Genomic DNA, 56795 nt, shown 5'->3' on the forward strand with positions numbered 1-56795 from the left:
GCGGGTGTTGATCTCGGTGGGCAGGAAGCCCTCCGCGGTGGCGATGCCGTCGAGCGTGAACGTGCCCCGGTAGTCGACGGTCTCGCGCAGCCGCTCGCCCACCCGCCGGGCCAGGTTGCGCATCTCCTCGCGGATGCGGGCGGGCGGGTCGTAGTAGGACGCGCAGCCCGCGTACAGGAACCGGGCCTGGCCCTGGCGGCGCGGCACGACCATCTCGACCGGCCGCAGCACGGCGGTGCCGTCCGGGAACACGATCCCGTGCACGCTCACCGGGATGCCCTCCAGGAACGGCATCACGCGCACGAAGTCGCACTTGGGGCGCAGCACCTCGAACGCCTCCTGCGCCTCCTGCCGGTCGCGGACCCGCCGGACGAAGTTCGCGCCGCCGTTGATCGCCGGGCCGTCACCGGACCACACGACGCCCGCGCCCCGGTCCAGCCGCAGGGTGGCGTCCCACAGGCCGTCGAAGTCCAGGCCCAGCACCGCGGCGGGCGCGCGCGGCGCGGACAGCTCGTCCCACAGCGCGTCGATCGTGGTCTTGTTCTCCAACTCCACCCATTCGGGGCGGCGCGCGTTGAGCACCGGGCGGCCCGCGAACTCGGGGGTGTGCGCGTACGGCGTGCTGATCACCAGCGCGGCGCCGGTCGGGTCGAAGTCGGCCAGGACCTCCCGGACGCGGCGGCCGGGCGAGGCCAGCAGCCTGGTCAGGCGGTTCTGCTCGGCCGCGACGAACCCGCGCGCGATGCCCAGCGGCACCCAGCGCACGACCTCCGGGTCGTGCAGCGGCGCGTGGTCGTCCGTCGACAGCACGAGCGTGTGGCGGGCGCCGAGCTGGTGCAGCTCACCGGCGCGCGTACTGAGCCGGGTACCGCCGGCGAGCACGACCAACCGGTCTCCGAACAGGGTGCCGAGGCGCGCTTGGAGCGCGGGCAGGACATGATCCATCGCCGAGGACTCGCTTTACGAGGAGCAGACGAGACGACCGGCGAGCGCCGGGGTGCCACGCACTGTAGAGGGCGGCGAGCGGCTCGGCCCAGCACGGTCCGGCAACGACCGGATGAAGCTTGCCGGAGGCGCCGGATCGGGTCCCGCGGGATCACCGAGCGGCGTCGCGCAGCACCTGGTCGACGCCGTCGAGGAAGGCCCGCCGGGCGTTCGTCCCGGGGACGGGGAGGACGAGGTCGAACAGCGCCTCGTCCGGCGATGGCGGCGCGGCGGCGACGATGGCCGCGGCGGTCTCCAGGAAGCGGTGGCGCTTGGCTTCCCTGCGGGCGTAGTCCGCGAGCACGCCCTCGATGCTGGTGTGCATGACTGGGTGCGGGTAACTCACTTGGGTTGTATCGGCGGGGAAAGACAACACCTTTAGGGTCAATTTCTACCAGCCTGTGTCAGGGACGTGGCCGGCGCCGTGCTGGGATGGGCCCATGCGCGTCCTGGTCACCGGAGCCCGCGGCTACCTGGGCCGCACCGTCGTGGAGCAGCTGCGCGCCGCCGGGCACACCCCGGTCGCGTTCGCGGGTGACATCCGGACCGCCGAGGTCCCGCCGTCCGACGGGGTGGTCCACCTGGCGGCGCTCGGGCGGGTGCGGGAGTCGTTCGAGGACCCGCTCGCCTACTACGACGTGAACGTGACGGGCACGCTGCGGCTGCTCCGGGCGGCGGCGCCGCGGTTCGTGCTGGCCTCCACCGCCGGCGTCTACGGCGCGCCGCGCCGCCCCGTGATCGCCGAGGACCACCCGCGGGCGCCCGCGAACCCCTACGCGGCGACGAAGGCCGCCGCCGAGGACGCCCTCGCGTGGACCGCCCGCGCCGGCGGGGTGGCGGCGGTGTCGCTGCGGCTGTTCAACGTGGCCGGCGGCGGCGACCGGGACGAGACCAGGGTGGTCACCCGGGCGTGCGCGGTGGCGGCGGGCCGGGTGCCGTTCCTGGACGTGTACGGCGACGGGTCGGCGGTGCGCGACTTCGTCCACGTGCGCGACGCGGCGCGGGCGTTCGTGCTCGCCCTGGAGTCCGCCGCGCCCGGTCGGCACGAGGCGTACAACGTGGGCGCGACCCCGGCGTCCGTCGCCGAGGTGGTGGCCGCCGCGGAACGGGTGACCGGGCGGCCGGTGGCCGTGCGGCGCCGGCCCGCCCACCCCGGCGAGACCCCGGAGCTGCGCGCCGACACCGCGAAGCTGCGCGCCCTGGGCTGGCGGCCCCGCGAGTCGGCGCTGGACGACCTGGTCCGCGACCAGTGGGCGGGCGCCGCCGGCTAGCGGCGCGGGGCCTCCCAGGGGATGCGGAAGAGCCGGACGCCGGCCTGGAGCTGGACGCCGAGCTTCTCGGTGAGGTGGAAGCGCTGGGCGGGCGTGGTCGGGTCGCCCTGGGCGTCGGGCGCGGCGACCGGTGGCGGCGGGTGGTGGTGCGCCTCGTCGCCCGCGTAGCCGCCGGTGAACAGGTCGTCCGCGGTGGTCGGCGGGCTCCCGCCGACCGGGCCGCCCTCGCCCGACCCGACCCGGCCGCTCCCGTCCTGCGCGTCTCCGTCCTGCGCGTCTCCGTCCTGGCCGTCCGCGCCCTGACCGCCGCCCTCCTGGCCGTCCGCGCCCTGACCGTCCGCGCCCTGACCGCCTCCGTCCTGACCGTCCCCGCCCTGGCCGCCGCCCCCGCCCCCGCCGGCGCCGGCTTGGCCGCCCGCCTCCCTGTCGGAGCCGTCCGGGTCGGCGCCGCCGCGCGAGCCCGGTTCGGGTGAGTCGGGACCGGGTTCCCCCTCGGCGGGGTCGTCGTGCTCGGGCGCGTCCTCGACGGCCACGGCGTCCAGCTCGGCCGCGCGCGCCAGCAGCTCCGCCGCCAGGGCCGCGGCGGTCCGCTGGTGCAGGTCCGCGGTGTGGCGCAGGGCGGCGGGGTTGCCGCGGTCGGCCTCCCACAGGTGCTGGAGCTGGTGGACGAACGTGCTGTAAGCCTCGACCCGGCGCACCACGGCCTCGTGCGCGTCGAGCGCGGTCCTCCACTCGCCGGCCAGCAGGTCCCGCGCGGCGGTGAAGCGCTCGCGCGCGGGGCCGCGCCAGAACGACGGCTCGACGCCCGGCAGCAGCTCGGCGCCGTCGGCGAGCGGTTCCCGCTGCGCGGTGGTCGTGCCGAGCAGCGCGCGCGTCCAGCCGGGGTTGCCCGGCGCCTGCTCCGGCGTCCCGGGCGCCTGCCCGGGGTGCGGCGCGGAGGGCGGGTCGTCGTCCCCCGGCTCAGGTGATCGCAGTGGATCCGCCATCGTGCTCACCCGCCCAGGTGTCGGCCAGGCGGGTGAACCGCGCGGCGAGGTCCTCGTCGGTGGTCCGGTACTCGGCCGCGACGGCGCGCAGGGTCTCCGCCCCGCGCTCCGCGCCGCCGCACAGCCGGTCGAGCGCCGCGTAGAGGCTGCGCTGGTAGACCGCCACCGCCTCGCGCAGCGGGTCGGACTCGGCGAGCCTGCCGGTGTCGACGCCGAACCGCCACACCACGTGCCCGCGCCCGCCGTCGGCGACGGCCAGCAGCCGCCGCGCCAGTTCGTCCAGCTCGGCCAGGTCGACCGAGAACCCTCCGGTCACGTCACCCCTCCACCGACCAGCGCCGCGCCACTTCCTCGGCGGTCCAATAGGTGCTGCCCGTCCCGCCGACCACCGGGTCCACGACGAGCCCGACGCCGGGCGTGCGGGCCACCAGGTCGAGCACCCGGCCGCCCTCGTCGCGCGCCGGCGAGCAGCCCGGCCGGCCCGTCGACCGCTGGTACTCGGCGAGCCGCTCCGCGCTGGTGAACACGCAGAGGAACTCGCCGCCCCCCGGCGTCCGGGTGGTCGCCAGGAAGCCGTCCTCGACCTCGAAGTGCAGGGTCCAGCGCTCCAGCCAGTACTCGATCTCGTCGCGCCGGGAGGTGTTCCAGGCGTCGATGAGGTTCGACAGGTGGCTGCCGTCCACCTCGACCCGCGCGCGCCCGATCCCCGTCCGGCTGTAATCCCGTTCCGCCTCGACCAGCTCGGCCAACTCGCCGGCGTGCGGCGCCGGCACGGTCAGGCGCAAATACCCGCCGACCGACGCGGTCAGCCTGCCGACCACCTTGTTCGTGGTGAACGCGGCCCATCCCCTGCCCTTCCGCCCGGCCAGCAGTTCCAACCGGTCGCCGAGCCACCGGGTGTTCAGCTCGGAGTCCCGCGGCGTGTTGTAGGCGTACCGGAGGATTTCCCGGTTCTTCTCGTCGTTGGTGACCAGTCGAATGGCGTTCTCGACCTGCCAGACGACCTTGGCGAGCACGACCCACTCGTCGTCCTCCGGGCGGACGTGCAGCCTCCGGCCCAGCTCGGTGGCCTTGACGCGGGCGAGGTCGAGCCCTCGCACGCCCACCGCCTTGTGCAGTCGGTACTCGATGGGGACCGGCACGGCGACTCCTCGGCGAAGTGCGTCGGGGTGGCGGGCGGGTGCTGGTGCCCGCGGACTCGTTACCCGATCCTGCGGCACCGCAAACGGTCGATCAACCACCTTCCCGGCGGGTCGCGGGGCAATGACCGCAAAAGGGCGGACACTTCAACCGGCGAGCTGGGGAAATGCCGAATACTTGCGGTTCGGCGGTGGGCGCCCTTGCCGAGCACTTGCCGAATCCACGGTCGTTCGCACCGCAACTTTCCGGCATATTGCCGATAGCCGGGCAGACGCCCGGCAAATTGCCGGCATGTTGCCGAACCGGTCGTTGCGGGCGGTTCCCCGGCTCATTTGACTGGACGTCGACGACCCCCTGGACGAGGAGCGACGATGGCCGCACCGCAGGACCCCCGCAGCTGGCCGGCGCTGCTGCACCGGCTGCTCACGAGCTGGCCGCCGCTGCTGCGGCTGCTGCTCCTGCTCGTGGCCACCGTCGCGATCGTCGTCGGCGCGCTGCGGCTGGTCGGGGACGTGACCCTCCACATCGGACCGATCGGCGTCGAGCACCGCGTCGAGCACGGCGCCGAGCGGTTACCGGCGCTTGGGCACGGCGACGCGGTCGAGGTCGGCCGCCACCACGACCTCGCCGCCGAACACCTCGGCGGCCTCGGCGCGGAAGGCGGCGGGGTCGGCGTAGCGCTGCGAGAAGTGGGTCAGGACGAGCTTGCGGACGCCGCACTCGGCCGCGACGCGGGCGGCCTGGGCGGCGGTGAGGTGGCCGTGCTCGGCCGCCAGGCGCTCGTCGGCGCGCAGGTACGTCGACTCGATGACCAGCAGGTCGGCCCCGTCCGCCAGCTCGAAGACCCCGTCGCACAGCCGGGTGTCCATGACGAACGCGAACCGCTGGCCGGGGCGCGGCACGCTCACCTCGTCCAGCAGCGGCGGCTCCAGCTCGCGGATCGCCGGGCCGCGGATGCCGCGCGCGGCCAGCAGCTCGGGGACCATCCGGCGGCCGTCGGGCTCGACGAGCCGGTAGCCGTAGGTCTCCAGCGAGTGGTCCAGCCGGCGGGCCTCCAGGACGCCGAACGGCCCGACCGCGATCGGCCCCGGCCCGGTCACCGGCTCCTCGCGCAGGTCGACCACGTCGTGGAACGAGCTGGCGTGCCGCAGGCGGGCGAAGAAGTGCGCGCCCGAGGCCGGGTAGTGGGCGTGCACGGGGTGCTGCGCCCGGTCCAGTGACAGCCGCTGCACGACACCGGGCACGCCGAGGCAGTGGTCGCCGTGGAAGTGGGTCAGGCAGATGCGGGTGACGGCCCGCGCGGGCACGCCCGCGAGCAGCATCTGCCGCTGCGCGCCGTCGCCGGGGTCGAACAGGAAGCCCTCGTCGTCCCACCGCAGCAGGTAGCCGTTGTGGTTGCGGGTGCGGGTGGGCACCTGGCTCGCGGTGCCGAGCACGACCAGCTCTCGTGGGGACACGTGGCAGAGTCTGCGGCATGGAGAGTCTGCGCGTGGTGTCCCGGTGGCCGGTGGGTGCGGCGGCCACGACCGTCGTCGACGCGGGTGGCCGCGTCCTGGGCGCGTACGGGCCGGTCGACCGGCGGTTCCCGCTGGCGTCGGTGACGAAGCTGCTCACGTCCTACGCCGTGCTGGTGGCGGTGGAGGAGGGCGCGGTCGAGTGGGACCAGCCCGCCGGGCCGGAGGGGTCGACGCTGCGGCACCTGATCTCGCACACGTCCGGGCTGGCGTTCGACTCCGCGGCCGTGCAGGCGGCGCCGGGCACGCGGCGGATCTACTCGAACACGGGCTTCGAGGTGCTGGCCGACGCCGTGGTGGCGGCCACCGACATCCCGTTCGCCGACTACCTGGCGGAAGCGGTGTTCGCGCCGCTGGGCATGGCGTCGTCCACCCTGGACGGTTCGCCCGCCGCGGGCGCCACCTCCACCGCGGCCGACCTGGGCCGGTTCGCCGCGGAGGTGCAGTCGCCGGAGCTGGTGTCGGCGGCACTGGTGGCCGAGGCCACCAGCGTGGTGTTCCCCGGCCTGCGCGGCGTGCTGCCCGGCTTCGGCTCGCAGCGCGAGAACGACTGGGGCCTGGGGTTCGAGATCAGGGCGCGCAAGTCGCCGCACTGGACGGGTTCCTCGTCCTCGCCGCGGACGGCCGGCCACTTCGGGCAGAGCGGCACGTTCCTGTGGGTCGACCCCGACGCGGGCGCGGCGTGCGTGGCGCTGACCGACCGCCGGTTCGGCGAGTGGGCGGCGCAGGAGTGGCCGGCGTTCACCGACGGGGTGCTGGCGGAGCTGCGCTAGGGCGGGTCTTCCCCACCGGGGGGCGCACAGCGGACGTGTCCGTCCTTTGAGGACGGTGCGGTCGCGTTGCGAGCGAAGGGTTCGGGCTGAAGCCCAGAGGGCGGCGGCCCCGCGCCGCCGCCCTCCCCCGTGCGCGGTCAGGAGCCCCCGCCGCCATGACCGCGCCTCGCCCGGCCTGCGCCTAGCCCCTGCCGCACAGCGCGACCGACGCGAGCTTCTTGTTCGCCTCGTCGAACCGCTTGGCCGCTGCCGGGTCACCGGCGTCCACGAGGCCGTGCGTGACCGAGAACTCGATCCGCTTGCCGCGATCGGCCGTGCTGTACATGTAGGACGAGGCGCTCTGCGTGCCGCCGGTGTGGCCGTACGCGGTGCAGCCCGGGGCGAACTCGTTCTGGAACAGCCCGAGGCCCACGCGCTCGGTCTCGTTCCGGAACACCGTCTTGCGCATCTCGGCCAGCAGCTCCGGCTTCAGCAGCCGCCCGCCCAGCAGCGCGGTGACGAACCTGTCGAGGTCCTCGGTGGTGGAGATGATCTCGCCGGCGGCGCCCGCCCAGGACGGGTTCATCCTGGTCACGTCGACGACCTTCTGCTGGCCCTGGTGCTGGTACAGCATGTAGCCGTGCGCGTGCCGGCCGGGGATGCCGGTCTTCGTGCCCGGCAGGCTGGTGCCGTGCAGCCCGAGCGGGCGCAGGACGCGCCGTTCGACCTGGGTGGCGTAGTCGGTGCCGGTCGCCTGCTCGATCAGCATGCCGAGCAGCGTGTAGTTGGTGTTGGAGTAGGAGTGCCGCGCGCCCGGCTCGAACCGGGCGGGCCTGCTCAGCGCCAGTCGGACGAGGTCGTCGGCCCGGTAGGTGCGGAACAGGTTGTCCACGTAGTCCTGGCCCCACAGCGGGAGGCCCGCTTCCGGCGTGCCGTCGGCCTTGACGTCGCCGGTGTAGTTGAACAGGCCGCTGGTGTGGTTGAGCAGCATCCGGACGGTGATCCGGCGGTCGAGCCCGTACCGGGGCAGGTAGCGGTCGACGGGCTCGTCCAACCGGAGCCTGCCCTCGCCGACGAGCTGCAGCACGACGGTGGCGACGAAGGTCTTCGTGATGCTGCCCACGCGGAACCGCCCCTCCGGCGACGGCTTGGCGCTGCGGTGCAGTTCCGCGACACCGGCGCTGCCGGTCCACTCGCCCCGCCGGTCGTGCACGCGCACCACCACGCCGGCCGCCCCGGCCGCCACCAGCTCGTCCATCGCCCGGCGCAGCTCACCGTGGTCCCGCGCGGCGTTCTGCTCCGCGTTCTGCTCGGCGTTCTGCTCGGCGCCCGCCCGGTCCTCCGACGCGGCGAGGGCGTTCTGCCCGGCCGTCCCGACCAGCACCGCGGCCGCCATGACCGCGACGCCGACGCGTCGCATGCTCGTTCTCATCCAGGTCCGTCCCTCTGATCGGTGTTCCGGTCGCCGGGGCCCTTCCGCCCGCGTGCCGGCGGTTCCTCGCCGCACAAGAAACCTATGGACCGCACCGAACAGCGGGAATCACGCCAACTGCCGTTCCGGGGTGGTGCTGGCGCTACCGCGCCCGCACGGGGTGGCCGGGGGTCAGCGGGCGAAGACCACCGCGGCGGGCACCGGGTCCCGGGGCCCCAGGACCAGGTGCGCCTCGACCTCGAACCCGGCGTCGCACAGCAGGTCCGCCACCTGGTCGGTCGTGCGGCGGTGGACCCGGACCTTCATCGGGTGGCCGCCGTAGCCCTCGGTCTTCCACCGCGACCCGGAGCCGTGGTGGAAGCCGAGCAGCAGCGGGCACCTCGGCCGCAGCACACGCCGGAACTGCGCGAATACCGCGGGGATCGCGTCGTCGGGGACGTGCACCAGGGACCACCACGCGAGCAGCCCGCCGACCGAGGCGTCGGCCAGGTCCGGCTCCGTCATGGAACCCACCTCGAACCGCACACCGGGGTGCTCCCGCCGGGCCACGTCGACCATCCCGGGCGACAGGTCGATGCCGAACGCGTCGACGCCGAGCCCGCGCAGGTGAGCGGTGACGTGCCCCGGCCCGCACCCCATGTCCACCACCGGGCCACCACCGGTGGAGCGCACCGACTCGGCGAACGTCCCCAGGGCCGCCCGCATGTGGGGATGCGCTTCGAGCGACCCGCGCAACCGGTCGGCGTAGCTCACCGCGACCGTGTCGTAGGAGGTCCGGGTGTCCGCCAGCCAGGTTTCGGCGCTCATGCCGGGAGACCCTAGCTCAGCGGTGGTCGTGCTCTTAACCGGTTTCCCTTGCGCCGCAAGAGAAGTCGTAGCTGCTGAAGTCGGTGACCGGCACGTAGCCGATGCGCCGGTAGAGGGCGTTGCTGGTGGGGTTGCCGGGGTCGGTGAACAGCACGACGTCCGTCGCGCCGGCGGCCAGCGCGGCCCGGCTCACCTCGGTCGTCACGGCGCCCGCGTAGCCCCGTGCCCGGAGGTGCGCCGGGGTGTAGACGGGGTCCACCCGGACCATGCCGGCGATCACCGACGTCGACCCCGCCATGGAGACGGGGGCGCCGTCCGGGGTCTCCCAGAAGGTGAAGTGCTTCTCGGCGTAGCGCGAGTCGGCCCAGGAGTCGATGGGCGGCCCACCGACGTCGGCGGTGAACTCGTCGCACCAGCGGATGACCTGCTCGCGGTCCCGCGCGCCCGCGACGCGCCCCCGCCCCGCCGGGGCCGGCCCCGGCGGGGTGAGCGTGCCGAGGCGGTGAAGGCGGACGTGCAGGTTGAACACCGGCGTCGCGCCGGTGCGCCGCTGCCACGCCTCCGCGAAGGCGGCAGCCGTGTCGTGGTCCGCGGTGACGCCGGTGAGCGGGTGGCCGAGGTCGGCCAGGTGGGCGGCGAGGCCGTCGGCCTGCTCCGGGGTGAGGGGGCTGGGGTTCAGGCGCTGGGACGGACGGCGGTGGAGGATGGCCCGGACCTCGCCTCCCCGCTCCAGCCAGCCGAGCACGGTGGCCTCGGCGCCGCGCGTGTCCACCCCGCCGGTCCGCAACCCCTCGACCACCGTCAGCGGCATGGTGTGCAGGGTGGGGCGCGAGCGCAGGAAGTCCCCGGCGCGGGCGAGGAAGTGGTCGACGTCTTCGGTGAGGTGCCAGCCGTCCGAGCGCATGCTTCATGATCCACGAGCCGCCCGGCTCCAGGACACGCGTTTTCCGGAGGGACGTGGGACCGCCCCGGTCACTGGGCCCGGTTCCGCGCCCAGTCGCGCACCCGCGGCTGGACCTCGTCCAGGAAAGCGGACTTGGCGCGCGTGTAGTCGTCGTAGTCCGGGCCGCCCGCGTGCAGCTCGGCCAGGGCGCGCTTGATCTGCTCGTAGCGACGCGCCTGGTCCGCGTGGTGGCGCAGCCAGTCGCGGAAGTCGACGACGTACCCGGCGAAGGGGGAGTCGGTTCGGCGGACGTGGAGGATGGCGGCTTCGGTGGGAGCGGAGAAGAGCCGCTTCTCGTAGAGCGCGGCGTCGGTGGGATCACCCGGCCTCGGGGTGTCCCGGTGGACGCCGGGGGAATCCGGCCGCGCACCCCGCGCGACGACGAAGGGCGTCGGCGCGAGGACGTCGGCGAGTTCGGCCAGGCCCGGCAGGGACGGCATCCGCACCTGCAGGTCCAGGAACGGCTTGGCGGCAAGACCCGGCACCGCGGTGGAGCCGATGTGCTCGTAGGCGAAGCGGTCGGACCCGGCCAGGGGCGCGAACACCGCGCCCACCTCGTCCAGGAGCCGCTGCGCCCGGACCGGCCAGGCCGGGTCGTGATCGACGATGACGGCCGGCGGCACTCGGCGACGTTATCAGCACCTTCGACCCGAAGGGCGTTGCAGCGGGATGCGGTCGGCCGCATGGGCGTGCTCTACGACGTGGACGCCGAGAGGCGAATTGCGTTCAGAGCCCCTGCGGGAAGTCCTTCATAGGGGCTCTGAACGGTGCGCAGTGGCCCCGCCGGCTGACGGACGCGAATTCGACGGCGACCATGAGCACAAAAGGCTGTGCGGGCCCCGGACCATCAGGGCCACATCAACGGGACCGCGGACCACAGCGCCCATCCGATGAGCACGGCCCAAGCGGCGATCCACACCACGCCGGGAATCCTGGTGATGTCCGCCAAGCTGTCGGCGTCGTCGCCGTCCGTTCGGCCTCGGACACGTCGCATCACCAGCACCCACACCCCGGTGGCTTCGCTGAAGAGCAGCAGCCAGGTCTCGGTGTAGGCGATCCAGTGCTGCAACCACTCGATCCCCGAGTACAGCGCCACCGCGGCGACCGCGCCCACCGCCACGACGCCGGCCAGCGTGACCAGGTCCCTGGTCACGACGAGGACCAGGGCCATGGCCGCGATCGTGAGTGCCAACAGCATCGGCGCATGTCCCCTGGCCAGGAGCGAGGCGGCTCCGAGCCCGGCGAGCGGGGGTGTCGCGTAGCCGGCCGCCGATGTGACGAAGGCGGAGAAGCGCGAGTAGTGCCAGGTGTGCGCGATGCCCGAGTGCGGGGTGTGCACCTGGATGAGGTGGACGCCGCCGCCGGTCACGACACCGCCGGCCGCGTGGCCGAATTCGTGGGCGATGGTGCCCACGACGTTGAGGGCGAACGCGATCCGACGTGTCCAGGTCACCCGCGGCAGCACCGCGGCTGCGCTGACCAACAGCGCGATCAAGCCGGTGACCAGCGATAACCACCACTGGGGTAAAGCAGTCGGAACGGTCACCCACCACACGTCGTCGCCGGACACGCACTCCCCCCTCGATCACCTTCACCAGAGCTTCTATCCAGGGGCGGGGTCCTGGTCAATCCCCGGAACGCGGGCGTCCGCGGGGTGGACCGGCCACGCCCCAGGCGGCGACGGTGGGCGGTGCGGGCTTGGGCGGGCCGGCGAGCAGGTCGAAGTCGGCGCACTGGCGCCGGGCCGGGGCGCTCGTACCCAGGTGGACGAGACCCGATCCGAAACCCGGAAGGCCGGTACCAAGCGGTACCGGCCCTCCGAACTGCGCGCTCGGCAGGATTCGAACCTGCAACCTTCTGATCCGTAGGAACCAGTCAACGCGCTGACCAGGCGTTCTTCCTCATCTGCCTTCGGTGCAGATGGTGCACGAGTAGCCCTCGATGGCATCCCGTTGCGGTCACAACTGCGGTCGGCCTCGGGCTACTGCCTCTTCTCCGTCACCTGCCCTGAGTCAGTGGTGAGCTGGCTTCGGAGCGGCGCACATCTCCCGTTGGCCGCAGGCGCGGAGCGTCGGCGGGCGTCGACCGCCGTGCCCACCAGTCCGCGGTGACCAACCACGTGATCGGCCCGAGCCGTGGTCGCTGGAAGCCCTTGGCTTAACCACCGTCGTCGGTGGCGCGCTGCCTGGTGCAGCCCAGGCCGCGCCACCCGGCCGCCGGGCGTGAGCGAAGCGGGAGCCCGGCGTACCGGGATGGATGCCGCCTCGGTGCCAGCGGGACAGGCACCGTGCGCGCCGCCGACGGCGGCGCGCACCTTGATCTTATAGAGCTGATTTCGGCAGCTACTCGGGTTGAGAGGCGTCGTTGCCATCAAGAACACGGATGGTCTCTAAGGCGTAACCCTTGTGGCTAGCACGCCTGTCTCGTCCTGAATAGGCGGTCAAGACAGCGAACCTTGCGCCCACCCGACGTCCGCGCTGCGACAAAAGCTGTGCCACTTGTTGCGCCAACTGTTCTGGCACGACCGCCCTGAAAGCTCGCCCTTGCTGCGGCTTGAAGCGCACCGTACTGGATGACCATTGCCAACCGTCAATCTCGCCGACAAGTGCTTCGTGCTCGACGCGCTCCGTCTTCTCTTTCGCGGCCCGCTCCAGACGGCTGGCCGCAGTAAGCGAGAGCCGTACGGGCGTGGACCCATAGCGGGGATCCAACCATGTTCCCGACAGTTCATATCGACCAGCTTGCGCGGAGCGCGCAAGTCGATAAACTGCCGCCCGAGCGGAAGACGTGAGGTCATACAAAGCCGCAGCGAGGTCCTGCGACAGCGGATCACTGTCACGGGCGGCGACCTCCATCAAAGCGACTATGCGTCGGAGTGCTACAGCCTCCACCCTCTCCGCCCGCTCGGTACGCAAATCGGTTTTCTCGATGTCGCCCTCCGGCGGTTCGACTACCAGTCGAACACTACCTGGACTGGGCGTCACCCGTAGCGCTCCGCTCAAACGCTGGAGGTTGAAAAGGCTTTTAGCGACAGCGTTGGCCGCAGCATCCAGCGCGCGAAGGAAGTTACCTAGCGGCTGAGCATCGGTCGTGTGTCGGTCGACACCTGGGCCACCCAGGTGCAGGTCTAATTCGGCGGATCGACCAAATGCTTCTTGGGTTAACTGAGCATGAGTCCGCCCAAGCAAGTCCTTATGCGGATAATCGACCGGAACCTTGTCAAGGAGTTCCTCGTACCTCGTCAAATCCCCGCGGGGGTCCACCGGGTTGCCAGGGCTCCTGGGCCGTGACCGTCTGTACAGGGCGGTGCGCAAGTCAGCCATCGGACCACCTCACCTCCACGAACCCCTTAGCGTCAGACACCAGTGTGCTCTCTGATACCCCCTCCAGACTAGGGTCATCCAGGCGGCACCATCTGTCGAACCAGAGCTCAAGGTCACCTTGTGTAGTCGCCCACCATCCACTCGTGGGCGGGTAGTACACCACGTAGTGGAAGTCCGTCTGGTGGTCATGAGCGGTTCCACCGTCTTCGTACTGCTCGAGACCGTTGATGTAGGCGTTACTGTCACCATGAGGTAGCAACCGGTCACGGAAAGTCGCCAACCCCTCGCCGTCGATCAGAACTAAGGCATCAATATCGCTGGGCCGCTCTTTTGCGGTCACGAAAGATCCGTTAATCCAGATGGCCGCAAGCGGCAAGCCATCATCATCCATGCGCTCGAGACGTGCCAAGGCGGTGTAGAGCAGGGCTCTCCGGTGCGTCGTCGTGCCGAAGGCAGTGGTCAGCTCCTCCCAAGTGGCGACATATGGCTGATCGGCCCAAGGCAGAACAAGTCGGCCCGACACTACATCGGAAGGTACGAGCTGTGGGATCAGGACACACCTCCGCAGGAGAGCGACGCACTACAGACGTTGATCGCTAGCGGAGCCACTTAGCGTTACAGGGTTGCAGCCACGATGGAGGCAAGTCCACCCATATCGGTGATGATCAGGTCAGGGCCATAAAGTTGAAGGTCTCTCAGTTTTGAGCGACGGCTTGCGTATCCGAGAACGCTGACACCTGCCGCTCTTGCAGCTTCAATATCTGACGGTGAGTCTCCAAGAGGAGGTGGCGGCATGACGAGCGGTACGCGGGCTGAACGTATGCGTCAGCCGATGGCGCTGGACGTGGCCAAGGGTGCGGCGGAACAGCACGGCGTGTGCGAGCGGCCGTTCACGATGGAAGTTGAAGACCGGGCAACGTACGAAGTGCGCTACGTCGCCGTGCCGTGCGGCTCCGCTGTGGAGAGCGTTTGTGCGCCATGTGCCCGGAAGGCCAAGGCGCTGCGGATGGCGCAGTGCCGTGAGGGCTGGCATATGGGCGAGGAAACCGACTTCACTCCGACCGCGCCGACTGAGGACCGGAAGGAGCTGTTGACGTTCCGGGCCGACTTGGTCAAGGCGTACCGGGAGGCGGTCGCGGCCGGGCAGGTGGGTAACGCTGACGAGCTGCGGGAGGAATCCACAGCGTCGACGCGGAACTTCGGCAACTCGGCGTCCGGGGTCGCTTCCCCTCACCCGACGCACCGGGCAGGCGGCCGGTTACCTGCTGCGGTTGCTGCGGGCGGCGCTTCAGGACGCGGCGGGAGAGGACGTGCTGGCGCGCAACGTCGCCACGCTCGTCAAGCTGCCCAACTCGGGCAAGCGGACGCACCGGGCCTGGAGCGTGAAGGAGGCCCAGCAGTTCCTCACGACGGCGAAGGAGCACCGCCTGTACGCGCTGTGGGCGGTCGGGCTCGTGCTCGGCCTGCGGCGTGGTGAGGCGCTGGGTCTGCGGTGGGAGGACGTCGACCTGGTCGAAGGCAAGCTCACGATCACGAAGGCACTGCACCGGGTGGACGGCAAGCTGACCTTGGACGACGTGAAGACCGAAGCGTCTGCGGCCACGATCCCGTTGCCCGCTCCCCTGGTCTCCGTCCTCAAGCGGCGCAGGGCAACCCAAGCTGGCGACAAGCTGGCGGCCAAACACTGGGTCGACACGGGCTTGGTCTTCACCACGCCGCACGGCACGCCGATCGAGCCGCGCAACATCAACCGGACGTTCGAGGCGCTGTGCGTCAAGGCGGGCGTCCACGTGATCCGGGTACACGACATGCGGAACACGGCGGCGACGATCCTCTTCGCCATGGGCGTGGACGCCGCAATCGTCCAGCGGATCTCGCGGCATAGCTCGATCAGTGTGACGACCGGCACGTACATCGAGGTGATCGAGAGCGTGCAGCAGGATGCGGTCAACCGGATGGGCGTGCTCTTCGACGAGGCCGCCGAGAAGTGAACTGCGGTCACAGATGCGGTCAGAGGCCCCACCGAAAGTTCTCGGTGGGGCCTCTGACCAGTGCGCGCTCGGCAGGATTCGAACCTGCAACCTTCTGATCCGTAGTCAGATGCTCTATCCGTTGAGCTACGAGCGCATCGGTTTTCAGTTGTCACCCGGCCGAGACCGGGTGTTGCGGAGGCTCCGGGATTTGAACCCGGGATGGGCGATAAACCCAAACCGCATTAGCAGTGCGGCGCCATAGACCAGACTAGGCGAAGCCTCCCGGAGCCCTCGGCTACGACGCATAGGTTACACAGGTCGGTGCCCGTGAGGCAAAACGCCCCCCTCCTACCCCTGTCCGCGCTGGTCAAAGGCAGTGAAGGGGGCGTTCACCGGGGGTTCAGGAGGGGGTTGTGTGGCGCACGTCTCCCCCCTGGTCCGCGGCCAGGTCCAGGAACGGCGCCAGGGAATCCGGGTTGCGCAGGGCGTCCCTGCTCACCGCCCGCTCCGGCGGGGCGCCTGCCAGGATCTTCTTGACCGGGACCTCGCACTTCTTGCCGTTGAGGGTCCTCGGGACCTCCGCCACCCGCACGAAGCGGTTCGGGACGTGGCGGGGGGACAGGTTGGTGCGCAGCTCCGCCTTCAGCCGCGGCTCCAGGTCGGCCAGGTCCACCCCCTCCGCCAGGACCAGGAAGCACAGCAGCTCGCCGTCGGTCCGCCCGGCGCCGGAGGTGTCGATCACCAGGGAGTCGGCGACGCCGGGCACGCCTTCCACGACCCGGTAGAACTCGCTGGTGCCCATGCGGACGCCGCCGCGGTTCAACGTCGAGTCGCTGCGGCCGTAGATGACCGCCGAGCCGCGCTCGGTGACGCGGATCCAGTCCCCGTGCCGCCACACCCCCGGGAACGTGTCGAAGTACGCCTCGCGCAGCCGTGAGCCGTCCTCGTCGCCCCAGAAGAAGACCGGCATGGACGGCATGGGCTCGGTGATGACCAGTTCGCCCACCTCGTCCACGACGGGCGCGCCGTCGTCGCTGTACGCCTGGACCGCCGCGCCCAGCGCCCGGCAGGACAGCTCGCCCAGCCACACCGGCCGGTCGGGGCTGGCCGCCACGAACGCCGTGCACAGGTCCGTGCCACCGGACACCGAGGCGATCTGCACGTCGCCGCCCACCGCGTCGGCGATCCAGCGGAAGCCCTCGGGGGTCAGCGGGGCGCCGGTCGAGCCGACCACGCGCAGGGCCGACAGGTCGTGGTGCTCCGCCGGGCGCAGGCCCTCCTTCAGGCACGACTGGATGTACGGCGCGGACGTGCCGAAGTACGTCACCCGGTGCCGCTCGGCCAGGCGCCACAGCACCGACAGGTCCGGGTGGGCCGGGCTGCCGTCGAACAGCACGACCGTCGTGCCCACCAGCAGGCCGGACACCAGGAAGTTCCACATCATCCAGCCGGTGGTGGTGAACCAGAAGAACCGGTCACCCGGTCCCAGGTCGCTGTGCAGCGCGAGCATCTTCAGGTGCTCCAGCACGATCCCGCCGTGCCCCTGCACGATGCCCTTGGGCAGGCCGGTCGTGCCCGACGAGTACAGCACCCACAGCGGGTGGTCGAACGGGACCGGCTCGTAGCGCGGTTCCGCGCCGGCGAAGCGGGTCAGCAGCGAGTCCCACGCGACCACGTCGGGCAGGGCGCCGCCCAGGTGGTCCACCAGCACCGTGGCGCGCAGCGACGGGATCTCCGAGCGCAGCCGCTCCACGGTCGGCCGCACGTCGAACCCGCGCCCGTTGTACCGGTACCCGTCCACGGCGACCAGCACGACCGGCTCGACCTGGGCGAACCGGTCGACGGCGGCCCGCGCCCCGAAGTCCGGCGAGCACGACGACCACACCGCGCCCAGCGACGCCGCCGCCAGGAACGCGATCAGCGCCTCCGGCGAGTTCGGCACGAGCGCCACCACCCGGTCGCCGCGCCCGACGCCCAGCGACTCCAGGCCGGCCCGCACCGCGGCCACGCGGCGGCGCAGCTCGGCGTAGGTCAGCTCGGCCGTCAGGCCGTCCTCGCGGTGGAACACGACCGCCGGGTCGTCGTCGCCGCCGCGGCGCAGCGCGTGCTCCGCGTAGTTGAGCGTCGCGCCGGGGAACCACTCCGCGCCCGGCATGACGCGCTCGGTCAGCACCGCCGCGGGCGCGCTGTGGAACGCGACCTCGAAGAACTCGGCGACCGCGCCCCAGAAAGCCTCCAGCTCGGTCACCGACCACTCCCACAGCTCGGGGTAGTCGGCGAAGTCCAGGCCCTTGCGCGTGGAGAGCCAGGTGCGGAACTCGGCCATGCGGCTGCCCGCGACCCGGTCGGGGTCGGGGCGCCACAGCAGCTCTGCCTCGCCGGCGGCGGTGCCGGCCTGCGTGTCGGTCATAACCACAGTTCCTAGCCCATCGGAGCGCTCGGAACCACAGCCGTCCGCTCACCGGACGGACCGCGCGGTCGCTCAGCCGCGGCCGGCCGACGCGACCAGGTCCTCCACCGCCGAGGTCAGCCGCTGGGCGTCGGCGGGCGCGACCACGAGCCAGGCGCCGTGGCGGCGCACCAGGTAGCGGCCGTCGGCGGTGTCCAGCCAGGAGACCGCCGCGCCGGTCGGGTGCAGGTAGCCGGCGCGGTTGCGCGCGATGACGCCCACCTGGCCGCCGCCGCTGCGCGTGGTCACGGCCCGCATCAGGGTGTTGGCCTCGGGCTCGTGCAGGCCCGCGGCGCGCAGGGCGTCGAGGAAGCCCTCGGTGCCGTCGGCCACGCCCGCTTCGCCGGCCGCCAGGTAGTCGTCCCACCGCACGTTCACCGAGCGGCCGCTGCCGGGCCGCGCGGGCGGCAGGGTCGACACGGTGCGGGCGGCCAGCGCGGTCGGCCGGAACCCGGTCACCTGGACCTGTTCGCCGACGCGACCGGCGAACGCGCCGTGCCACGCGGCGGTGGCCAGGCCGCGCGCCTGCTCGCCGTTGCGGGTGAACACGACCTCCAGGCCGACCTCGAACTCGGCGAGGCCGCGCAGCACGCCGTGCAGCTCCTCGTCGGGTCGCTGCACGGTGCCCAGGCCGCGGGCGGACAGGTCGCGCGACGCCGCCTCGACCAGCCGCGCGCGCTCCTGCTGCGTGTGCCCGTAGTGCCGGGTGCCGAGCGGGACGGGGTGGGCCTCGCGGTGGACCGCCTGCCACAGCAGGAAGAACTCCGGCGCGCTGAGCCGGAAGACGCGTTCGGTCACAGGCCGATCACCGGGGGTGCGGCCTTGCGATCGACGCCGAAGAGGTTCTCGTCCTCCTCCAGGTACCCGGGCCGGCTGCGCTCGTTGCCGCCGGCGGTGGTCGCGACGGGCGGCGGGGCGGCCATCGGCGCGGCGCCGATCATGCCCGAGTGCGGCGTCACGGACTTGGGCGACTGGAACTGGCTGGTGACGCTGCCGGGGTTCGCGCCGGCGGACGAGCGACCGCCGTCGGGGCCGAGCACGCCGCTGGACGAGCCGGGCGAGCCCAGCGGGGCCGGGGCGCCACCGCCACCGGACGCGCCGACCGGCACGGGCGCCCCGCCGCGGCCGGGCGCGAACCTGCCGCGCCCACCGACGCCCAGGCCACCGGCGCCGGCGCCGGCGCCGCCGCCGGCACCACCGGCACGGCCCGGCTGGTGCGGTTGCTGCTGCTGCGGGTTCGTCGTCCCGCGGTCGTTGCCGGCCGGCGGCCGGTTCGGGTTCGTCACGACCACCGGACCGCCGTCACCGGGCGGCGCGACCGGGAGCGGACCGGCGCCGGGCGGGCCCGGGACGGACGGCGGCGGGGTCGGCGCGACCGGGTTGGTGGGCGGGCTGAACGACGGCACGGTCCGGTCCACGGCGTAGGAGTTCTGCTGGAACATCGCCATCACCTCGGCCGCCTGCCGGTGCGTGGCGTCGGCCGCGAGCACCGAGTCCACGACCGGCGCGGACACCGACCCCACCCCCTGGAACGGGCTGCTCGCCCCGGTCGACGGCAGGGCGCGCCCGCCGTCGGACGGCTGGTAGACGCCGTCGGGCGCCAGGCCCGGCGTGCCGGCGTGCAGCTCGGGCTGGGTGACCAGCGGCGAGCGGACGCCGGCCGGGACCGGCTCGACCACCGGCGGCGCGGGGGCGGGCGCGGGCATCATCTCGCGCGCGGTCTGCACGTGCTGGATCTCGTCGCCGATGCACCGGGCCACGTTCTCGGCGTGGTCGCTGGTGTTGAGCGCCCACTTCTCCACCGAGACCAGCGCTTCCCGCGCCAGGTCGGCGGACTGGCCCGCCCACGCCTGCTGGGACTGCGAGATCGCCTTGGCGAGCAGCTTCTGCACATCGCCGAGCGCGGTGCCCACCGCCGCCCAGTCGGCCTGCGCGGAACCGGCGGCCCGGAGGTCGACCCCGGTGTGCACCATGTCGTAGAGCGCCTGGTGGGAGTACGTCATCCAGTCGACCTTCTGGCCGAGGTCGCTGGGGGGCGGCTCGTTGCCGTGCCCCCCGTGACCGCTCCCGTGACCCCCGCCGTGACCCCCGCCGCCGTGGTTCCCGCGACCGCCGTGGGGGCCGCCGTAGCCGACGTGGTCGCCCGGACCGCCCTGGCCGCCGCCGTACCCGCCGCGCCTGTCGTCGCTCACGAGATCCTGACCTCCTCAGCGGCCGTGTAGAAGGCTTCCGCCGCGTCGTCGTCGGCGTCTTCGAGGTTGCGCGCCGCGTCCCGGATGGTCTCCTCCACCTCGCGCAGCACCGTGCTGAAGTCCCCGATCACCCGGACCGCCGACGAGTCGTCGCCCACCGCCACCTGGCGCAGCCGGCGGCTGATCGCCTCGCCCACCCAGTTCCGGCCGAACTGCAGCTCGACGTCCAGGCTGTCCATCGCCCGGGTGTGCACGGAGTCGACCAGGCTGCGCGCCTGCCGGATGATGCCGAGCAGCTCCCGCAGCGCCTGCTTGTCCATGTCCAGGGTGACCTGCTGCTTGTCCACCGCGTCCAGCGCGGTGGTCGCCTTCGCCAGGTCGGTCTGCGCGGCGGCGGTGAAGCTCGGCGCGGTGGCGCCCGATGCGATCACCTGGGTCGTCGACGGGTCGGTCTGACCGCCGGCGGCGACGGGCTGGGGCTCAGCGACGGGCTGGGACTCGACGGCGGGCCGGGACTCGACGGCAGGCGCACCCGCGACGGGCGGCCCGGTGACGGGCGAACCAGCAACTGGCGCACCAGCAGTCGGCGGACCCGCGACCGGCGGACCCGCAGCCGGCGGACCCGCAGCCGGCGGACCCGCGACCGGCGCGCCGGAGACGGGCGGCCCGGTGACGGGCAGGCCGGTGAGGGGCGGCTCGGCGGCGGTGACCGGACCGGGGGCCACGTCGCCGGCGGCCGGCCCCACCGGAGCGGTCGGAGGAGGCGGCGCGACCGGGACCACCGGCCCCGACGGCGCCAGCCCGGCCAGCACGTCGGGCGTGATCACCTGCGTGGTCGACGCGTCCGCGGCCGTGGGAGGAACCGGGTGCGGTGCGGGCACCGGTACCGGCTTCGTCAGTGGAACGGTGTGGCCGTCGCTCATCAATTACCCCCTGCACTGCGGTCTTCGCCGCAGCCGCGCCGCGCGTTACCCAGCAGCGTCCGCATCGGCGTTCCGGACGTCCCTTAGATGTACCCGGTGGCGGGTCCGGTTCCAAGCCGCTGGAAAGACGCTCTAGCGCAGGTGCGAGTCGAACCAGTTCAGCGTCCGCTGCCAAGCCTCCGCGCCGGCGTCCGGCCGCGCGTCGAACCGGTGGTCGGTGCGCTCGAACCGCACCACGTCGGTCGCGACCGGGGCCGCCGCGGCGGCGTCGCGGAGCTTCGCCACGTGGCTCGACGGGATCTCCGCGTCGTCGTCGCCGTAGAGCCCCAGCCACGGGCAGGCCAGCTCCTCGGCCACCTCCACCAGCGACGGGAGGCCGTCGGACAGCGGTTCGAGGATCCCGCCGCCACCGACGGTGACCGCGGCGCCGATGCTTCGGCTTCCCGCAACCACCATCGCGACCGATCCGCCCAGGTCGAAGCCGATGACGCCGAGCCGGTCGGCGCTCACGCCGCGCTCCCCCAGCCAGACGAACGCCACGTCGGTGTCGGCCAGCACCGACTCGCCGGCGAGCCCGCTGGCCCGCTCCGCCGCGTCGGCCGGCTCGTCCTCGGCCCCGTGGTACAGGTGCGGCGCGACGGTCAGCCACCCCTCGGCGGCGAGCCCGCTCACCAGACCGCGGACCGCGTCGGTCACGCCGCGCGCCTCGTGCAGCACGACGAGTCCGCCGCGGACGGAGTTCTCCGGCTCCGCGACGGTCAGCCGCAGCGTGCGGCCGTCGGTGAGCGAGAGCGTCTCGGTGCGGGTAGGTGTCATGGGCCAACCCTTCCACGCCGGGGTGAACACCAGTCAACGTGAGCAACCAGACGACGGGTATGCCCCATCCGGGTCTTGAGCGGCTAACGTCCAGGTCAGAACCGGAAGGAGTCCCTGGATGACCGTGCGAACCCGCGCCGACCTCTCCGCGCTGCCCAGCTACGTGCCCGGCAAGACCGTCCCCGGCGCGATCAAGCTGGCGAGCAACGAGGTGTCCGCCGGACCGCTGCCCAGCGTGGTGCGGGCGATCGCGGACGCGGCCACCGCCGTGAACCGCTACCCCGACACCGCCGCCACCGACCTCGTGGCGCGCCTGGGCGAGAAGCTGGAGGTCCCCACCGGGCAGGTGGCCGTCGGCTGCGGCTCCGTGACGCTGTGCCAGCAGCTCGTGCAGGCCACCTGCACCGAGGCCGACGAGGTGGTGTTCGCGTGGCGCTCGTTCGAGGCGTACCCGCTCGTCACCGCCGTCGTCGGCGCGGGCCAGAACCGGGTGCCGCTGACCGCGGGCCACGGCCTGGACCTGGACGCGATGGCCGCCGCCATCACGCCGAAGACGCGCCTGGTGTTCGTGTGCAACCCGAACAACCCGACCGGCACGGCGTTGCGGCGGGCGGAGGTCGAGCGGTTCATCGAGCAGGTGCCCGCCGAGACCCTGGTCGTCATCGACGAGGCTTACAAGGAGTTCGTCGACGACCCGGACGTGCCCGACGGCGTGGAGCTGGCCAAGGCCCAGTGGGCGGCCGGGCGGGACAACGTGGCGGTGCTGCGGACGTTCTCCAAGGCGTACGGCCTGGCCGGGCTGCGGGTCGGCTACGCGGTCGGCTCGCCCGAGCTGGCGGACACGCTGCGCAAGGTCTACGTGCCGTTCAGCGTGAACGCGCTGGCGCAGGTCGCGGCGCTGGCCTCGCTGGACGCCGAGGACGAGTTGATGGCCAGGTGCCGGGCCGTGGTCGCCGAGCGGGCCAGGGTGCGCGGCGAGCTGCTCGCGGCCGGGTACGAGGTGCCGGAGTCGCAGGCGAACTTCGTGTGGCTGCCGCTGGGCGAGCGCACGGCCGCGTTCAACGAGCACTGCCTGGAGCACAAGGTGGTCGTGCGGGCGTTCCCCGGCGACGGCGCGCGGGTGACCGTCGGCGAGCCGGAGGAGAACGACGCCTTCCTGGCCGCGGCGCGCTCCTTCACGCCGTGAGCGTCGTCGGGTGAGCGCTACCGGGTGAGGATCTGGACGATGGCCACGGCTCCCACCAGCACGATCACCACGCGCAGCGCGGTGGGTGGGAGCCGGCGGCCGACCTTCGCGCCGAGCTGGCCGCCGATGACGGAGCCGACGGCGAGCGCCAGCACGGCGTCCCAGGCGACGTCGGCGATGAAGATGAACAGCACGCCCGCGATCAGGTTCACGAACGCGGTCAGGACGTTCTTCAGGGCGTTCACGCGCTGGATGTGCTCGCTCATCAGGACGCCCATCAGCCCCATGACCAGCACGCCCTGGGCGGCGCCGAAGTACCCGCCGTAGATGCCGGCCAGGAACACCCCGACCCACAGCGCGACCCCGCCGTGCTCGTGCCGCTCGCGCTCGGCGAGCTTGCGGTTGAGCCAGGGCTGGGCGATCACCAGGACCAGGGCGATCGCGATGAGCACGGGGACGATCGCGGCGAACGCGTCCTCGGGCAGCGTGATCAGCAGGATCGCGCCCACGACGCCGCCGAGGACCGAAGCGGGCAGCAGCCGCCTGATCCGGGGACCCTGGCCGGCGAGTTCGCGGCGGTAGCCCCACGCCCCGCTGAGCGAGCCGGGCACCAGGCCGAGGCTGTTGGACACGTTCGCGGTGACCGGCGGGAACCCGACGGCCAGCAGCACCGGGAACGTCACCAGGGTCCCCGAGCCGACGACGGTGTTGATGCCTCCGGCGAACACCCCGGCGAGGACGACGAGGGCCACTTCCAGCGCCGTCACGGCCACCTCTCCCCACTGCGCAGTTGGTTAGCGACGCTAACACTGTGCGCGACGGGGGGCGGTGTGGGCTCGCCGACACGGACCGGGGCGCGGCAGGCGTCCGCCAAGGCCCTGACCTGCCCCACCACCCCCTCCACGCGAGTCGTCGGCGGCAGACCGAGCGGAACGCGAGCACGGCCGGCGAATCCCGCGTCGACAGCGAGTGGTCCGCCGACCCGGTGAACACACGCGCCCTCGCAGGTCGACCAGCGGAAGCGGATGGATTTGCCCCCGGGTAGTTGCCTGTCCCCCACCTTTCAGGTGTTGACACAACACCCACGGCAGCCCGCCATCAGGTGTCGTTCCCGCGCGAATGGGGGAGGTTCCGCGAACCGTGAAGCCGCTCAGGCCGACGCGTCGTCACTTCGTACTCATGTGGGCGGCTTCGGTGGGGTCTTGCGGAGGGCTGTACCGATAGAGTGTTCCGAGGGGCAAATCAAGGCAACAGAGCGCGTGTATGTTTTTGACCAGTGTTTTCCCCGCGCAGGCGGGGGTGGTCCACCACGGCATCGGTGGCCTGGGTCACCGACATCGTCCCCGCGCGTGCGGGGGTCCCAGGTGGTGGGTGGGACCGGCGGTCCGGTACCGCCGTCCCTGGGTGTCTGCATCGGAGCGATACACGGTAGGAGACGGCGGCATGAGCGAGCCACGCACCTTCACCGCGGCTGTTCACCAGGAAGAGGACTGGTACGTGGCGCAGTGCCTGGAGGTCGATGTGGCCAGCCAAGGACTGACCATCGAAGAGGCATTGACCAACCTGCGCGAAGCGGTGGAGCTGTACCTCGAGCACACGCCGGTACCTGACATCACCTCTACTCCGCTGGTCACCTTCTTCCAGATTCCCGGTAGTGCGGCTTGACCAGCTTGGCCACCCACGGCGTCAGGCATGTGGCTCTTATCGGGTGACGGATGTCCTCGGTGAGCAGTAGCACACGGTAGGTTCATCCCTGATGAGCTGTTTCCACCCGCCTGGCAGCACCGCATGAGCCCGGCCTTGGCCGACCTGCCTGTGCGCAAGGTCGAACGCCTCTTGAAATCCCTGGGGTTCGAGCACGTGCGGACCAAGGGCAGCCACGCTGTGTGGCGACACCCCGATGGACGAACGGTTGTCCTCCCGATGCACGGCACCGTCAAGCGGGGCACGCTCGCATCCGTCGTGCGCCAGGCCGGCCTGACGGCTGCGGAGTTCCTGGCCTTGCTGTAGTCGCCGGGGGTGGCGCGAACCAGCGTTCGGGGCCGCCCCCGGCGGGTTCCGCCAGGGGTCCCCCAACCGTCACCGGAACGCGGGACGCCCGACCGCATGATCCACAAGCGGCTCGCCGACCGGGGGCCGCCTCTGCTCGTGCGGGTCAACCAGCGGAAGCGGAGGGATTTGAACCCCCGGACGGTTGCCCGTCTCCCGCTTTCAAGGCGGGTGCATTCGGCCGCTCTGCCACGCTTCCCGGTGTCGCGGTCCAGCAGGTTACCCGTTCAGGCCCCGCAGGTGCGTGATGACCCGGTCGAAGACCTTCGCCACCACCTCCTGCTCCTCGCGCGTCAACAGGTCGATCATGTGCGCCCGCACGCCCTCCACGTGGGTCGGCGCGGAGTCCTCCAGGGCCTTCACCCCCGCCTCCGTCAGCTCCGCGAACACGCCCCGGCCGTCCTCGGGGCACTCGCGCCGGCGCAGCAGGCCCTCGCGCTCCATCCGCGCGACCTGGTGGGAGACGCGGCTCTTCGACGACGCCACCTCCTCCGCCAGCTGCGACATCCGCATCCGCCGCCCGCGCTGCTCGGACAGCCGCACGAGCACCTCGTAGTCGGCCAGCGACAAGCCGTGCCGGTCCTGTAGTTCCCGGTGCAGGCGGTCCTCCAGCACGGACGCGCCGGTCACGTAGTTCCGCCACGCCCGCATCTCACCGGCGTCCAGCCACCGGGGCTCCTGCTCAGTCACGCCCCAAGGCTATGCCGCACATCTCCGTTCACGGACGATCCACGCGCATGTCTGGTGCCCGTCAGCCCCGACGGGCACACTGCCTCGCCGTGGTGCGCCCCCCTACCGGGGCGCCGTCAGGGAGGGACACCCAGATGACCTCGTTCAGGCGGGCCACCGCCGGGCTCGCGCTCGGCGCCGTGGCCGGGCTGTCGGTCGTCCTCGCGCCGGTCCCGGCGCAGGCCGACAAGCAGCCGCAGCACACGGTCGACGTCAGGCTGATCGGCATCAACGACCTGCACGGCAACATCGAACCGCCCACGGGCTCGTCCGGGCGGGTCACGCTGGCCGACGGCACCCAGGTCGAGGCCGGCGGCGCGGCGTACAACGCCACCCACATCCGCGCCCTGCAGGCCCAGGCGCGCAACTCCGTCATCGTCGGCCAGGGCGACCTGATCGGGGCGTCGCCGATCGTGTCCGCGCTGTTCCACGACGAGCCGACGGTCGAGATCCTCAACCGCGTCGGCATGGACGCGTCCGCCGCCGGCAACCACGAGTTCGACGAGGGCTACCGGGAGCTGCTGCGGGTGCAGCGCGGCGGCTGCCACCCGGCCGACGGCTGCCAGTTCCGCGACTCCTTCGCCGGCGCGCGGTTCCCGTTCCTGGGCGCCAACGTGACGCTGGCCGACCACGGCCTGCCCGCGCTGCCGCCGTTCTGGGTGGAGTTCCGCGACGGCGTCCCGATCGGCTTCATCGGGATGCCGCTCGAGGACGTCCCGATCCTGGTCGACCCGAACGGCATCAAGGAGCTGCGGTTCGGCGACGAGGTCGCGGCCGCCGACCGGTACGCCGGCCTGCTCGACCGGCTCGGCGTGAAGACCATCGTGCTGCTGGTCCACCAAGGCGACAACACCTCCGGCGGCGGCCCCGACGACTGCCGCACCACCCCGGGCGGCCCGGGCCGGGCCATCGCCGAGCGGGTGTCGCCGAAGATCGACGCCGTGTTCTCCGGCCACAGCCACCAGCACTACAACTGCACGGTCACCGACCCGGCGGGCAACCCGCGCCCGTTCATCGAGGGCCTGGCGTTCGGCCGGGAGCTGTCCGTGGTGGACCTGAAGATCGACCGGCGGACCCGGGACGTGGTGCGCTCGGCGACCGTGGCGCGCAACCACGTCGTGACCAGGGACGTCGCGCCGGACCCGGCCGTGCAGTCGGTGATCGACCTGGCGAAGTCCAAGGCGGGCCCGATCGCGAACCGCCCGGTGGGCTCCGTCGCGGCCGACGTGGTGCGCGCGCAGAACGCCGCGGGCGAGTCCCCGCTGGGCAACCTGATCGCCGACTCGCAGCTGGCCGCCACCGCGGGCAACGGCGCGGTCCTGGCGCTGATGAACCCCGGCGGCGTGCGGGCCGACCTGACCTACGCGTCGTCGCCGGCCGGCGAGGGCGACGGCGTGGTGACCTACGGCGAGGCGTTCACCGTGCAGCCGTTCGGCAACATCCTCCAGACGGTCACGCTGACCGGCGCGCAGCTCAAGGCGGCGCTGGAGCAGCAGTGGCAGGTCGTGAACGGCGCGCAGCGGCAGATCGTCCTGCAGCCCAGCGCCGGCCTGACCTACTCGTGGTCGGCGTCCGCGCCGATCGGGTCCAAGGTGTCCGACGTCGTGCTGAACGGCGCGCCGCTGGACCCGGCCAAGGGCTACCGCGTCACCATCAACTCGTTCCTGCAGGGCGGCGGTGACGGCTTCTCCGCCTTCACCGGCGGCACCGACATCACCGGCGGCGGCATCGACCTGGACGGCTTCACCGCCTACCTGGCCGCCCACCCGGGCACCGCGCCGCCGGCCCTCGGCCGGATCACGGCCAAGCCGTGACGGCCCGCGTCGCGGGCGGACGCGCGGGTCGCCCGCCCGCGGCGCGTCACGGTCCGCACTGGGCCGTTTCACCGGTTCAGGGCTGGGCCGAATGGTTGTGCGGCACGCCGATCAGGCGCATCCTGGGTGCAGGACCTGCCGCCGAGGCGACCGAGCAGAAGCCTCCGACGGCACGCCCGGAAGGGGTAGGTGGTGCGGTGCAGAGAAGTCCTCGCTGTGACGGTCCGCGTTCGGCCGCGCCCTTGCGGGCGGGATGGTGCAGATCGTCCCGGTCGCGACCGTGAGCGGTTCGCACGAGGTTTCGAGCGCGCGGCGCCTCCGGCGTGATCGACGTGCTTGACGCTGTTCGACCCGGCAATTCTGAAGGTGCCGTCTCACCCGGCGACACCGGCCGAGGTCCACGCCAACCTCGCGACGAGCCGGACCAGTCACTTCCACAAGGGAAGAACCCAGGTGCGGCACCCCGACGTCGGGTACCGCACCTGGGCTCGCTGCGCGGGCGCCGCGGCTCGCTGCGCGGGCGCCGCCGGCACGCGCATCAGCGCGGCCCTTCGCGGGTACCCGGTCCCGGCTATCGTTGTGCCGCCTTTGTGGGGCCCGGGTTGGAGGACGCGCGGTGCAGTTCAACGAGGACGCCGAACTCGACACGTCACAGGTCTCCGACCTCCGGGGCGGGGGCGGTGGCGTCGGCGGGCGGGTGGCGCTGGGCGGCGGTGGCCTGGGCATCGTCGGCCTGATCATCTACTTCGTCCTGTCCCAGCTCGGCGGCGGCGCGCAGCTGCCCACCGGCTCGGGCTTCCAGGACGTCGGCCAGAACCAGCAGGTCGGCTCGGAGGCCATCGGGGAGAAGTGCCGGACCGGCGCCGACGCCAACCGCTCGGCGGACTGCCGGGCCGTGGCCTTCATCAACTCCATCCAGAACTACTGGACCGACCAGTTCGCCCGCACGGGCCGCACCTACCAGCCGGCCCAGACGAACTTCTTCTCCGGCGGCGTCCAGACCCGCTGCGGCAACGCCACGTCGGCCGTGGGCCCCTTCTACTGCCCGGCCGACGCGCAGGTGTACATCGACCTGAACTTCTTCCAGGAGCTGCGGCAGAAGTTCGGCGCGACCGGCGGGCCGTTCGTCGAGGCGTACGTGCTGTCGCACGAGTACGGCCACCACATCCAGAACCTGCTGGGCACCTCCGAGCGCGTGCGGACGCGCAGCGGGCCGAAGTCGGACTCGGTGCGCCTGGAGCTGCAGGCCGACTGCTACGCGGGCGCCTGGGCGAACCACGCGACCACCACCCCGACGGCGTCCGGCAAGCCGCTGATCACCGGGGTGACGCAGGAGGACGTGGCGGCGGCGCTGGACGCGGCGGCGCGCATCGGCGACGACTTCATCCAGCGGGAGCTGGGCGGCGGGCGGGTCGACACGACCCAGTTCACCCACGGCACCTCGGCGCAGCGCCAGAAGTGGTACAACCTCGGCTTCGACACCGGCGACCCGGCCCGCTGCAACACGTTCGACACCGACGACCTGGGCTGATGGCGGCTGCCCCGGCTGATCGCGGTTGGCCGGGTCGGCGGCTGCCCCGGCTGATCGCAGTTGGTCGGGTCGTTCGTGATCGGCCGGGTTGATCGCGGTTGGCCGGATTGACCTCGGTTGGCCGAGTTGACCTCGGTTGGCCGAGTTGACCTCGGTTGGCCGAGTTGCTCGCGGCTACTCGGGCTGATCGCGGTTGGCCGGGTTGGCCGCGACTTGTCCCGGGTCGGCGCTCGGTCGCCTGCGCCGGCTCTCGTCTCCCGGCCGACGCTCGGCCGCCGACTGCCGCCCGGCACGTGATCGGCACCCGCCTCCGACTGCCGCCCAGCAGCGCTCGACGTCCCCGCCGACGCTCTCAGTTCCGCGGCTCTCAGCTTCAACGCCGGGAGTTGTCGGTGACGGGTGGGACAATGGTGCCGGGGGCCGGAGGCCACGCCCTGAGGCCGCCCCAGCGCCCTAGCGGGTATTCCACAGCGCTCTAGCGGGCGTTCCAGCGCCCTGGTGGGCGTCCCGCCCGGTGTCCAGCGCCTTGGCGGGCGTCTCGGCGAACTCGACGGGCGAGTGCGGGGGCGTCGGGTGGTCGGGTCCTGCGGGGTCTGCGCCTGTTCTGCGCGATCCGCTCCGCGTGGTGATCGGTTTCCGAGCGAGTGGTCGGTCCCGAGTGGTCGCGAGGGTGGTTCGCGACGGGGTGGTTCGGCCGGGTGGTTCGGCGGGGTGGTTCGACGGGGTGGTTCACGACGGAGTGGTTCGCGGCGGGCTGGTTCCGACGTGAGCCGAGTCGCCGGGAAGGTGCGTCGGAAAGGCGCGTGCCGGGAACCCGAGAAAGCTTCGCTTGAGGCGGGCGTGGCCTCCGGCCCCCGTCTCCATTGTCCCACCGGCCACCGACGGATTCGGGCGTGAGAGCTGAGATTCCACTCAGCTGCGGTCCTGGTCAGGCGGTGGCGAGCCCTGGCAGTCGCGAATTCCAGCGATGGCGACCCCGGACGGCGGCGAAACCTGGTGGTGGCGAAACCTGGCGGTCGTGAGGTCCGGTGGTGGTGAAGCCGGGCCCGCGCGGCCACGCTGGTCCGCCGGACCGGGTGCGGACCCGGCCCCGGGGCGAGCCGAGCGCCGGGAACGGACCCGGGGCGAGCCGAGCGCCGGGAACGGACCCGGGGCGGGCCGAGCGCCGGGACGGGTGCCCTGCCCGGGAGCAGGGGGCCGGTCCACCGCGGACCGGCCCCCGCCTCACACCGCCACTAGGCCACGAGGTCGTGCGAGTGGCCGTGGTCCTCGACGTGCAGGGTCCGGGCCGCCGCCGCCCGCACGGCCGCCCGCGAGGAACGCGCCGGAACGCCGTTCACGTCCTCGGTGCTGACCGCGTACGACGCGGTGACCCAGGCCAGCGCGTCCGAGTTGCGGTCCAGGGCCTTGCGGTCGACGTTGCCCAGGTTGTCGCCCGCGCCGTGGTAGTTCGGGTCGTAGGCCACGCCCGCCCGGCCGCCCCACTTGGCCACCTGCGCCGGGGTCTTGAGGACCTCCGCGCCGGTGAACAGGCCGCCGGCCGGGATGCCCTGGTTGATGAACTCGCCGTAGTCCGAGCGCCCGGTGAAGTCGGTCCCCTCGACCTGGATCCGCTTCTCCAGCGTCAGGTAGTCGACGAACGACTTCTCGATCTGCGCCGAGCCGTACGGGCCCGCGCCCGCGCCCACGCCGTCGGAGTCGTCGCCGTCGTAGACGAAGTACCCGGCGTTCGGCGACCCGATCATGTCGAAGTTCAGGTACAGCGCGATGTCGAGCTGCTGCTCGAACGACAGCGACCGCACGTACGCCGTGGAACCCAGCAGGCCCAGCTCCTCGGCGCCCCACCACCCGAACCGGACGGCGTTGTTCACCTTCGGCGAGCTGCCGAGCTGCAGCGCGGTCTCCAGCAGGCCGGCCGAGCCGGTCCCGTTGTCGTTGATGCCCGCGCCGACCTCGACGCTGTCCAGGTGCGCCCCGGCGAACACGACGTTGTCCTTGCGGCCGGTCCTGGTCTGGGCGATGACGTTGCGCGACACCCGGTCTTCCTGGTGGTAGCGCAGGTCCACGGTGACCGCCTGGCCGACCTTCCCGAACAGCGCGTCGCCGTCCGCCTGCGAGACGCCGCCGGTGGGCACGACGCCGGGCGCGCCCAGCGTCACGCCCGACAGCGGGCCGGCGATGTTGTTCGCCACGATCACGGCCACGGCGCCGGCCGCGGCGGCGTTGCGGTGCTTGACGTCGAACGTGCACGAGCCGCGCCGGACCAGCGCGATGGCGCCGGTGAAGTCCTGGCCCGCGAAGTCGGCGGCCTCGCAGCCCGGGGTGGCGTCGTCCGCGACCGCGCGCAGCGTCCCCGTGACGCCCCCGACCGGCGTCTGCGGCGAGAACGTCAGCGGGTCGTTGCGGTAGGTCGTGGCGCCCACCTTGGCGGTCGCCGCGTCCGTGACCTGCACCTGGTAGGTGAACTCCGGGGTGCTGACGTCGAAGCCCGCGCCGCGCAGCCTGCCCGCGACGTAGTCGACGCTCGCGTCGTACCCGGTGGTGCCGGCGGCGCGGTTGCCGTCGTTGCGGTCGGCGATGCGCTGGAACGCGATCAGGTGGCGGTTGACCCCTTCCAGCGTGACGTTCTTGGTGATCTTCTTGGCCAGCGCGGGCCCGTCGAGCCCGGCGGGCGCGGCGTCGGCGACCGGAGTCGCGACGAGGGCGAGGGACGCGGACGCGGCGAGGACCGCCGCGCGTCGGATCCCGGTTCTACCTGACATGATCGAGTTCCCCTTCACTCGGATGCCGAACCCTCACCTCTCGACGTGGTCCGGGGCAATCCGTCACTCGGCGGGTTCTCGCCCCGTGAGCAGCTCCAGACAGGCTGTGACACCGGTCACCGCGAGCTGCCAGGACGGCCGGGTGAAATCCTCCCGCGCCACCACCAGCCGCGTCTGGGCGGCCACCCGTCCGCGCCGGACCTGCGTGAACGTCCCGTCCGGCCGGTAGCCGAGCTTCCGGCTGACCGCCAGCGACGCCGGGTTGTCGGTGAACGCGCTCGTCCGCGCCGCGCGGGCGCCCAGGTGGTCGAACGCGAACAGCAGTACGGCCGCCCGCATCTGCGTGCCCAGGCCCGTGCCCTGGTGGCGCAGCCCGAGCCACGAGCCGGTGGTGACCTCCCGCCGCACCGCGAACGACTCCCCGAGCAGCGACTGCACGCCGATCACCCGCCCGTCCAGCCGCACCAGGAAGTTGACCGCCCACCGCCGCGGCGACAGGCTCGCGCGCGCCGACCAGTGGTGCTGCACCACGTCGAGGCCCAGGCGCTCGCGCGGGGCGTCGGTCCACTCCACGCCGAACGGCATCCGGTCCGGCGGGTGGACGCCCCGCAGCGCCTCGTCGGCCAGTTCGAGCAGCCCGGCGTCGTCGTCGGGGCGCAGTTCCAGCCGGGGTGTGCGCAGTGCGAGGTGCCGGAGGGGCCACGGGTCCATGCCGGTCGATGGTGTCGGCAGCGCGCCACCGGCGCGACCGGATTAACGTCGGGTCCCATGCACGCGATCACGATTAGTGAACCCGGCGGCCCCGACGTCCTGACCTGGGCGGAGGTCCGCGATCCCGAACCCGGTCCGGGCGAGGTGCTGCTGGAGGTCGCCGCCACCGCCGTCAACCGCGCGGACCTGCTCCAGCGCCGGGGCCACTACCCGCCGCCGCCGGGCGCCTCGGACGTGCCGGGCCTGGAGTGCTCGGGCACGGTCGCGGCGCTCGGCGAGGGCGTCACCGGCTGGCAGGTCGGCGACGAGGTGTGCGCGCTGCTGGCGGGCGGCGGGTACGGCGAGCGGGTCGCCGTCCCGGCGGCCCAGCTCCTCCCCCTGCCCGGGGGCGTGGACCTGGTCACGGCCGCCTCGCTGCCGGAGGTGGCGTGCACGGTCTGGTCCAACGTCGTGATGGTCGCCGGGCTCGCCGAGGGCGAGACCTTCCTCGTGCACGGCGGCGCGGGCGGCATCGGCACGCACGCCATCCAGGTCGCCAAGGCGCTGGGCGCGCGGGTGGCCACCACGGCGGGTTCCGACGAACGCCTCCGGCGCTGCCGCGAGCTGGGCGCGGACGTCACCGTCAACTACCGGACGCAGGACTTCGTCGCCGAGGTCGGCGAGGCCGACGTCGTCCTGGACAACATGGGCGCGGCCTACCTGGGGCGCAACGTCGACGTCCTGGCCCGCGACGGCCGCCTGGTGGTCATCGGGATGCAGGGCGGCGCGAAGGGCGAGCTGGACATCGGCAAGCTGCTGGCCAAGCGCGGCAGCGTCACCGGCACCGGCCTGCGCTCCCGGCCCGTGGACGGCCCGCACGGCAAGGCGCGCATCGTGCGGGACGTCCGCGAGCGGCTGTGGCCGCTGATCGCCTCCGGTCGCGTGCGGCCGGTCGTGCACGAGGTGCTGCCGATCCGGCGGGCCGCCGAGGCGCACCGGGCGCTGGAGGACGGCCGGGACGTGTTCGGCAAGCTGGTCCTCGCCTTCTGACCGGCCGTCAGCTCCACGACGCCCCCTGACCGGCCGTCAGCTCCACGACCGGTCCAGGGCGGTCGCGGTGGCCAGGCAGGTGCGGGCGGTCGTGCGGAAGCTCAGGGCGAACTCCTCGGCCCAGCGCACCAGGACCGCCTGCTCGCCGGGCCGCTCGGCGTCGTCCACCAGCACCGCCGCGCCGGGCGCGAGCACGCCCCGGAACACCGGCAGCGCCGGGTAGCGCGCGTCGGCCGGCAGCGGGCCGTCGACCAGCAGCAGGTCGACCAGCCCGTACCGCTCGACGTAGGCCGAGACCTCGTCGTGCACCAGCCGCGGGTCGTACCACCGGGCGTCGCGCAGCGCGGCCGGGTGCGGCGCCAGCGGCGCGTGGACGACCCGCGCCACGTGGCCCAGGCCCTCGCGGCGGAGCTGGCTGGCGACGAACGCGGCCGTGCGCTCGTCGTGCTCGACCGACAGCAGGTGGCCGAAGCCCCGGCGGGCCAGCAGGCGGGCCAGCACCACGGAGGACGCGCCGCAGCCGCACTCCACCACGACCGTCCGCGAGCCGAGCAGCACCTCGTCCACCACGGCCGCCAGGGCCGCCGGGCGCAGCTCGTGCGCGGTGGTGGGCAGGTACTCGGTCATCAGGGGGCTCAGGCGGTGCAGCGCGGCGAGGTCGGCCAGTTCCCGGGACAGAGCGTCGTCCACCACACCTCCGGCTACCCCAGCTCGGCGACCGCCCGCACGAGTTCGTCCACTTCGACCGCGTTCGTGTAGTGCGCGAGGCCGACCCGGATCGCTCCGCCCACCTCGCCCACCCCCAGCACCGAGAACACCCCGTGCTGGCCCGAGTCGGCGAAGGCGCAGACGCCCCGTTGGGACAGGTGCTCGACGCCGTCGGTCGACTTCACGCCGGCCACCGTGAACGCCAGCGCGGGCACCCGCCGCATGGCGTCGCCGATCACCATGACGTGACGGAGCGATCGCAGTTCGTTGATGAGGTTAGCCAGCAGGCCCGCCTGGTAAGCCTTCACCGAGCCGAGCGAGGTCAGCAGGCGCTCGCGGCGCGGGCCCGCGGCGGCGTCGTCCAGGCCCGCCAGGTACTCCACGGACGCCACCAGGCCGGCCAGCAGCGGGTAGGCGTGCGGGCCGAGTTCGAGCCGCTCGGGGCCGCGCGCGCCCGGCTCGACCGCGACCGAGGGCAGCAGGTCCAGGCGCGACGGGTCGCGGAAGACCAGCGCGCCCACCGGCGGGCCGCCCCAGGCGTTGGCCGAGACGGCGACCACGTCGGCGTCCATCGAGGTGATGTCCAGCGGCACGAACGGGGCGGCCGACGAGGCGTCCACCACGACCAGCGCCTCGGTGCGGCGGGCCGCCCGGGCGATCTTGGCGAGGTCGGGGCGGGAGCCCACCGAGCCGGACGCGGCGGTGACGGCGACCAGCTTGCACCTGTCGGTCACCAGCTCGTCGTACTGCCAGGCGGGCAGCTCGCAGGTCTCGATGTCGACCTCGGCCCACCGCACCACGCTGCCGGTGCGCTGGGCGGCGCGCTGCCAGGGCGCGATGTTCGACTGGTGGTCCAGCCGGGACACCACGACCTCGTCGCCGAGGAACCAGCCCTCGGACAGGGCGTCGGCGAGCCGCTGCAGCAGCACCGCGCTGCTCGGGCCCAGCACGACGCCGGCCGGGTCGGCCCCGACCAGGTCCGCGACCGCGCGCCGGGCCGCGTCGACGATGGCCTCGGCGCGTTGCGAAGCGGGGAAGATGCCACCGGGCCCGGAGACCGGTGCGCGCAGCGCGGTGGAGACGGCCGTGGCCACCTGTTCGGGGACCTGCATCCCCGCCGGCGCGTCCAGATGAACCCAGCCGTCGCCGAGCGCGGGGAACAGCCCACGGACCCGGGCGACGTCGAACGCCATGCCGCACACCGTACGGAGGACGCCGGGGCGGGCGACAGCAGGGGCCGGGGGTAGCGGCCGAAGCGTGACCCGGCGCACCGCCCGGGCGCCCGCCGCCGGGCCGGGGGCGCACCGGCGGGGCGCGGCGGAGCCGACCCGGTGCGCGGGCGGCCGGCCGATCGCGCCAGGATGGTGGTATGAGCGAGGCAGCGGAGAACGAGCGGCACGTCGTCGTGGTCGGGCCGGACGGTAAGCCGGTCGGCGCCGCGCGGGTGCCCGCCGGCGACGAGGCGAACGGGCCGGACGTCACCGACCTGGTCGAGCAGCCGGCCAAGGTGATGCGGATCGGCACGATGATCAAGCAGTTGCTGGAGGAGGTGCGGGCCGCGCCCCTGGACGAGGCCAGCCGCAACCGGCTCAAGGAGATCCACAAGCGGTCCATCGACGAGCTGGAGGACGGGCTCGCGCCGGAGCTGCGCGACGAGCTGGAGCGGCTGTCGCTGCCGTTCACCGAGGAGGGCACGCCCTCGGACGCGGAGCTGCGCATCGCGCAGGCGCAGCTGGTCGGCTGGCTGGAGGGCCTGTTCCACGGCATCCAGACCGCCCTGTTCGCCCAGCAGATGGCGGCCCGCGTCCAGCTGGAGCAGATGCGCGGTCGCGCGCTGCCCGCTGGGCCATCCGGGGAATCGGCGGAGCACCCACCCCTGCGCGGCGGTCAGTACCTGTAGAAAGCGTGGCGATCGGACAACGGCCCGGGCGGCGGCGCACCGCCGGCCGGACCGCGGTGCCGCGTCCGCGGCGGTGTGGGTGAGAGGAGAGTTCACGTGCTCGACCGAGTGCGGCACAGCCGGTTGGTGGGAGAGGCCCGCGAGAGGCTGCGCGGCAAGCTGCTGCGGGCGATCGAGGAGGTCGTCGCGCCCCACCACCGGGCCCACGCCGAGCAGCTCGACCGGCTGCGGGGCGAGCTGTCCGAGCTGCGCGAGGAGCTGCGCCACCGGACCGACCGGATCTCCGAGGACCTCCGGCGGTTCGAGATCCGGGCCCGCCGGGACATCGTGTTCGCGGGCGAGCGGGACGCCGCGACCGACAGCGCGCGGTTCGTGCGGGACCACATGACCTCCGCCCCGCACTTCGACCACCCGCACGCCACCCTCGACCACGCGCTGACGCTGGTGGAGCGGGACGGCATGGCGCTGGAGTTCGGCGTCTACGCGGGCACCACGCTGAAGATCATCGCCGCCGCCCGCGAGGGCGAGCAGGTCTACGGGTTCGACTCGTTCGAGGGCCTGCCCGAGCACTGGCGCAGCGGGTTCCCGGCCGGGATGTTCGGCGTCGACAGCCTGCCCGACGTGCCCGGAGCGGAGCTGGTGGTCGGCTGGTTCGACGAGTCGCTGCCCGGCTTCCTGGCCGAGCACCCCGGCCCGGTGGCGTTCCTGCACGTCGACTGCGACCTGTACTCGTCCACCCGGACGGTGCTGGACCTGGTCGGCCCCCGGCTGGTCCCGGGCAGCGTGGTCGTGTTCGACGAGTACTTCAACTTCCCCGGCTGGCGCGAGCACGAGCACCGGGCCTGGACGGAGTACGTCGAGCGCACCGGGACCGAGTTCCGCTACGAGGGATACACCTACGACCACGAACAGGTGATCGTGAAAATCACCGGCGTGCCGGACGCCCCGCCGGCCGAGGTGACCGCACCGTGACAGCCCGGCGACAGGCGGGCCACCCTGTCGCCGGTAGTCTCAGTACTCGTGCAACACACGAGTACGGTCGACCGACCGGCAGTCCCCCCGGCACCCGACTCGCGCACCTTCGCCCGCGCGTTCGGCGATGTGCGTGATGCGTGGCGGCAGCGCGAGCTGTGGGGCCACCTCGGTTGGCAGGACATCAAGCAGCGCTACCGCCGGTCGGTGATCGGCCCGCTGTGGATCACCATTTCGATGGGCACCACGGCGCTGGCCCTCGGCCTGCTGTACTCGACGCTGCTCGGCCAGCAGATCAGCACGTACCTCCCGTACGTGACGGTCGGTTTCATCGTGTGGAACTTCATCCTCGGCGTGGTCACCGAGGGCACCGAGGTGTTCATCGTCAACGAGGGCGTGATCAAGCACCTGCCCGCGCCGGTGACGGTGCACGTGCTGCGCATGGTGTGGCGGCAGGTGCTGTTCCTCGTGCACAACCTGCTGGTCTACGCGATCGTGCTGGCCGTGTTCTTCCCGACGCTGGCCTCGCCCTACCGGATGGAGGGTGACACGGTCGCCCAGCCCGGCCTGTCGTGGCTGGTCCTGCTCGCCATCCCGGCGTTCGCGCTGGTCATGGTGAACGCCGTGTGGGTGGCGCTGCTGTTCGGCATCATCAGCACGCGCTTCCGCGACATCCCGCCGGTCATCCACAGCTTCATCCAGCTGGTGTTCTTCATGACGCCGATCGTGTGGCACGTCGGCGTGCTCAACAAGTTCACCAACGGTGACGGCGGCTGGAAGGTCCTGATCGCCGAGTTCAACCCCATCTACCACTTCCTGGAGATCGTGCGCGCGCCCCTGCTCGGCCAGCAGCAGGACTGGCACCACTGGGTGGTCGTGGGCGCGTTCACCGTCGTCGGCTGGGCACTGGCGCTCCTCGCGCTGCGCAACTACCGTGCCCGCGTCTCCTACTGGGTCTGAGTGAGGCCGCAACCAATGGTCAGCATCGACGTCTGGAACGCCTCGGTCGACTTCCCGATCTTCGACGCCAAGTCGAGGTCGCTCAAGAAGCTCGCGCTGGGCAAGGTCGGCGGCAAGATCGGCGCGGAGGGTCGCGTCCCGATCATCGAAGCGCTGCACGACATCACCATCTCGCTGCGGCACGGCGACCGGGTCGGCCTGGTCGGGCACAACGGCGCGGGCAAGTCCACGCTGCTGCGGCTGCTCGCCGGCATCTACGAGCCCACCCGGGGCAGCTGCCGCATCGAGGGCAAGGTCGCCCCCGTCTTCGACCTCGGCGTGGGCATGGACCCGGAGATCTCCGGGTACGAGAACATCATGATCCGCGGGCTGTTCCTCGGCATGAGCCGCAAGGAGATGGAGAAGCGGGTCGACGACATCGCCGAGTTCACCGAACTGGGCGACTACCTGTCGATGCCGCTGCGCACCTACTCCACGGGTATGCGGGTGCGCCTCGCGCTCGGCGTGGTGACCTCCATCGACCCGGAGATCCTGGTCCTGGACGAGGGCATCGGCGCGGTCGACGCGGCGTTCCTGGAGAAGGCCCGCGACCGGCTCAACGACCTGGTGGCGCGGTCGGGCATCCTGGTGTTCGCCAACCACTCCGACGACATGCTGGTCGAGCTGTGCAACACGGCCATCTGGATGGACGAGGGCCAGGTGAAGATGCACGGCTCGCTGCGCGAGGTGGTGAAGGCGTACAAGGGCCGCGACCCCTACGAGCACCTCAGCCCGGACACGCTGGAGCGGATCGGCCAGTCACCGGTGCTGAGCGGGAACGGTGGCGAGTAGACCGTGAGCGCGTTGCCGAAGGGGTCCGTGGTGGGGGTCGTGGTGACCCGCCACCGGCGCGAGCTGCTGGCCCAGTCGCTGAAGGTGCTGGCCTCGCAGACCAGGGCGCTGGACCACCTCGTGGTCGTGGACAACGGCCCGGACCAGCCCGTGGACGACCTCGTCGAGCAGTGCCCGATCCCGACGACCTACCTCGCGTCGCACCGCAACCTGGGCGGCGCCGGCGGGTTCGCCCTGGGCATGCTGCACGCCCTGTCGCTGGGCGCCGACTGGCTGTGGCTGGCCGACGACGACGGGCGGCCGGCCGACGAGACGGTGCTGGAGGTGCTGCTCGCCGAGGCGCAGCGGCGGGGGCTGGCCGCGATCTCGCCCGTGGTGTCCAACATCGAGCAGCCGGAGAAGCTCGCGTTCCCGCTGCGCCGGGGCCTGACCTGGAAGCGCCGCGCGGCCGACCTGGGCTCCGACTTCCTGCCGGGCATCGCGTCGCTGTTCAACGGCGCGCTGTTCCGGGCGTCGACGGTGGACGTCATCGGCGTGCCGGACTACCGGCTGTTCTTCCGGGGCGACGAGGTGGAGATCCACCGCAGGCTGGTGCGCACCGGGCTGCCGTTCGGGACGTCGCTGAGGGTCACCTACCTGCACCCGGACGGGTCGGACGAGTTCAAGCCGATGCTCGGCGGCCGGTTCCACGCGCAGGACCCGGAGAACCCGGTGAAGCGCTACTACACCTACCGCAACCGGGGCTACCTGCTGTCCCAGCCGGGGATGCGCAAGCTCGGGCTGCTGGAGGTCTTCCGGTTCGGCCTGTACTTCATCGGCGTGCGCAAGGACCCGAAGGCTTTCCTGGAGTGGGTCAGGCTGGTGCGCCAGGGGCAGCGGGAGAAGTTCTTCCGGAAGTGAGCCCGGCGCGCGTTCGCCGTCCGCGTGATCGCCGCCGGCGAACCCGCCTTGCCCGGTCGGCGGCCGGGCGGTGAGCTGGTCCCATGCCTTCCGAAGCGCGCAAGACCAGCCTCGTCCTGTACTTGGCCGCGAACCCGAACCCGATCTCGGTGCAGGTCGACCAGGAGGTCGTCGACGACCTCGCGCCCCGCTTGGTCCAGGTCGTGCGCAACGGGCACACGCAGTCCGTCCGCACGGCCGAGGGCCGCGAGTTCGTGGTCGACTTCGCCCACGTCGCAGCCGCTTACTTCGAGTGAACGCGCCACGAACGCCGGCAGGCCGGGCCCGCTCCCCCGATCGGGGAACGGACCCGGCCTGCCGGGCTGGTTCTCCCGGGCTAGTTCTCGAAGACCTTCCGCCACGCCTCGACCGAGGTCAGCTCGGGCAGCGCGTCGCGGTAGACCCGCTTGAGCCGCGGCCACTCCTGGCCCAGCCGGCGGTAGTTGCGCACCGCCCGCGCCATGAGCTGCTTGAACTCCTTCGGGTCGCGCTTGCGGAACGCCACGCCGCTGCCGTCCGCGTTCGACACCGTCGCGCTGTCCAGGTTGCCCAGCAGGAACCACCGGGCGTTGGTGGCCGGCACGTTGATCTGCGGGCGCTCCGCGGTGGAGGCGTCCGGCGCGCGCAGGTTGTGCACCAGCGCCTTCGCCGCCTCCGCCGCGATGGTCGCCGGGTTCGTCGGCGGCCTGAGCATCGACTCCGCGCGCACCATGTCGAACGTCGGCGGCGGGAACTGGCGGGCCGAGGGCAGCACCTGGGCGTCGGAGTAGGTCTTGCGCAGCGCCTGGATCTCCGGCAGGGCCGTGCGCAGCGACTCGAACAGCTTCGACGGGCCCGCGAGGAAGTCCTCGATGGCCTTCTGCTGCACGGCCACCGTGGAGTACTCCATCGACAGCAGGTGCCGCAGCGACAGCTTCAGGCCCTGCTTGAGCAGCGTCGAGCGGATGTCGTACGGGCTGTGCAGGGCCGCCAGCACCAGCCGGTTGCGGGTGTGGAAGTAAGCCTGCCAGTCGGTCGCGTCGTTCTTGTCCGTCCACGGCATGTGCCACACCGCCGAGCCCGGCAGCGACACCGTGGGGTAGCCGTTCTCCAGGGCGCGCAGCGCGTACTCCGCGTCGTCCCACTTGATGAACAGCGGCAGCGGGTAGCCGGTGCGCTGCACCACCTCGCGCGGGAACAGGCACATCCACCAGCCGTTGTAGGTGGCGTTGATGCGCAGGTGCAGTTCCTTGGTCTCGCGCAGCGACTCCTCGCCGAAGTCGTGGTCGGTGACCGCGCCGGGCGCGGGCCGCCAGTAGCCCGAGGCCAGGTCGACGACCTCGCCCATGGTGTGCAGGCGGGCGCGGGCCTGGAGGTTGAGCATGTGGCTGCCGACGACGACCGGCTGCGCCGCCGCGCGGGCGAACGCGTTGGAGCGCAGCACCGCGTCCGGCTCCAGCCGGATGTCGTCGTCCATCAGCATGATCTGGTCGACGTCGGTGTGCTCGATCGCCTCGTACAGGCCGCGCGTGAAGCCGCCCGAGCCGCCCAGGTTCTCCTGCTCGATGACCTCGAGCTTGTCGCCGAGCAGGCGGACCGCCTCGGCGTAGCCCTCGGTGTCGCGGACCTTCACCGCGCCCTGGTCGGCGACGAACACCTTCTGCACGACGTCGAGCACGGTCGGGTCCTCGCCCAGCGCGCGCAGCGCGATCACCGCGTCGACCGGGCGCATGGTCGTCATGCCGATGGCGACCTTCTGCGCCGGGAGCACCTGGTCGGTGGTCCACGCGGCCTCGCCGATCTCCAGCGTCTGGTCGTCGGTGAACACGTCGAACCAGATCCAGCCGCCGTCCTCGAACGGCTTGAGGCCGACCCGGAACTCGACGTGCGTCCACCCCTGCGGCGACCGGATCGGCCGGCCGTCGAGGTGGATCGGGTCGCCGTTGGGCTTGGAGCGGTACACGTCGAGCCGGCCCGCGCCGCGCACCCGCAGGCGCAGCACGACCTCCTCGACGACCGTCCAGCGCTTCCAGTAGCTGGCCGGGAACGCGTTGAAGTACGAGGCGAACGACACCTTCGCCGACGCCGGGACGGTCACCGAACGGCGGGACGAGACGTGCGAGTGGACGTTGTCCGGCTCGTCCAGGTACAGCGGTCGGACGTCCAGCGGGTCCTCGTCGCGGGGCAGGATCACCCGCTGGAGCACCTTGCTCGGGTCGATGCCACCACTGGAGCTGTGCTCGGTCACGTGCTTTCCTCCGGCGAACCTGCGGAGCGGTTCGGGTTCGGGTGTCGGCGGCCACGACGTGGCTCTGCCTGGGGCGATCAGGTGATACCAGCGACCATACCGCGTCGCCCGCCGGGGCGACGCGGTGCCGGCCGGGGCGTCAGTCCAGGCTGCCGTCGAGCGGCGTGCCCTCGGTGAGGTGCGGCGCGATCCGGTTGTCGAACGCGGTCAGCGCCGACCCGATCGCCATGTGCATGTCGAGGTACTTGTAGGTGCCCAGGCGCCCGCCGAACAGCACGTTGCGCTCCGCGGCCTCCTGCTTGGCCAGCTCTCGGTAGCGCTCCAGCTTGGCGCGGTCCTCGGCCGTGTTGATCGGGTAGTACGGCTCGTCGTCCTTCTCCGCGGCGCGGGAGAACTCGCGGACGATGACCGTCTTGTCGGTCGGGTAGTCGCGCTCGGGGTGGAAGTGCCGGAACTCGTGGATGCGGGTGAACGGCACGTCCGCGTCGTTGTAGTTCATCACCGGGGTGCCCTGGAAGTCGCCGGTCGGCAGGACCTCCTGCTCGAAGTCCAGCGTGCGCCAGCCCAGCCAGCCCTCGGAGTAGTCGAAGTACCGGTCCACCGGGCCGGTGTAGACGACCGGGGTGCCCGCCGGGATCTCCTCCCGGACGTCGAAGAAGTCGGTGTTCAGCCGGACCTCGATGTTCGGGTGGTCGGCCATCTTCTCCAGCCACGCCGTGTAGCCGTCCTTGGGCAGGCCCTCGTACGTGTCGTTGAAGTACCGGTTGTCGAACGTGTAGCGGACCGGCAGCCGGCTGATGACCGCGGCCGGCAGCTCCTTCGGGTCGGTCTGCCACTGCTTCGCGGTGTAGTCGCGGACGAAAGCCTCGTAGAGGGGGCGGCCGATCAGCGAGATGGCCTTCTCCTCCAGGTTCTTCACGTCCTTGGGGTCGATCTCGGCGGCGTGCTCGGCGACCCAGGCGCGCGCCTCGTCGGGGGTGAGGTAGCGGCCCACGAACTGCGTGATCAGGCCCAGGCCCATCGGGAACTGGTACGCCGTGCCGCCGTGCATGGCGAACACGCGGTGCTGGTAGCCGGTGAACTCGGTGAACTGGTTGACGTAGTCCCAGACGCGCTTGTTGGACGTGTGGAACAGGTGGGCGCCGTAGCGGTGCACCTCGATCCCGGTCTCCGGCTCGGCCTCGGAGTAGGCGTTGCCGCCGATGTGCTCACGGCGCTCCAGCACCAGCACGCGCTTGTCCAACTGGCTGGCGGCACGCTCGGCGACGGTCAGGCCGTAGAACCCGGAACCGACCACGATCAGGTCATATCCTGCGAAGCTCACGCCGCTGCACCCTACTCGGGCCACCGGTCCCGCCCGCAGCCGACCCTCGTGTCCGTGCTGCCGCGGTGACCAGCGGTAACGCCCGCCGTTAGCAGACCCCGCCCGGCGGTCCGGCGGCGGCCACCGGGACAACCGACGAATCCTCACCCTCCGCACCCGTACCCGCACAGTGAGCACATGCGGCAACCGAGTAGCTTCGTCGCGTTCCGTGGCTCGTCGGGATCACTGTCCGTGGGGGTGGAATGCTCGACGTCGTTGCCGGCACCGAGCAGGTGACGTTGGTGGCCGTCGCGGTGACGGTCGCGCTGCTGTGGCTGCCGGGCGCGGTCGTGGCCGCCCTGGTGGGCCTGCGCGGCTGGCTGCTGGCCGGTGTCGCGCCCGCCGTGACGATGGGCCTGGTGGCGGTCGCCGCGCCGGCGGCCCCGGTGCTCGGCGCGCGCTGGGCCGCCCCCTACTTCCTGGGCTCCTGCGCGGTGGCCACGCTGCTCGCGGGCGCCGGGCTGGTGCTGGTGCGCCGGCGCGGCCTGCCGCGGTCGAGCCCGGTGGGCACGCCGTGGTCGCGCTGGGGATCGGCGGCCGTGGCCGCCGCCCTGCTGGTCGCGGCCGGGATCGCGGTGACCGTGGTCGCCTACGCCACGCACGGCCTCGGGTCGGTGCCCCAGGCGTGGGACGCGCCCTACCACGGCACGGCCATCCGCCTGATCGGCGACCGGGGCGAGTCGGGCACCCGGCTGCTGGGCTGGATCGACCGCCCGGACGAGCCGGCCGGCGCCTTCTACCCGCACGTCTACCACTGCTTCGAGGCGCTGGTCTACCAGCTGACCGGCGCGGACATCCCGCGGGTGATGAACACCGGGATGCTGGTGACCACCGCGGTGGCGGTGCCGCTGGGCGCCGTCGCCCTGGTCCGCGCGGCCGGCGGCAGCGCGGGGTTCGCGGCGGCCGCGGCCCTGGTGTCGACCTCGTTCGCGAGCTACCCCTGGGACCTCTACCAGTGGGGCCAGCTCTTCCCGTACGCGGCGGGCCTGGTGCTCGTGCTGCCGTTCCTGGCGCTGCTGCTGCACTGGCTGCGGTCCGGGGCCGACCGGGTGGGCGTGCTGGTGGCGGTGGCCGGGGCGGGCCTGACGGGCACCCACTCGGCGATGGTGTTCATCAGCGCCATCCTGGTGGTGTGCTTCGCCGTGCACCGGCTGGCCGGCGACCCGCGCCGGTTCGCGCGCGCCGACCTGCCGCGCCTGGCGCTGGTCGGCGTCGGCGTCGGCGTCCTGGCCCTGCCCTACCTGCTGGGCGCGACGACGATGGCGGGCGCCACCGCCGCCTACGACTGGCCCGCGGTGACCACCCCGTCGAAGGCGCTGGGCGACGGCGTGCTGCTGGGCAGCGACGCCGCCTGGCCGCAGTGGCTGCTGGCGGGCTTCATGCTGCTGGGCCTGTTCCTGATGCTGCGCGACGGCGTGCTGCGGTGGCTCGCGGCGGCCTACGGCATCCTGCTGGTGCTGTTCGTCGCGGCGAGCGGCATCGACTTCCCGTGGGCGCAGGCGGTCACGTCACCGTGGTGGAACGACCGGTTCCGGCTCGCCGCGGCGATGACCCTGCCCGCGACCGTCGCCGCCGGGTGGGGCCTGTGGTCGTCCGCGCGGTGGCTGGCCGGGCTGGTGTCCCGGGTGGCCCGGCTGCGCACCCCGCGGGCCGCGACCGCGGCGACGGCGGTCGCCGCCGCGCTGGTGGCGGCCGGCTACCTCGTCCAGTCCGACGGGTACGCCCGCCGCAACGCCGCCCGGCTGGAGTTCTCGTTCAACGGCCCGGTGCTGTCCCGGCTGGAGCAGGACGGGATGCGCGAGCTGGCGAGGATCGCCAAGGACGGCGGGACGGTGATGAACGACGGCGGCGACGGCACCGTGTGGACCTACGCGCTGACCGGCGTCCGCCCGCTGATCAACCACTACTTGGCCATCGCGCCGAGCCCGCGGCGGCAGCTGCTGCTGGACCGCTTCGACGAGCTGTCCACCGACGCCGAGGTCGCGGGGACCATCCGCGACCTCGACGTGCGGTACGTCGTCGTGGGCACCGGCTACATGGACCGGTTCGAGCGCGCGCCGGGGCTGCGCGACCTGGCCGGGCTGCCCGCGCTGACCCTGCGGTACGGCAACGCCGACTTCCAGCTCTACGAGATCGACCGGTCCCTGCTGGCGCCGGCGACGGAGCGGAGCCCGTGACCGGGTCGTGCGCCTGACCGGTGGTGCCCGTGACCGGGTCGTGCCCCTGACCGGGTCGTGCCCCTGACCGGTCGGCCCGGTCGCGTCAGCCCAGCTGCTCGACCACCGCGCGGTCCAGCCGGTAGACGCGCACCTCGCCGCTGCGGAACTCCTCGGTCAGCCCGGGCAGCCCGGCCAGGTCCGCCAGGCCGGGCGCGAAGGTGAACAGCCCGTTGCCCGCCCAGTTCTCCGGCGACCCCGCCGCGCCGATGGGCGGCGGCGCGCCGTCCACGTACACCCAGGTGATGTCGAGGTCGAGCACCAGCTCGCGGATCCCGTCGTCGGTCGGGTAGCGGTTGAACCGCTGGAGCAGCTGGTAGGTGTACGGCGCGCGCTCGAAGCCCATGGCGATGGTGTTCACCACGGGGATGCCCTTCTCCACGTACAGGTACGTGGAGCCGTCGTTGGCCGAGTTCATCACCCGTTCGCCCGGGCCGACCCGGCCGGCCAGGAAGTCGAACGCGGCGAAGTCGTCGCGGTCGACGCGCAGCAGGTCCGGGTCGCCGTACCGGGTGCCGAGGTAGTGGGCGTTGACCTCCAGGTACCCGCGGGCGGGGGCCAGCGCGTAGCCCGCCGCGACCACCAGCGCGAAGGCGGTGGCCAGGGCCAGGGCCGGGGTCGCCCGCCCGCGCAGCGGGCGCGTCCGGCGCAGCCGGGCCGCGACCAGGCAGCAGGCCAGCACGACGCCGACGCCGACCAGCACCGGGACGAGCAGGTAGACGTGGCTGCGGATGCGCAGCATCGCGTTGTAGAAGAAGGCGGTGATCGCCGACTCGAAACCGCTGCCGGGGCTGATCCACATGCCGACCGTGATCGCCACCCAGGCGGCGGTGGCGGTCAGCAGCCCGAGCGCGCGCCGGGTCGTCAGCAGCACCAGCGCGCCCACCACGGCCAGCAGGAACGCGGCGACCTGGGCGCGCCCCTCGTACTGCGGCAGGTAGCCGGTCAGCGGCAGGGACAGCGTCTGGCCCAGCGCGGTGGCCAGCGGCGCGGCCGGGACGTCGGCCGGGAAGCCGGAGGTCTTGCCGGACTGGCCGACCAGCTGGACCAGCAGCGGCGCGGCGACCAGGGCGGCGAGCCCGCCGGCCACCGCCAGCGGCGCGAGCTGGCCGCGCAGCCGGGCGAGGCCGCCGCGGCTCATCAGCTCGCCGAGCCACCAGGCGACGACGGTCACCCCGACGCTCATGACGGCGCTGGGGTGCAGGGCCACCAGGCCGGTGAACCCGACCGCCACGGCCACCGCGCCGGACCAGTCGCGCCGGCGCACGCTCAGCAGGACCGCGGCGAACCCCGGCGTCAGCACCAGCGCGGCGGCGTTGGGCAGCACGCCGCCCTGGGCGGTCAGGGTGATGGTCGGCGCGTTCAGGCCGACCGCGACCAGCGCGCCGAACCCGGCCGCGAGCAGCGCGGCCGGCGCGCCGAGCCGGGCCCGGCGCGCGGCCACGAAGGCCAGGGCGGCCGTGGACAGCGCCGCGCACACGCCCAGCAGCAGCACCGTGACGCCGTTGAGGCCGCGGATCGGGTCGCCGGTCAGCTCACCGACCGCGGCGGAGAGCAGGTGCATCCCCGACGGGTAGAAGTGCACCGGCCCGTTGGAGAGGAAGTCGATGGGCAGCAGCTGCCACGGCGCGCCGCGGCCGGTGTTCATGATGTAGGCGACCAGCTCCGAGTGCACGATCGTGTCGTGCTCCTGCGGCACCTTGGACAGGTCGCCCGCCATGCCGAGCATCCAGGTGCGCACGGCGTAGGCGACGCCCACCAGCAGCACCAGCAGGCCCGCCGCCGAGGACACCGCGGACCAGGCGGTCCGGCGCCGCCGGGCCGGCGCGGCGGACCGCCGGGCCCGCGCCCACCGCAGCACGCCCACGGCCGCCGCCAGCGCGGTCGCGACGCCCAGCGGGACCACGCCGAACGACAGGCCGAGCAGGCCGCAGACCATGCCCACCACGGTGGCGACGCCGACCGACACCACCGGGGAGAGCCCCGCCAGCCACAGCGCCCGCCGCACGCCGAGCATCGCCAGCACGCTCACGCCTGGCAGCAGGACCACCGCGGACGCAGCGAGCAGCGTGCCTACCTCGACTCCGGTCATGCGCTCTTCTCAGTTCACTCGGACGGGCCATCAGCAGGCGCATCCTTACAAATCCGACCACGGCGGTGCACAGCGGGTCAGGGGGTCACGAGTCCCGGTAGCACGTCCGCGGCCACCTGCTCCAGCACCTGCTCGCGTCCCGCGTACCGACCGTCATCACCCGGCCAGTGCACCACCACGTCCGAGAAACCGAGTTCGGCGGCGCGACCGACGACGTCGCGGAACCGCTCGACGCTGGTCAGCGAGTAGACCGGGCCCGCGTCCGCGCTCAGGTACCGGCCGAACCCGGCCCGGCCACCGGCCGGGAGCACCTCGTCGAACCGCTCGACCAGCCGGGCCACCCCGCGCCACCACGCGTCGTCGTCCGCCGCGGCCGGGCCCTCGGTGAGCCAGCCGGCGCCCCGCCGCGCGGCCACCGCCATCGTCGCCGGGTCGTCCGCGGCGACCACGAAGGGTAACCGGGGGCGCTGGACGCAGCCGGGCGCGCTGCGGGCGTCGTCCGCGGCGTAGAACCGGCCCCTCGCGGTCGTGCGGTCCTGGGCGAGCAGCCGGTCGAGCAGGTCCGCGAACTCGCCGAACCGGGCGGCGCGGTCGGCGGGCCCGAGCGGTTCGCCGCCCGGACCGGCCGGGCCGGCGCCCGGGCCGAGGGTCGCGGTGAGCCGCCCGTCGGACAGGTCGTCGAGGGTGAGCAGCTCCCGCGCGAAGGGCACCGGGTGGCGCAGGTCCGGGGTGGTCAGGAAGGTGCCCAGGCGGATCCGGCCGGTGACCAGCGCGGCGGCGGCGAGCGTCGGCACGGCCGCGAACCAGGGCCCCTCCGGCGACGCCGGCGGGCCGGGCCGGTCCAGCGCCCAGGCGTGCGCGAACCCGTACTCCTCGGCGGCCCGCCACTTCGGCTCGGCTGCCCACCAGCGGTCTTCGGGGAGGATCACGATGCCAACGCGCACCCCCGAACAGTAACGAGCCTCTCGTCCCCCGATGTGCGGGGCACCGCCGCCGGCAGGGCAGTATGGGCTGGTGGAGACCCCTCGCCTGGTGGCATCGGACGTGGACGGCACCCTGCTCGGCCCGGATCACCGGGTCAGCGCCCGCACGGCGGGCGTGGTCGCCGGGGTGCGGGCGGCGGGGGTCCCGTTCGTGCTGGCCACCGGCCGCCCGCCGCGCTGGGTCACCGACGTCGCCGCCCAGGCCGGCGCCACGGGGTACGCGGTGTGCGCGAACGGCGCGGTGCTCTACGACGTCGGCGCGGACCGGGTGCTGTGGCGCAGGGAGCTGGACCCGGTCCTGCTGGGCGACCTGGCCGACGCGCTGGGCCGGGCCCTGCCGGGCTGCGCGGTGGCCGCCGAGCGGGTGGGCGACTCGGTGGCGGACCCCGCGGTGGCGCCCTTCGTGGCCGAGCCCGCCTACCGCCACGCGTGGCCGGGCAGCGACCACAGCGAGCTGAGCCGGGCCGAGGTGCTCGGCGTCCCGGCGGTCAAGCTGCTGGTCCGCCACGCCGGGATGACCAGCGTCCAGCTCGCCGAGGCGGCGGAGGCCGTCTTCGGCGAGGAGGTCTGCGTCACCTACTCCAGCAACGCGGGCCTGATCGAGGTCTCGGCCGCGGGCGTCACCAAGGCGGACGGGCTCGCCGACGTGGCCGAGCGGCTGGCCGTCGAGCCGAGCGCCGTGGTCGCGTTCGGCGACATGCCCAACGACATCGCCATGCTCGGCTGGGCCGGGCACGGCGTCGCGATGGCCAACGCCCACCCCGACGTCCTCGAAGTGGCCGACGAGGTCACCGCGCCCAACAGCGAGGACGGCGTGGCCCGGCTCCTGGAGCGCTGGTTCCCGCTCCCGAACGGGGCCGCGGCGCACCCGCCGGCCCCGTGAGCCCTTCGAGCCGAGCCGCGGTTCAGACCCCCGGGGCGGTCACCGCGGGCGCCCGCCACCGCGCCGCGCCCGCCGCCGCGCCCGCGGTCAGCAGGTCGGCCACGATGAACATCACCCGCGAGGCGACCGCGAACGCGCCGGCCTGCACCGGGTCGATGCCGCTGGCCACCAGCACGCCCACCATGACCAGCTCACGCGCGCCCGCGCCGGCGGGCATGATGAAGAAGAACAGGCCGATGGTCATGGCCAGGGCCATCGCGCCGACGCAGAGCACCAGGCCGCCGACGCCGGGCGCGCCGACCGAGTTGGCCAGCAGCCACAGGTGCACGCCCTGGAACCCGAACGCCAGCACCGCGTAGCCGAACACCTTGCCGATGGTCGACCACTTCAGCCGGTGGTCCAGCGGCGGCCGGCGCAGCACCTTCAGCACCAGCGAGGTGGCCCACGTGAGGATCCTCGGGTGCAGGGCCACCAGGCCGACCGGCAGCAGGGCGAACAGCCACATCGCCTCGGGCGTCTCGTCCAGCAGCACCGGCATCGCCAGGGCGCCCAGCAGCAGCGACACCACGACCGACACGCCCACCTGCACCAGCGCCGCGGTGAACACCCGCGCCCTGGCCAGGCCCGCCTTGCGGCCCAGCTCCATCTGGAGCACGTACGCCCACAGCGAGCCCGGCACGTACTTGCCGAGCAGGCCGACCAGGTTGATCTGCGCGCCCCGCAGGATCCCGATGGGCTTGCCGAGGTCGTCGACCATGGTCTGCCAGCCGAGCACGCCGAACAGGATCGACACCACCACGGCGAGCTGGCTGAGCAGCGCGGACTGCCAGGCGATGCCGCTGAGCGTGTCCCACACCTCGGACCAGTGGACGACCAGCTGGTAGCCGGCGGCCACCACGACCGCCACCACGAGCAGCCGGCGCGCCCAGTTGACGAGCTGGGCTTTCCTGGTCCGCGTCGGCTGGCTGACCTGCGTCGGGTCGGCTTCGACGGTCGTCATGGGTTCCTCGCGATGGGCGCTGTTGGGCATGGGTGTGGGTCCGGTCAGAGCGCTACGGTGGTGAGCCTGCTGAACTCGGCCACCAGGTCGTAGCCGTCCCAGGTGGCGGCGAAGCTCAGCGCGGACCCGAAGGGGACGATCCGGTCGATGCCGCGCCCGCCCAGCAGGCGGGCCAGGTCGAGCAGTTCCGCGCGGTCGAAGCCGAAGGTGCTCAGGGTCTGGTCCTTGCGCCGCACGACGGCCGCGAACTCGGCCAGGTCGGCCAGCCCCGCCTGCGGGAACGTGCCGACGCCCAGCCACTCGCGCGGCACGGCGGCGGGCTCGACCAGGTCCAGGGTGGCGACCGCGTTGCCGTCGAACCGGATGGCGGTGGCCTGGCCCTCCGCCGCGACGCCGTAGGCGGAGACCCGCTTCTGCACGGCCATCGCGGGCTCCACGACGAAGCGCTTGGCGGCGACGACCTCGGCCAGCAGCGCGCGGAACTCGTCCTGCGCCGCCCGCGCCGCCGCCTGGTCGCCGACCCAGAACAGCGTCCGGGGCGAGGAGCAGGCCGCCTGGTCGAACCAGTACGAGTCGTTGTAGAACCCGGTCACCGCCTCGCGCCGGCGCTCCGGCGACGCGGCCCGCCAGCCCTCGACCGAGATCGCGGCGAACGACGCCCGGTCCGGGAAGGTCAGGTCGCGGGCCTGCGGCGCGAGCGGGTGCTTGCGCAGCTCGGCGACCGACCGGTCGCCGCCCCACACGACCCGCAGCTCGCAGGCGGCCGACAGCGCCGCCGTCACGGCGTCGTCGCGGCCGTAGGTGATCATCCGCTGGGTCCGCGCGATGACCGGGTCCGCCTCGGCGAGGGCCGCGTCGAGCTCCTGCAGCACGGTGGAGGCCGCGCCCGCCGACCGGGACGAGATCCGGACCACGTTCGGGTTGCCCGCCAGCGCGGACAGCGCCCACGAGTACACGAAGATGGTGTCGACGTTGGCCGGCGGCACGTGGAACACCAGGCCGCGCGGGAACCTCAGCGCGTCCTCGGCGGTGCGCGCGTTGGCCAGCGCCTTGGCGATCTCGCCGCGCCGCAGGAAGAACCCGAGCGAGGCCAGCTCCGGGAACCGCCGCGCCACGGCGGGCGCGAGCAGCCTGCGGGCGAAGCGGACCAGGAAGTCGACGACCCGCTCGTCGCCGAACTCCAGCCGGTCGGCCGCGGCGACGTCGGCCAGCAGCTCGTCCACCTCGACGTCGGCGCCGGCCGGGAAACGCTGCTGGACCTTCACGCCGCCGCCCCCCCGCTGAACGTGTCCGAGCACCCCCGCGCCTCGGCGCGGGGCAGCCTGCCCAGCACCGAGAACCGCTTGCCCGGCCAGTCGCCGTCGTCGATCCCGTGCACCACGCCCAGGTCCTCGGTCAGCAGCACGTGGCCGGGGTAGGAGCGCGGCACGGTGCTGACCACCTCGATGACGCCCGGCACGCCCACCGGCTGCTCGGCCCACGTCTCGGGGTCGCGGATCACCACGTCGGCGAAGTCCGGGCAGTACAGCGAGTTGCCGGAGGGCCCCTCGACGAACACGGTGCCCAGCTGCTCGACCATGCCGTAGTAGTTGTGGATCCGGGTCAGGCCGGTGTCGGCCGCGAACCGGCGGCGGAACTCGGCGTTGTCCACCGCCCGGTCGACCAGCTTCTTCCAGCCGCCGGAGTGGATCAGCACGCCGTTGGACAGGTCCAGCCGGTGCTCGCGGGCGACCTCGTAGAGGTACTGCCACACCATGAAGGTGAAGCCGAAGATCAGGAACGGCTGGTCGCCGTGGGCGGCGAGGAAGCCCTTGATCGCCTCGACGTCCGGTCGGTCCTGCTCGTCGAGCGCGTAGACGTGCTTGCGGCCGAAGTTGGCCATGCCGAGCACGCCCGCGCCGCGCGCGGAGAACGAGCGCCGGTTCTTGACGATGCCGACGGTGTCGACCATCAGCATCGGCAGCCGCTGGTCGCCCAGCACCGCCCGCAGCGTGCGGCCCAGGTGGCGCGGCTGGTCGCCGGCGGCCTCCCGGTCCAGGTAGATGCGCGACACCTCGGCCCCGGTGGTGCCCGAGGAGGTCAGGACCTTGAACACCTCGTCGTCCGGCACGCTCTTGAGGACGTGGTGCTTGAACATCCGCACCGGCAGCCACGGCAGGCGCTCGACCGAGTCGAACACCCGGGGCACGTCCATCGCGGCGAGGATGCGGTCGTAGGGCTCGCACCGGGCGCGGTGGTGCTCGGTCAACTCGGTGAGCGCGGGCAGCAGCGCCGCCTCCCGCTCCGCCTGGCCGAGCCGGAACACGTCTTCGGCTGTCGCGGTCACGCCCGATCCTCCAGTGCGCGGTAGTCCACCTTGCCGCTGGCCAGCAGCGGCAGCGCCTCGACCGCCCGCACGTCGAACCCGGTCACGTGCAGGCGCAGCTTCTCCGACAGCGCCCGCGCGACCGCCTTGCGGTCGGCCCCGCGGTCGTCGCCCGCGGCGGTCTCCAGCCAGACGACCACCTTGTCGCCGGCGGGCACGGCGGCGAGGGAGCCGGGCCACGCGGCGCGGGCGAACCGCTCCACGTCGTCGAGGCTGACCCGGTTGCCGAACACCTTGCCGATGCGCTTGAGCCGCCCGGTGATGAACAGGTAGCCCTCGGCGTCCAGCCGGCCGAGGTCGCCGGTCTCCAGCACGCCGCCGGTCACGTCGCCGAGCGCCAGCTCCGCCTCGCCCTCGGCGTAGCCCATCATCACGTTCGGGCCGCGGTAGAGCACCTCGCCGACCACGTCGGGCGCGGTGGTCTCGACGCCGTCCGCCGACCGGATCGCGAACGCGCCGCCGGGCAGCGCCGGGCCGGCGGAGCCGACCTTGTCGGCCAGCCGCTCGGCGGGCACGGTGGCCATCCGGGGCGCGGCCTCGGTCTGGCCGTACATCACGAACATCCGGCCGCCGACGGCCGTCATCAGGTCGTTGAACCCGACCACCAGCTCGTCGCGCAGCTTGCCGCCCGCCTGGGTGATGGTGCGCAGCGTCGGGTACTTGGCCGGGTCGAACCGGAGCCTGCGCAGCATCTCGTAGTGGTAGGGCACGCCCGCCAGCGAGGTGATCTTGTGCTCCTCGACGGCCTGCCAGAACGGCCGCCCCATCACCCCGGTCGGCTCGACCACCACGGTCGCGCCGCGCAGCAGGTGGCTGTTGAGCACCGACATCCCGTAGCTGTAGTGCAGCGGCAGGCTGGTGGGCGCGACCTCGGCGCCGTCGATGCCCAGCACGTCCGCGATCGCGCCGGCGTTGGCCAGCACCGCGGCCCGCGACAGCCGGACGAACTTGGGGTTGCCGGTGGAGCCGCTGGTCGGCAGCAGCACCGCCAGGTCGGGGTGCGGCACGACGCCCGCCGGGTCGGCGCGCACCCACGCGGGGCCGGCGACGTCGCCCGCGCGGTAGCCGGCGGGCGGCTCGCCCGCCGCGCCCAGCACGGCCGCGGGCCGGAACCGGCCGACCAGGTCCAGCAGCACGCCGGCGTCCTGGCCCGCGTCCAGCAGCGCCACCGCGCGACCGGACTCGAACGCGGCCAGGTAGCGCAGCACGCTGGGCACGTCGATCGCGGTGAGCGCGAACAGCACCCCCTCGGGCACGCCGTCGAACGAGACCGCGGCCACCTCCGCGCGCAGCGCGGCGCCGTCCAGCGACCGGCCGCCCGCCGCGTCGACCAGGCGCGCGCCGGGGTGGAGCAGGTCGTGACCGGTCACAGCACCAGTCCGCCGTCCACGCCGAGGATCTGCCCGGTCACGAACGACGCCTCGTCGCTGACCAGGAAGCGGATGGCGCGGGCCACCTCGTCGGCGCGGCCGAGCCTGCCCAGCGGCGTGTCCGCGATCCGGCCCCGGATGATCTCGTCGCCCAGGTGGGAGGTCATCGCGGTCTCGATCACGCCGGGCGCGACGCCGTTGACCCGGATGCCGTAGCGGCCCAGCTCCTTGGCGGTGGAGCGGGCGACGTTGCCGACCGCGGCCTTGGACGCCGCGTAGGCGGTCTGCCCCGCGCTGCCCCGCTCGCCCACGATCGAGGCCAGCACGACGATCGCGCCGCGCTTGTGGCGCATCATCGCGCGCGCGGCGGCCTGCACCGTGTGGATCGTGCCCGCCACGTTCGTGCTCAGCATCCGGTCGACCAGCTCGTCGCTGATCATGCCGACCAGGGCGTCCTCCAGGACGCCCGCGTTGGCCACCACGATGTCCAGCCGGCCGCGCTCCTTGGCCACGCCCCGGATGACCGCGCCGACCGCCTTGCCGTCCGTGACGTCCAGGGCGGCGCCGGTCACGTCGGCGTCGAACTCGGCCGCGATCGCCGCCGCGCGCTCCTTGGCCTGCGCCTCGTCGCGCCCGGTGACCACGACCGCGCTCCCGGCCTCGGCGAGCGCGCGCGCGGTCGCCAGCCCGATACCCCGTGTGCCGCCGGTCACCACGGCGACCTTGCCGGTCAGGTCAATCACTACGTCATCAGTCCCGTACACAGTCGACACGTCGGATGCGCCCGCACGGACGGGCCGCGGTCCGGTGGCACACCGGACCCGCTAGGAGACTACCCGGCGTCCCGCGGCGGTAGTCGTCGGCAACCGTCCAGGGCAACCGCCGTGAGCCATCCGGGTGGCCCGCCCCCGGAGGGCGGAACGCCCCCGCCGCCCCCGGCGACGCCACCGGTAGGAGGACAACGAGGTCCGAGTGCTCGGGGGATGGCATGAGCATCGATCCGGAACAATCGCAACTCCGCATGGTCCCCGGTGGGGACGGCGTCTTCTACAGCGTCCAGGCCGACGGGCGGCTGCTGTTCTACCGGCACCACGGCTGGCAGACCGGCCTCGTCGACTGGGCCGACGGGGGCATGGGCGTCGAGATCGACGCCGGCTGGCACATGTTCACCACCGTGCTCGCCGCCGCCGACGGCCAGCTGTTCGGCTTCGGCGCGGACGGCACCGTCCGCTGGTACCGGTACCTGGTGGCGAGCGGCACCTGGGCGCCGCGCGGCGGGACGGTCGTCGGCACGGGCTTCGACCGCTACGCACGGGTGTCCGGCGGCTGGGACGGCGTCTTCTACGCCGTGGACCGCGACGGCGCGATGCACTGGTTCCGCTACCTCGCGGGCGACGGCAGCAGCGGGCCCGACGCCTGGGCGAACGCCGGGCGGCCCCTGCTCGTCAAGCCGGACGTCCGGTTCTACCAGCAGTTCGTCGCGGACCAGGGCGGTGTGCTGTACGGCGTCTTCCACGCCGCGGAGCTGCACTGGTTCCGCCACGACGGCGGCGGCCGGTGGGCCAACGACGGCGTCCCGGTGCCCATCGGCACCGGGTGGACCGGCGAGTTCCAGCGCGAGTTCACCGCGCAGGGCGGCTCGCTCTACTCGGTCTTCGTCGACCGCGCCTCGCCACCCGGGCCGGACCACGAGCTGAACTGGTTCCGCCTGGCCAACTGGCGCGACATCCCGGTCGGCGGCAGGCCGGACTGGTCCCACGGCGGCGCGGGGAAGGCCGTGGGCACCGGCTGGACCACCTGCCGGACGGCGAACCTCCAGGGCTACGCGAGCGCGTGGTCCGCGCCCGCCGGCGGCAGCCTGGGCGTGAAGGTCTCGGCCACGGTCGGCGAGTTCCAGGCCGCCGTGCAGCGGCTGGACGGCCCGCTGCCGGCCGGCGGCACGACCGTCTGGGGACCGGTGACCCTGCCCGCGCGGCTCCAGCCGGTGCAGCCCGGCTACCGGCGGCAGGGCTGCGGCTGGAGCGACGACTTCACCGTGCCGGTCGACGCGGCCTGGCCCAGCGGGCTGCACGCGGTCACCCTGACCGGCCCGCTGGGGATGCGCAGGCACGTGCCGTTCGTGGTGCGGCCGGCCGCGCCGGTCAACCGGCTCGCCGTGCTGCTGCCCACGCTCACCCACAACGCGTACAACTCGTGGGGCGGGCACAGCCAGTACACCTGGGACGCGGTGCCGACCAACCGGTACGTCACCCTGCGCCGGCCGTTCGCCAACGCGGACCTGGAAGGGCCCGGCCACGCGGACGTGCGCTGGCACGGCGACCTGCTGCTGCTGCGCTGGCTGAAGGACAACGCGTTCGCCTACGACTGCTACCAGGACCTCGACCTGCACACCGGCGACTGGCTGGGGCGGTACCGGGCGGTGCTGCTGGGCTCGCACCCCGAGTACTGGACGCTGACGATGCGCGGCAAGCTGGCCGACTACCTGTCCGGCGGCGGCCGGGTCGTCTCACCCGGCGGCAACGTCCTGTACGAGCCGGTGGACCTCGCGGACGGCGGCGCGACCGCCGTGCACCGCGACCCGTTCGGCAACCGCATCCCCTACGCCGCCCACGGGCTGCCGCCGCACGAGGTCGTCGGCAACTCCTACGTCGAGGCGTCGTTCCTGACCTT

The 56795-nt window shown here is 72.9% G+C and carries 51 protein-coding genes, 3 tRNA genes and 1 pseudogene (2 of these 55 only partly in view); 19 read left to right on the plus strand and 36 right to left on the minus strand.

The window, feature by feature from the left end:
- On the minus strand, window positions 1–945 hold the 5' portion of the coding sequence (locus JOE68_RS14145) for an ATP-grasp domain-containing protein (protein ID WP_204842810.1). It extends 483 nt beyond the left edge of the window; 945 of the gene's 1428 nt are visible here — the first part of the coding sequence; the start codon lies at window positions 943–945; its stop codon lies beyond the left edge, outside the window.
- A gap of 151 nt (window positions 946–1096) precedes the next feature.
- Entirely contained in the window at window positions 1097–1309 is a 213-nt protein-coding gene (locus tag JOE68_RS14150) for a hypothetical protein (RefSeq protein ID WP_204842811.1), read from the minus strand.
- Between the two features lie 115 nt (window positions 1310–1424).
- On the opposite strand from JOE68_RS14150, the gene JOE68_RS14155 reads away from it, so the two are divergent.
- The gene (locus JOE68_RS14155; protein ID WP_204842812.1) at window positions 1425–2255 is read left to right on the plus strand and encodes an NAD-dependent epimerase/dehydratase family protein; all 831 of its coding nucleotides are present in this window, start codon (window positions 1425–1427) and stop codon (window positions 2253–2255) included.
- Here JOE68_RS14155 and JOE68_RS14160 read toward each other — a convergent pair.
- From JOE68_RS14160 to JOE68_RS14175, 4 genes are all read right to left on the minus strand, one after another.
- The gene (locus JOE68_RS14160; RefSeq protein ID WP_204842813.1) at window positions 2252–3241 is read right to left on the minus strand and encodes a hypothetical protein; all 990 of its coding nucleotides are present in this window, start codon (window positions 3239–3241) and stop codon (window positions 2252–2254) included. The two genes, JOE68_RS14155 and JOE68_RS14160, sit on opposite strands and share 4 nt — an antisense overlap.
- The gene (locus JOE68_RS14165; RefSeq protein WP_204842814.1) at window positions 3216–3557 is read right to left on the minus strand and encodes a hypothetical protein; all 342 of its coding nucleotides are present in this window, start codon (window positions 3555–3557) and stop codon (window positions 3216–3218) included. The genes JOE68_RS14160 and JOE68_RS14165 overlap by 26 nt, the downstream gene beginning before the upstream one ends.
- 1 nt (window position 3558) lies before the next feature.
- Entirely contained in the window at window positions 3559–4383 is an 825-nt protein-coding gene (locus JOE68_RS14170) for an SseB family protein (protein ID WP_204842815.1), read from the minus strand.
- A gap of 570 nt (window positions 4384–4953) precedes the next feature.
- The gene (locus tag JOE68_RS14175) at window positions 4954–5838 is read right to left on the minus strand and encodes a ribonuclease Z (protein ID WP_204842816.1); all 885 of its coding nucleotides are present in this window, start codon (window positions 5836–5838) and stop codon (window positions 4954–4956) included.
- A gap of 17 nt (window positions 5839–5855) precedes the next feature.
- On the opposite strand from JOE68_RS14175, the gene JOE68_RS14180 reads away from it, so the two are divergent.
- Window positions 5856–6668, plus strand: a complete 813-nt coding sequence (locus JOE68_RS14180) for a serine hydrolase domain-containing protein (protein ID WP_204842817.1) — start codon at window positions 5856–5858, stop codon at window positions 6666–6668.
- Between the two features lie 181 nt (window positions 6669–6849).
- Here JOE68_RS14180 and JOE68_RS14185 read toward each other — a convergent pair whose 3' ends face one another.
- From JOE68_RS14185 to JOE68_RS14215, 7 genes are all read right to left on the minus strand, one after another.
- A complete protein-coding gene (locus JOE68_RS14185) occupies window positions 6850–8079 on the minus strand; it encodes a serine hydrolase domain-containing protein (protein WP_204842818.1) in 1230 nt (409 codons plus the stop codon).
- Between the two features lie 171 nt (window positions 8080–8250).
- Window positions 8251–8886 (minus strand): class I SAM-dependent DNA methyltransferase, encoded by a 636-nt coding sequence (locus tag JOE68_RS14190; RefSeq protein ID WP_204842819.1) that lies wholly within the window; start codon window positions 8884–8886, stop codon window positions 8251–8253.
- Window positions 8887–8920: 34 nt separating this feature from the next.
- Complete coding sequence (locus JOE68_RS14195) at window positions 8921–9790, minus strand: GNAT family N-acetyltransferase (RefSeq protein WP_204842820.1); 870 nt, start codon at window positions 9788–9790, stop codon at window positions 8921–8923.
- A 68-nt stretch (window positions 9791–9858) separates the two neighbouring features.
- Window positions 9859–10452 carry a GrpB family protein gene (locus JOE68_RS14200; RefSeq protein ID WP_307819676.1) on the minus strand — a complete coding sequence of 198 codons (594 nt, stop codon included), beginning with the start codon at window positions 10450–10452 and terminating at the stop codon, window positions 9859–9861.
- Window positions 10453–10676: 224 nt separating this feature from the next.
- Complete coding sequence (locus tag JOE68_RS14205; RefSeq protein WP_204842821.1) at window positions 10677–11324, minus strand: M50 family metallopeptidase; 648 nt, start codon at window positions 11322–11324, stop codon at window positions 10677–10679.
- An 847-nt stretch (window positions 11325–12171) separates the two neighbouring features.
- Entirely contained in the window at window positions 12172–12684 is a 513-nt protein-coding gene (locus tag JOE68_RS14210; RefSeq protein ID WP_204842822.1) for a hypothetical protein, read from the minus strand.
- 460 nt (window positions 12685–13144) lie between these two features.
- On the minus strand, window positions 13145–13675 hold the full coding sequence (locus JOE68_RS14215) for a DUF6932 family protein (RefSeq protein WP_204842823.1): 531 nt from the start codon (window positions 13673–13675) through the stop codon (window positions 13145–13147).
- 270 nt (window positions 13676–13945) lie between these two features.
- On the opposite strand from JOE68_RS14215, the pseudogene JOE68_RS31175 reads away from it, so the two are divergent.
- Both JOE68_RS31175 and JOE68_RS14220 read left to right on the plus strand, forming a co-directional pair.
- Window positions 13946–14412: pseudogene (locus tag JOE68_RS31175) on the plus strand (replication initiator); the annotation flags it as partial.
- Between the two features lie 11 nt (window positions 14413–14423).
- Window positions 14424–15143, plus strand: a complete 720-nt coding sequence (locus JOE68_RS14220; protein WP_204842824.1) for a tyrosine-type recombinase/integrase — start codon at window positions 14424–14426, stop codon at window positions 15141–15143.
- 63 nt (window positions 15144–15206) lie between these two features.
- Here the strand turns inward: JOE68_RS14220 and JOE68_RS14225 are convergent.
- The 7 genes from JOE68_RS14225 to JOE68_RS14255 form a co-directional block, all read right to left on the minus strand.
- Window positions 15207–15279: transfer RNA gene (locus JOE68_RS14225), tRNA-Arg, on the minus strand.
- A gap of 39 nt (window positions 15280–15318) precedes the next feature.
- Window positions 15319–15408, minus strand: a tRNA-Ser gene (locus JOE68_RS14230).
- Window positions 15409–15525: 117 nt separating this feature from the next.
- Window positions 15526–17535 carry an acetoacetate--CoA ligase gene (locus tag JOE68_RS14235; protein ID WP_204842825.1) on the minus strand — a complete coding sequence of 670 codons (2010 nt, stop codon included), beginning with the start codon at window positions 17533–17535 and terminating at the stop codon, window positions 15526–15528.
- A gap of 72 nt (window positions 17536–17607) precedes the next feature.
- Window positions 17608–18372 (minus strand): ESX secretion-associated protein EspG, encoded by a 765-nt coding sequence (locus tag JOE68_RS14240; RefSeq protein WP_204842826.1) that lies wholly within the window; start codon window positions 18370–18372, stop codon window positions 17608–17610.
- Window positions 18369–19766, minus strand: coding sequence for a hypothetical protein (locus tag JOE68_RS14245; RefSeq protein ID WP_204842827.1), 1398 nt, complete (start codon window positions 19764–19766; stop codon window positions 18369–18371). The genes JOE68_RS14240 and JOE68_RS14245 overlap by 4 nt, the downstream gene beginning before the upstream one ends.
- Complete coding sequence (locus JOE68_RS14250; protein ID WP_204842828.1) at window positions 19763–20197, minus strand: hypothetical protein; 435 nt, start codon at window positions 20195–20197, stop codon at window positions 19763–19765. The genes JOE68_RS14245 and JOE68_RS14250 overlap by 4 nt, the downstream gene beginning before the upstream one ends.
- 624 nt (window positions 20198–20821) lie before the next feature.
- Entirely contained in the window at window positions 20822–21505 is a 684-nt protein-coding gene (locus JOE68_RS14255) for a dienelactone hydrolase family protein (protein WP_204842829.1), read from the minus strand.
- Between the two features lie 118 nt (window positions 21506–21623).
- On the opposite strand from JOE68_RS14255, the gene hisC reads away from it, so the two are divergent.
- Window positions 21624–22691, plus strand: coding sequence for a histidinol-phosphate transaminase (hisC, locus tag JOE68_RS14260; RefSeq protein WP_204842830.1), 1068 nt, complete (start codon window positions 21624–21626; stop codon window positions 22689–22691).
- A 17-nt stretch (window positions 22692–22708) separates the two neighbouring features.
- Here the strand turns inward: hisC and JOE68_RS14265 are convergent, their stop codons facing one another.
- On the minus strand, window positions 22709–23458 hold the full coding sequence (locus JOE68_RS14265) for a sulfite exporter TauE/SafE family protein (protein WP_204842831.1): 750 nt from the start codon (window positions 23456–23458) through the stop codon (window positions 22709–22711).
- A gap of 676 nt (window positions 23459–24134) precedes the next feature.
- Here JOE68_RS14265 and JOE68_RS14270 point away from each other — a divergent pair.
- The gene (locus JOE68_RS14270; protein WP_204842832.1) at window positions 24135–24356 is read left to right on the plus strand and encodes a type II toxin-antitoxin system HicB family antitoxin; all 222 of its coding nucleotides are present in this window, start codon (window positions 24135–24137) and stop codon (window positions 24354–24356) included.
- Between the two features lie 123 nt (window positions 24357–24479).
- Entirely contained in the window at window positions 24480–24701 is a 222-nt protein-coding gene (locus JOE68_RS14275) for a type II toxin-antitoxin system HicA family toxin (RefSeq protein ID WP_204842833.1), read from the plus strand.
- A gap of 153 nt (window positions 24702–24854) precedes the next feature.
- Here the strand turns inward: JOE68_RS14275 and JOE68_RS14280 are convergent.
- Window positions 24855–24939: transfer RNA gene (locus JOE68_RS14280), tRNA-Ser, on the minus strand.
- Between the two features lie 20 nt (window positions 24940–24959).
- Window positions 24960–25430: a MarR family winged helix-turn-helix transcriptional regulator gene (locus tag JOE68_RS14285; protein ID WP_307819677.1), complete on the minus strand. Its 471-nt coding sequence runs from the start codon at window positions 25428–25430 to the stop codon at window positions 24960–24962.
- 134 nt (window positions 25431–25564) lie between these two features.
- Between JOE68_RS14285 and JOE68_RS14290 the strand changes: the two genes are divergently transcribed.
- Window positions 25565–27283 (plus strand): bifunctional metallophosphatase/5'-nucleotidase, encoded by a 1719-nt coding sequence (locus tag JOE68_RS14290; RefSeq protein WP_204842834.1) that lies wholly within the window; start codon window positions 25565–25567, stop codon window positions 27281–27283.
- A 616-nt stretch (window positions 27284–27899) separates the two neighbouring features.
- The gene (ypfJ, locus tag JOE68_RS14295) at window positions 27900–28814 is read left to right on the plus strand and encodes a KPN_02809 family neutral zinc metallopeptidase (RefSeq protein ID WP_204842835.1); all 915 of its coding nucleotides are present in this window, start codon (window positions 27900–27902) and stop codon (window positions 28812–28814) included.
- 1235 nt (window positions 28815–30049) lie between these two features.
- Here ypfJ and JOE68_RS14300 read toward each other — a convergent pair.
- Entirely contained in the window at window positions 30050–31576 is a 1527-nt protein-coding gene (locus JOE68_RS14300; protein WP_204842836.1) for a M28 family metallopeptidase, read from the minus strand.
- Between the two features lie 63 nt (window positions 31577–31639).
- Window positions 31640–32287 (minus strand): GNAT family N-acetyltransferase, encoded by a 648-nt coding sequence (locus tag JOE68_RS14305; RefSeq protein ID WP_204842837.1) that lies wholly within the window; start codon window positions 32285–32287, stop codon window positions 31640–31642.
- A gap of 57 nt (window positions 32288–32344) precedes the next feature.
- Between JOE68_RS14305 and JOE68_RS14310 the strand changes: the two genes are divergently transcribed.
- Complete coding sequence (locus JOE68_RS14310; RefSeq protein ID WP_204842838.1) at window positions 32345–33316, plus strand: NAD(P)H-quinone oxidoreductase; 972 nt, start codon at window positions 32345–32347, stop codon at window positions 33314–33316.
- 36 nt (window positions 33317–33352) lie between these two features.
- Here JOE68_RS14310 and JOE68_RS14315 read toward each other — a convergent pair whose 3' ends face one another.
- A complete protein-coding gene (locus JOE68_RS14315; protein WP_307819678.1) occupies window positions 33353–34006 on the minus strand; it encodes a class I SAM-dependent methyltransferase in 654 nt (217 codons plus the stop codon).
- An 11-nt stretch (window positions 34007–34017) separates the two neighbouring features.
- The gene (locus tag JOE68_RS14320) at window positions 34018–35217 is read right to left on the minus strand and encodes a cysteine desulfurase-like protein (RefSeq protein WP_204842840.1); all 1200 of its coding nucleotides are present in this window, start codon (window positions 35215–35217) and stop codon (window positions 34018–34020) included.
- 176 nt (window positions 35218–35393) lie between these two features.
- Between JOE68_RS14320 and JOE68_RS14325 the strand changes: the two genes are divergently transcribed.
- The 6 genes from JOE68_RS14325 to JOE68_RS14350 all read left to right on the plus strand — a co-directional run bounded on the left by JOE68_RS14325 (window position 35394) and on the right by JOE68_RS14350 (window position 39883).
- Complete coding sequence (locus JOE68_RS14325; RefSeq protein WP_204842841.1) at window positions 35394–35924, plus strand: bacterial proteasome activator family protein; 531 nt, start codon at window positions 35394–35396, stop codon at window positions 35922–35924.
- Window positions 35925–36020: 96 nt separating this feature from the next.
- Window positions 36021–36896, plus strand: a complete 876-nt coding sequence (locus tag JOE68_RS14330; protein WP_204842842.1) for a class I SAM-dependent methyltransferase — start codon at window positions 36021–36023, stop codon at window positions 36894–36896.
- A gap of 48 nt (window positions 36897–36944) precedes the next feature.
- The gene (gene wzm / locus JOE68_RS14335) at window positions 36945–37856 is read left to right on the plus strand and encodes a galactan export ABC transporter permease subunit Wzm/RfbD (protein WP_204842843.1); all 912 of its coding nucleotides are present in this window, start codon (window positions 36945–36947) and stop codon (window positions 37854–37856) included.
- Between the two features lie 15 nt (window positions 37857–37871).
- On the plus strand, window positions 37872–38687 hold the full coding sequence (wzt, locus tag JOE68_RS14340; protein ID WP_204842844.1) for a galactan export ABC transporter ATP-binding subunit Wzt/RfbE: 816 nt from the start codon (window positions 37872–37874) through the stop codon (window positions 38685–38687).
- Window positions 38688–38690: 3 nt separating this feature from the next.
- On the plus strand, window positions 38691–39587 hold the full coding sequence (gene glfT1 / locus JOE68_RS14345) for a galactofuranosyltransferase GlfT1 (protein ID WP_204842845.1): 897 nt from the start codon (window positions 38691–38693) through the stop codon (window positions 39585–39587).
- Between the two features lie 83 nt (window positions 39588–39670).
- Window positions 39671–39883: a hypothetical protein gene (locus tag JOE68_RS14350; protein ID WP_204842846.1), complete on the plus strand. Its 213-nt coding sequence runs from the start codon at window positions 39671–39673 to the stop codon at window positions 39881–39883.
- Between the two features lie 80 nt (window positions 39884–39963).
- Here JOE68_RS14350 and JOE68_RS14355 read toward each other — a convergent pair whose 3' ends face one another.
- Window positions 39964–41853 carry a glycosyltransferase gene (locus JOE68_RS14355; RefSeq protein ID WP_204842847.1) on the minus strand — a complete coding sequence of 630 codons (1890 nt, stop codon included), beginning with the start codon at window positions 41851–41853 and terminating at the stop codon, window positions 39964–39966.
- A 139-nt stretch (window positions 41854–41992) separates the two neighbouring features.
- The gene (gene glf / locus JOE68_RS14360; protein ID WP_204842848.1) at window positions 41993–43177 is read right to left on the minus strand and encodes a UDP-galactopyranose mutase; all 1185 of its coding nucleotides are present in this window, start codon (window positions 43175–43177) and stop codon (window positions 41993–41995) included.
- A gap of 242 nt (window positions 43178–43419) precedes the next feature.
- On the opposite strand from glf, the gene JOE68_RS14365 reads away from it, so the two are divergent.
- Entirely contained in the window at window positions 43420–45393 is a 1974-nt protein-coding gene (locus JOE68_RS14365; protein WP_204842849.1) for a DUF6541 family protein, read from the plus strand.
- Between the two features lie 85 nt (window positions 45394–45478).
- Here the strand turns inward: JOE68_RS14365 and JOE68_RS14370 are convergent, their stop codons facing one another.
- Complete coding sequence (locus tag JOE68_RS14370) at window positions 45479–47524, minus strand: DUF6541 family protein (protein ID WP_204842850.1); 2046 nt, start codon at window positions 47522–47524, stop codon at window positions 45479–45481.
- Window positions 47525–47601: 77 nt separating this feature from the next.
- Entirely contained in the window at window positions 47602–48468 is an 867-nt protein-coding gene (locus tag JOE68_RS14375; RefSeq protein ID WP_204842851.1) for an LLM class flavin-dependent oxidoreductase, read from the minus strand.
- A 70-nt stretch (window positions 48469–48538) separates the two neighbouring features.
- Here JOE68_RS14375 and JOE68_RS14380 point away from each other — a divergent pair, with 70 nt between their 5' ends.
- Window positions 48539–49390 carry an HAD family hydrolase gene (locus JOE68_RS14380; RefSeq protein ID WP_204842852.1) on the plus strand — a complete coding sequence of 284 codons (852 nt, stop codon included), beginning with the start codon at window positions 48539–48541 and terminating at the stop codon, window positions 49388–49390.
- Window positions 49391–49412: 22 nt separating this feature from the next.
- On the opposite strand, the gene JOE68_RS14385 is transcribed toward JOE68_RS14380, so the two are convergent.
- The 5 genes from JOE68_RS14385 to JOE68_RS14405 are packed head-to-tail and all read right to left on the minus strand — an operon-like array spanning window position 49413 to window position 54868.
- Complete coding sequence (locus tag JOE68_RS14385; protein ID WP_204842853.1) at window positions 49413–50390, minus strand: lysylphosphatidylglycerol synthase transmembrane domain-containing protein; 978 nt, start codon at window positions 50388–50390, stop codon at window positions 49413–49415.
- Window positions 50391–50434: 44 nt separating this feature from the next.
- Complete coding sequence (locus tag JOE68_RS14390; protein WP_204842854.1) at window positions 50435–51655, minus strand: acyl-CoA reductase; 1221 nt, start codon at window positions 51653–51655, stop codon at window positions 50435–50437.
- Entirely contained in the window at window positions 51652–52716 is a 1065-nt protein-coding gene (locus JOE68_RS14395) for a LuxE/PaaK family acyltransferase (RefSeq protein WP_307819679.1), read from the minus strand. The genes JOE68_RS14390 and JOE68_RS14395 overlap by 4 nt, the downstream gene beginning before the upstream one ends.
- On the minus strand, window positions 52713–54125 hold the full coding sequence (locus JOE68_RS14400) for an AMP-binding protein (protein ID WP_307819680.1): 1413 nt from the start codon (window positions 54123–54125) through the stop codon (window positions 52713–52715). The genes JOE68_RS14395 and JOE68_RS14400 overlap by 4 nt, the downstream gene beginning before the upstream one ends.
- Entirely contained in the window at window positions 54122–54868 is a 747-nt protein-coding gene (locus JOE68_RS14405; protein ID WP_346038547.1) for an SDR family NAD(P)-dependent oxidoreductase, read from the minus strand. The genes JOE68_RS14400 and JOE68_RS14405 overlap by 4 nt, the downstream gene beginning before the upstream one ends.
- 245 nt (window positions 54869–55113) lie before the next feature.
- On the opposite strand from JOE68_RS14405, the gene JOE68_RS14410 reads away from it, so the two are divergent.
- Window positions 55114–56795 carry the 5' portion of a N,N-dimethylformamidase beta subunit family domain-containing protein gene (locus JOE68_RS14410; RefSeq protein ID WP_204842855.1) on the plus strand. It continues 307 nt past the right edge of the window, so only the first 1682 of its 1989 coding nucleotides appear in the window; it begins with the start codon at window positions 55114–55116; its stop codon lies beyond the right edge, outside the window.

The organism is Saccharothrix algeriensis, from assembly GCF_016907655.1.
Classification (GTDB): Bacteria; Actinomycetota; Actinomycetes; order Mycobacteriales; family Pseudonocardiaceae; genus Actinosynnema; species Actinosynnema algeriense.

What these genes read in the sequence shown, in the direction of transcription:
- JOE68_RS14150 (WP_204842811.1), bottom strand. Translation starts at nt 1,309, where the DNA reads ATGCACACCAGCATCGAGGGCGTGCTCGCGGACTACGCCCGCAGGGAA.
- JOE68_RS14155 (WP_204842812.1), top strand. Translation starts at nt 1,425, where the DNA reads ATGCGCGTCCTGGTCACCGGAGCCCGCGGCTACCTGGGCCGCACCGTC.
- JOE68_RS14160 (WP_204842813.1), bottom strand. Translation starts at nt 3,241, where the DNA reads ATGGCGGATCCACTGCGATCACCTGAGCCGGGGGACGACGACCCGCCC.
- JOE68_RS14180 (WP_204842817.1), top strand. Translation starts at nt 5,856, where the DNA reads ATGGAGAGTCTGCGCGTGGTGTCCCGGTGGCCGGTGGGTGCGGCGGCC.
- JOE68_RS14185 (WP_204842818.1), bottom strand. Translation starts at nt 8,079, where the DNA reads ATGAGAACGAGCATGCGACGCGTCGGCGTCGCGGTCATGGCGGCCGCG.
- JOE68_RS14190 (WP_204842819.1), bottom strand. Translation starts at nt 8,886, where the DNA reads ATGAGCGCCGAAACCTGGCTGGCGGACACCCGGACCTCCTACGACACG.
- JOE68_RS14195 (WP_204842820.1), bottom strand. Translation starts at nt 9,790, where the DNA reads ATGCGCTCGGACGGCTGGCACCTCACCGAAGACGTCGACCACTTCCTC.
- JOE68_RS14210 (WP_204842822.1), bottom strand. Translation starts at nt 12,684, where the DNA reads ATGGAGGTCGCCGCCCGTGACAGTGATCCGCTGTCGCAGGACCTCGCT.
- JOE68_RS14235 (WP_204842825.1), bottom strand. Translation starts at nt 17,535, where the DNA reads ATGACCGACACGCAGGCCGGCACCGCCGCCGGCGAGGCAGAGCTGCTG.
- JOE68_RS14255 (WP_204842829.1), bottom strand. Translation starts at nt 21,505, where the DNA reads ATGACACCTACCCGCACCGAGACGCTCTCGCTCACCGACGGCCGCACG.
- hisC (WP_204842830.1), top strand. Translation starts at nt 21,624, where the DNA reads ATGACCGTGCGAACCCGCGCCGACCTCTCCGCGCTGCCCAGCTACGTG.
- JOE68_RS14270 (WP_204842832.1), top strand. Translation starts at nt 24,135, where the DNA reads ATGAGCGAGCCACGCACCTTCACCGCGGCTGTTCACCAGGAAGAGGAC.
- JOE68_RS14275 (WP_204842833.1), top strand. Translation starts at nt 24,480, where the DNA reads ATGAGCCCGGCCTTGGCCGACCTGCCTGTGCGCAAGGTCGAACGCCTC.
- JOE68_RS14290 (WP_204842834.1), top strand. Translation starts at nt 25,565, where the DNA reads ATGACCTCGTTCAGGCGGGCCACCGCCGGGCTCGCGCTCGGCGCCGTG.
- JOE68_RS14300 (WP_204842836.1), bottom strand. Translation starts at nt 31,576, where the DNA reads ATGTCAGGTAGAACCGGGATCCGACGCGCGGCGGTCCTCGCCGCGTCC.
- JOE68_RS14305 (WP_204842837.1), bottom strand. Translation starts at nt 32,287, where the DNA reads ATGGACCCGTGGCCCCTCCGGCACCTCGCACTGCGCACACCCCGGCTG.
- JOE68_RS14310 (WP_204842838.1), top strand. Translation starts at nt 32,345, where the DNA reads ATGCACGCGATCACGATTAGTGAACCCGGCGGCCCCGACGTCCTGACC.
- JOE68_RS14320 (WP_204842840.1), bottom strand. Translation starts at nt 35,217, where the DNA reads ATGGCGTTCGACGTCGCCCGGGTCCGTGGGCTGTTCCCCGCGCTCGGC.
- JOE68_RS14325 (WP_204842841.1), top strand. Translation starts at nt 35,394, where the DNA reads ATGAGCGAGGCAGCGGAGAACGAGCGGCACGTCGTCGTGGTCGGGCCG.
- wzt (WP_204842844.1), top strand. Translation starts at nt 37,872, where the DNA reads ATGGTCAGCATCGACGTCTGGAACGCCTCGGTCGACTTCCCGATCTTC.
- JOE68_RS14350 (WP_204842846.1), top strand. Translation starts at nt 39,671, where the DNA reads ATGCCTTCCGAAGCGCGCAAGACCAGCCTCGTCCTGTACTTGGCCGCG.
- JOE68_RS14365 (WP_204842849.1), top strand. Translation starts at nt 43,420, where the DNA reads ATGCTCGACGTCGTTGCCGGCACCGAGCAGGTGACGTTGGTGGCCGTC.
- JOE68_RS14370 (WP_204842850.1), bottom strand. Translation starts at nt 47,524, where the DNA reads ATGACCGGAGTCGAGGTAGGCACGCTGCTCGCTGCGTCCGCGGTGGTC.
- JOE68_RS14385 (WP_204842853.1), bottom strand. Translation starts at nt 50,390, where the DNA reads ATGACGACCGTCGAAGCCGACCCGACGCAGGTCAGCCAGCCGACGCGG.